The sequence below is a fragment of the Paenibacillus sp. O199 genome, assembly GCF_001636635.1.
In the GTDB taxonomy this organism is placed as follows: Bacteria; Bacillota; Bacilli; order Paenibacillales; family Paenibacillaceae; genus Paenibacillus; species Paenibacillus marchantiae.
This window is the reverse complement of record NZ_LGRP01000004.1, coordinates 1-57,671: the sequence shown is the minus strand read 5'-3', so window position 1 is coordinate 57,671 and position 57,671 is coordinate 1. Positions and strand designations below refer to the sequence as shown.

The window sequence follows — 57,671 nt, the reverse complement described above, 5'->3', positions numbered from 1 at the left end:
ATAAGGTCAGGTATCCCTTCCCAGTAATTCATTGCAGCTTGCCCGCCCGCAGGCATGTACCACCACTGCCTAAAGGATGGCCATAAATGAACCAATACCTCCCTTAATTCATGTTGTTCAACTAACTCAAAGTCGGGCAGTCCTAGCACAAATGATACATGATTATTATTTTTATGCGCCTTTTGGTTAATGCTGCGATCCCAGAACCATTTCCATTGTATTTCAAGTTTTTGATGAAGTTCATCTGATTCTACCATTTGCCGGGATGGCCATAGAATATTCTCATTGATGTCCTCTTTAAGAAGGCCATACGTACTCGCTACATAGATCAAAAAGTTCAATTCAAAATCACTGGATATACAAACAGACCATGAGTTATGGTTTTGAATCATTGACATTTCTCCTTTCACCCAAAATGCATAAATTTAACGTTGATCATGCGATTTGAGAGATATTTCTTTTCCTATCTTACTGCACTCGTAAAACTCGCTTTAAAAATAAGATCATATACATATGTGTATGAATTATAATATTCAAGTGCCTGTTTTCTTTCTTCGTAAAACGACTTCAACCTCTCTTTGTCTCCAGTATCGACATAAGCGATTAACTCACGGCTTGCTTTTTTGTATGCTTCTACACTTTCTCTCGCAGGTGCAAAATCAAACGAATTAAAGTCTAGCACGGGAGTAAAGTCCTCCGGTCGGATTCCCGCATTTGATTCAGCTTCCGCTATGAACTCGTGTAATTTCGAGAAATCTACCGGCTCTTCCAGCAGCACATTGCCCAAAATGTGAACCACTTCCTGATCTATCTTGTTGAATCGAGTTGTAAAGACATGATTAAATACATGCATCTCCATCAAATTTCTGGTGTACAGAAAATAGCTATTGACCAGATGAAGCGTTGAGTTTTTATACTCTACTGAGAATCTCGCACCTTGAAGGATATTAGCCGGGATATATACTCGGCCGTCTATCATTTTCGCTTCGGCACCTGCCTGTGTTTTGAGTTCCTTTTCATTAAAAATCACGCTGATTTTCTTAGGTGCACTTGAAACGGTATGAGCCATGGAGCAGCTTAATAACGCTACAGCAAGTGTAAACATCATCATCTTTTTCACTATGTACAACTCCTCATTATGAATAGTCAGGATATACTTGCATTTTATTTTTTCATCGTACCATTTTATTCAAATAAAGGTAATGCACTACATATCCGCCACGTCTTTTTCCATACACAAAAAAGAAGCCACCTCCCTGGCCTTCCCCAGTTCAGTGACTCCTTTTTCACAACCCTATTCTAACCCTTACATTTAACTACTCCTTCACAGCCCCAACCACGATTCCCGTTACAAAATACCTTTGCAAGAAAGGATACACGAGCAGGATCGGCAGCGCACTGATAAAGATCTGTGAGGCCCGAATGGTCCGTTGGGACAGGTTCGCTACAGCTTCCGGATCGAGCTTCGACATGTCGGCTTGCACGATAATAGTCTGCATGAATGTCGCCAGTGGCAGCTTTTCTGCATCACGGATGTAGATGATCCCGTCAAAGTACGAGTTCCAATGTCCAACCATCATGAAGAGGGAAACCGTTGCAATGACAGGTACAGAGACGGGCAGATAGATTTTGATAAATGTCTGCAAGTGCCCTGCCCCATCAATAAATGCAGCTTCCTCCAGATCCTTCGGTACAGTTCGGAAGAAATTCAGCAGCAGAATAATGTTGAACACCGCAACCAATCCCGGCAGGATCAAGGCCAGCAATGTATTCATCAGTCCCAGCTTCAGAATCAGGATGTACCCCGGAATGAGACCACCGCTAAACAGCATCGTGATGACAAAATACCACAGATAGATGTTGCGTGCACGGAACACCCGCGTCTCTTTGGAGAGCGCGTAGGCTGCAATCGTATTGACGATTAACGCGAGCCCTGTTCCCAGTACCGTCCGCTCCACAGACACCCACAGGGAGGAGAGGAAATTGCTATTGGCAAACGTCTTAGCATACGCCTCCAGTGTAAAACCAATCGGCCAGAACGTCACCAGTCCAGCATTGGCAGGAGCAGATGCGCTCAGTGATACCATGAGTAAGTGATACAAAGGCAGCAAGCAGAGCAGCGAAAGGATGGTCAGTAACACATTGTTGATTATGCTGAATATGCGGTAAGGCATCGTTTTATGATACATGAGTTCGTCATCCTTTCTAGAAAATTCGGTATCCGGCGAATCGGTAAGCCAGTCGGTAGGAGATCACAATCAGGATCAAACTAATGACCGATTTGAATAGATTCACGGCGGTAGCGAAACTTAACTGCCCACTTCGCAGACCTTCTCTATACACAAACGTATCGATAATATCTCCTTGCTGGTAAATCAACGGACTATATAAGTTAAAGATCTGGTCAAAGTTGGCGTTAAGCACATTACCCAGTGCCAGGGTTGCGATTACGATCCCAATCGGAATAAGTGCCGGGATGGTAATATACATCGTTTGCTTCCAGCGTCCTGCCCCATCCACTTCAGCTGCTTCATACAGTGCAGGGTTAATGCCAGACAGTGCCGCGAGGAAGATGATCGTGTTGAAGCCAAACTCTTTCCAGACATCACTCGCAATAATCGTGAATCGGAACCAGCTGCCATCCCCCAGGAAGAAGATTGGCTTAATGCCGAATACGGAGACCAGGAACTGATTGACAATACCCGTCTGCGCCAGAATATCGATCAGAATGCCTGACAGCGTAACCCAAGACAAAAAGTGCGGCAAATATACGAGCGTTTGAATTGTTCTTTTCAGCGCCATCTTCCGTACCTCGTTGAGCAATAAGGCGAAGACAAACGGAATAATTAGGTTCATAATGATCTTGGAACAGGCAAAAAACAGCGTATTCCACGTAATTTGCAGGAAATAATCATTTTCCCACATGTATCTGAAGTGCTTCAGTCCGACCCATTCGGAATCGAAAAAACCCAGTGCAGGTTTATAGTCTTGAAATGCCATCAAAATCCCGGACATCGGAATGTATGAAAATATAAAGACCATAATGGCCGCCGGCAACACCATCAAGTGCAGAATCCATGGTTGTTTGTAGCGTTTTTTTGTTTTTCTGTTCGGCTTGCTCCCAATGTCCGCCTGAGGTACCCGGTTAGCTTCCATATTAGCCTCCATAGCGCGCTCCTGTTCCCAAAAAAAGTTTTTGTGTGTAATGGGGATCTCTGCTATAAATAGTATCAGGCATTTCTCAGGTCTGACTATATAACATTGTTAGGCTTGATAGTGTTTTGTTAGGAACATCATCTGAAGAGGTTGTTTACACAGAATTTGAAGGAGACTTTTTATGAATACATGGAAGCGCTTTATAACTCTGGGAAGAACGTCCAGATCCCGGTTTAGTCTGTTTGCCAAAATAAACTGTTTAATTGTGGTCCTGTTCATCCCCATTATTATCATGTATACCTACTCGAACAACGTCACTTATGATGTTGTAAGCAAAGAGCTACAGGTCTCCAATACGAAGCAGCTCACGTTTTTATCCAGTCAGATCGATTCACGAATCAATCAGATGATGGATTTTAGTCTTATTCTCTCTAGAGATCCCAATGTCAGAGCATTTAATGGCTTGAACATATGGAATGATCGATATGACAAGATGCAGACCCGATATGTTATTCAGGAAAAACTGATGCTTCAATCCGGTGTTACCGATATATGGCCTACCCGATACGCTGTGCATTCACAGCAGAATCAAGATGTCATTGCCAACTATAATAGAACAACCGGTTATGATGAGGATTATTTGAAAAGAAATATGAGCGGACAATGGACTTACGGTGATGGTGCCGAGTCCAAAGAGGATATGAAATCCTTTTACTGGTTCTTTACAGATTCCTTGGCCCAGCCGGGTATGTTGACGGGAAGCAATCTGGTGATTGAAGCCAGCTTCAGTTATGAGAACATTCAGAACATGCTGGATACGTACAAGGAAGGTGGACAAGGTGATCCTTTCTTTTATCACAAAGGAAATTCGCCCATTCTGAACCGTAGTGCAGACAAGCAGCTATCTGAGGAACTCATTCGTTATCTGGATGAACACTCGACCGAGGATACCACACAGGATGTCGTCAAGCTGAACGGGAAAAAGTATCTGGTTAGCTCGGTGAAATCCTCCTATCTGGATTGGCATTTGGTCGACGTCGTACCACTTTATCAGATTCTACAGCCGATCTCGCTCAGTCGGAACTTGTTCTATCTGTTTATGATTCTGCTGTTTGTGGTGGGCATTTCCGCTTCGATCCTGTTATATCGAAACATTCAATATCCGATCAAAAAGCTGATCCAGGGCTTACGCCGTGTGCAGCGCGGAGACTATTCCGTACGTCTGCATAGCAAGGATCAGAATGAATTCTCGTTTTTGTTCCATCGATTCAATGATATGTCCCATCAGATTCAAGACCTGATCGAGAACGTGTTCCAGGAAAAGATCAGGGCCAAAGAAGCTACACTGAAACAGTTACAGGCGCAGATCAATCCTCATTTTCTGTATAATTGTCTTGGCTATATCATCAACATGGCCCAGATGAAGGACGAGCAAGCCGTCGTCTCCATGGCGCATAACCTAAGTGCCTACTACCGTTATACGACACGTGTGGAGCGGGAGACATCTTCTCTGAAGGAAGAGATCAATCTGCTCGTCAACTATTTGGATATCCAGAAGCTGCGCAATGGCAGAATTGAATACCACATCGACATCCCTGAGGATATGCTTGCACAGTCCGTACCACGATTAATGCTGCAACCGATTGTGGAGAATTCCGTCATTCACGGTGTAGCGAAGTCGTATTCATCAGGTGAAATTCGAATTACTGGCGAGAGCTCGAACGGGTTCTGCAAAATTTACATCGATGACGATGGACCCGGCTTAAGCCCGGATCAGTTGGAGGCGTTGAATCTGAAAATGCAGCAGCCGCTGCAGGAGGAAATGGGCTGTGGCCTATGGAACACGAATCAGCGAATCATGCATCTATTCGGCAATCAATCCTACCTTCTATTCGGCCCATCCCCTCTCGGCGGATTCCGAACCGAGATGATCTGGGAGATCCCCAAAGAGGATACTGATTCCGATAAAGGAAATATCGATAATAAATGATATCGATACTAACGATAATTTGAATATTTAATTTTGAACGAACCATTTACACGTGAACGCAGAGGACAGAAAAAACCTGAAGAAGCAAAGCATTCGGAAGTGCCCGCATGAAAGCCTTTCTTGAAAGAAGGCTGAATAGGGGCATAGGCTCCGCCATTATTACAATTCCACCTTTATATAAGGCCTTGTTTAAAATAAATGGTTAGAGTACATGTGAACCAAGCGAAGGATTGAAGGGATTCTGTAGAAACGAAGTGTTCGCCTTTCAAGCATCATTTTAACCTTATAATCATCTAATTCAGAAAATGGGGCTTGAACAGCGATCGAAAGAACCCTTCAAATCCGTAGCGACTTTGTTCAATTCACGTATCCTTTGATTTTAATTATTGGCCTTATATACCAACCACCAAGGGAGACAAACATCATGCAAATGATCATCGTAGACGATGAAGCACACTGGGTAGATAACCTGTCCATGACCAAACCGTGGCATACGCTGGGGATCGAACAGGTGCACAAAGCATACTCGGCGCACGAAGCACTTCAGCTGATTGATACGCACCCTATAGATATTGTAATCTCGGATATTCAAATGCCCGAAATGACAGGTATTGAACTGATCGAACGGATCAGAGTCCGTGACAAAAAAATAAAGTGTATTCTTTTATCCGGACATTCCGAATTCGATTACGCCAAAAAAGCCATCCAGTTCGAGGCCGTCGATTACTTGCTGAAGCCGCCAACAGACGATGAATTAATGGGGGCAGTTCAGAAAGCCATCGATCAATTAAATACCGAATGGGAACTCGTCAGTTCACTGAAGCGAACCCAGTTTACCCTTCGAGAGAATCTGCCGCATTTGCGGGGGCGATTGCTCCTTGAGGCTTTACAGGGACATCGAATTGCCTCCAGCGAATGGGCACGGAAACTTGCGAATTACGATCTGCCCTTCCACGCCGGGAATTGCGCGTTAATGCTTGTACGTATGGAAGAAGAATTCGGGCAATATGACAACAACGATCAAACTTTGCTTGAATATGCGGTTATCAATATGGCGGAAGAGATTATGGGAGAGTTTATGGAAGTGTGGGGCGTGAAGGAGGAGCATGGATATCTGGTGTTTCTGCTTCAACTGAAAGATAACGGTACCGACATTGGCAAAGAAACCATACTGGAAAAGCTGTCCGTACAGCTTCAGTCCAAGGTGAAGCAATTTCTGAAGGGGTCCCTCTCCATCGTCATCACCGAGTGGTTCGCGTTTCCCGATCAGCTATATGATCGTTTTCGGCAGGCCTCTGCTTATTTTCGGCAAATTGTCGGAGACGAGCGTGAATTCGTCATGCGGGTCAGCGACGTGGAGACTCCGTCGGCACAAGGTCCGCTGGATGTCCTGTATACCCCACCCACTTTCATTCATCTGTTAGAGAGTGGTCAATGGGATGCGGCAGAAGAAAAAATACTAGCCGTCTGTGCGGAGCTGGATGAGAAATGGTCAGAATCGTGGGAGCATTGCATGGAGGCTGGTTTTTTAATTACGGCTTCGTTCACCAATCTCGCACACCGAAACAGGCTGACTTTAGCTAATTTAATGGGTGACGATGTCGGGTTGTTACAGAGTGGAGAAGCTTTTACCACCATCAGTAAGCTGCGCAAATGGTCACTCAGTGTACTTGGCAAACTCAAGGAAGGTACATCCAATGAGATCAAGGACATCCGTTCCGAGTATGTGAAGAAGATTCAGGATTTTACAGATAAAAACCTGCATCTGGATGTCTCCTTGCGTGTACTGGCCGATCATGTTAATCTGCATCCGACCCATTTGTCCAAGATCTATAAGATCGAAACGGGTGAAGGCATCAGTGATTATATCTCGCGCCTGCGCATGGATCGGGCCTGTCACAAGCTGGTTACGACCACCAAAAAAGTATATGAAATCAGCATGGAGATTGGCTATATGGACCCGGCTTATTTTATCAAAGTGTTCAAGCGTCAATTCGGCGTTACGCCGCAGGAGTACCGAGACCAGAATAAATAACATAATAGAGTCCTATCGAAACTAACAAACTCATATAGATGCCCTCCCACCCAAATTGGTACAGTTACACTTGTAAAGATCATACATCGTAGGGGGATTGAACAATGATCAAATTCAAAACATGGTGGTCACTGCTCATGGTTATCGCGCTCATCACGATCACTGCGTGCGGCAGTGGCGATACAGCCAGTGACAATGGTACCAAAGATGATACACCGGCGACCGTCGGTTCAGCTGAAGCAGAAGCTGCTTTTGCCAAAGGAAAATACGACCCACCCATCGAATTCAGTTCGGTATTGATGCCGAAAAAATACGTGCAAGGGGACACCAAAGAAAATAACGTACACGATCGCTGGATGCTGGAAACGCTGGGTATGAAGCATAAAGATACCTGGTATCCGGCCAATGACGATCAATACAGACAAAAGCTGCAACTGGCTATCGCCTCTGGCGAGAAGCTGCCTGATTTCGTATCCGTACCGACCAATGCGGTATTGACCAATCAGTTGATCGACTCCGGTCAATTCATCGCCATCGATGAATTGTTCGACAAGTACGCGAGTCAGACCCTGAAAGATCACGCAGCAGCACATCCTGAACTTTGGTATCCGTTCACCAAGGATGGCAAGAAATACAACATGCCGATCATGGAGTACACCGATAATGACGATACGCTGCTCTGGCTTAGAGAAGACTGGATGGAGAAGCTGAACCTGGAAGCTCCGAAAACCATCGCAGATCTTGAGAATATCATGGACAAATTCAAGAACGAGAACCCGGACGGTCTGTCTCCAGACAAAGTATTCCCGCTGGCGATCTCGCTGAAAAATAACACCAACACCTGGATGGGGCAGCTCGACTGGTTGTTCGGTGCATATGGCACAATCGAGGAGCAATGGAACAAAGACGCAAACGGCAATCTGGAGTACGGCTCCGTTAACCCGGGTGCGAAACAAGCCCTTGCCAAGCTAGCTGAATGGATGAACAAAGGTTATATCCATACCGACTCCGCCCTGTGGGACGAAGGTAAATCCGCTGAGAGCTGGACCGCTGGCAAAGCGGGCATTCTGCCTGGCGCAAACTGGGTACCCGACTGGCCGGCACCTGACCTGCTGAAGAACGTACCTGGCTCAAAATATAAAGCTTACCCTGTTCCGGCTGGCCCAGACGGCAAGATCGGTACGAAGTGGCAGAACTCTGGTGTCAACGCAAGTATCATGATTAACAAGGATGCGAAGCATCCAGAAGCCATCTTCCTGTACTACAACTACTTGCTCGATAACCTGGCTAACCCGGCTGCGGGCAGTGAGTATGAATACGGCTTCGCCAAAGGTTACGACTGGGATATCATTGACGGACAACCGACCAGTGACAAAGAGAAGATCAAAGACTTCTCCAACGAGTTCCCGTTCCTGACTGGCCCGGCTCGTATTCCGGATCTGTACATGAAAACACTCGTGAAGCTGGCCAACGGCGAGAAGCCTGAAACACCTTACGAGAAACAAATGGCCGAATTCCGTAAACCGGAAAACTGGTATGCAGGTAAAGTCGTTATGTCCCAGATCGACATTCGTAAACAAAACTACTTTACCGGTGCTGCAACACCAACCATGGTATCCAAATGGAACCTGCTCCGCCAGTCCGAGATGGAAACCTTCAACAAAATCATCTACGGCCAACTACCGATCGATGCCTTTGACCAATTCGTCGCCAACTGGAAATCCAACGGCGGAGATCAGATCACGCAAGAAGTGAATGACTGGTTTAAGTCGGTGAGTGGGAAGTAAGATTTGGATTTTAGAAAAGTAGAGATTATAAAAACAGCCGATAAAAACAGCCGAAGCGATAGTTACACGCTTCGGCTGTTTTTATTTAGGTAGAGATTAGGCCGCTCCTCCTGGCTTATGCGTTCGCGTTAGTGGATCAAGCCTTCGTATCAATCTCCTCTGACATCGACACACCTAGCAAGGATACTGTGAGTTGAATGCCATCCCTCAGCCCTTGCATGTACAACTGCTCATTCTCTACTCCTCTGCTGACAATATAACGATTCTCCCACTCGGCATATTCAGGTGTCTGTTCAACATCCTTACCTGCAAACAAAGTTGCAAATGCTTCGTCTGTTTCCCCACGCACACGACTCAATTCAGGATCTTGCTCAATCTGGGCAGATACCTCTTCCATCCTTGCCTGAATCGCTCGTTGCATCCACGGTGGAAAATCCATAGCTTCTCCTCCCCTACGCATTATGTAATCTCACTCATCATCGCACAACTCGATTATGTCTCGCCTTCATTTCACTCACTCGGGTCACCAGTTCATCCACCCTTCGGCTCTGTTCTTGCACTTCGGGGTTGTCCCACAACGGAATCGCTTGCTTCAAGGATGCCTCTCCAAGCTGATTAAGCTTGCGCCGTTCCTCTTCCAATAAGTCAAGCAACCGGCTCATACATGCACCTCTCTGATGGGTCTAAACTGCCCCATGTTTTGTTAAGACTAGACATGAGCAATCATTTTAATGCGATTATCGGTTTATTTTATTTTAATTCGATATCCGCATTAAAACAACCATTATTTCTCATACAATTTGGTTGAAATGAGGGGTGTACATAATGAAGCATAGACAAGAACAACCTGGCGATAAAAACATAATCGGCTCCCGAGTCGTAGCTATTCGTAAAAGGAAAGGAGTCAAACAAAGAGAATTCCTAGCCAGATTGCAAACATTGGGCTTGGATATCAGTCAGACCAGTCTTTCTCGTTTGGAGGGTCAATATCGTCTCGTTCAAGATTATGAAGTGGTGATGATTGCGAGGGCTTTGGAGGTTTCAGTGGGGTATTTGCTTGGGGAAGAACAATGAATCTCACAAACTATTCCATAACATCTATGTAATTAACTATAAACAGGTAGATATCACTTCTTTTACTATCTTGATAGTTGATAAATATAATAGGAAAAGCCTGCCTAGCACTAGACAAGCTATCTTAATACTGATTGTTTTAGTCCAAAGCAATCTTTTAGTAAGAATATATACGAAAACCTCAACCCTATGAATAGAATTTATATTTTTCCACAAATTTTATTCACGAAATGCCCTGCCTTTTATAGCTCTTATCTTTGATTGGGGCATTTGTCGTCTGAGTTTCTTCCATTATTATACAACTGATAACCAAGGAGCAGAAGCCCCAAATCGTGAATTCGCTGTTGGGCAAAGAACAACATTACTTCTTGCGTCTACCCTTATATATATTACCTGTTATTTCCATGTTTTCGGTTTTAAACACCCTACTAGGGAAATCGTTTTTAGTGTCTACGACCCACGGCCATAAAGGATTAGTATGCTTCTTTACTGTCCTTTCCTCAAAGAAAAATTTGATTATATCCTCCGGTACAGAACAAAGATCTATTATATTCTTAGAGAAATACTTCTTATAATAATCTGTATGATTTATTGATTTTTGATGTATAATATCATTTCTTAATTCCTCAAATGTGGTAAATCTATTCCATAATTGAGTTCCTCTTAATGGTTTTGTTTCATAAATTGAAACGAGAATGTCGTGTAGTTTTGTCCTTAATTGTTGCCACCTTTCGATGGCTTCCTTGTCGTATATTTCAATTATTCCTTTAGTATTCTTACTTGAATATTGATAATCATCAGGAATGCTCAGGTTAACAAATGTCTCTAATGCAGTGTATCCAAATACAATACCTGTCTGAATAAACTCAATGTAATCATATAGACAACGGGAATTGACCTGAATAGCTTTCAGTTTGTCGTGACTAGTATACCTAGCTTCTAACTTTGTAACTGAAATTTCCTCATTTAGAAGTCTTTTAGCTTTAAAAAGGGCCTTCTGTGCTGTAGACAATAAAATACCTACACTATTTGGTGCAAAGTATTGAATTGTACCTTTTTTGTTGTCCTTTCCTTGTATATTCACCTCATCAACCTCTTGAAACACCCCTGATCCTGTGTGGTCAAAATCATCTTCGTTGACTTCAAGGGGGTCATTATAGAAAAATATGGGCTTATTTGACCTTATATCAAACAAATCATAGTTCTCACGGTCAATACATACTATTACATAATCTTTGGAACTTTTCTTTGATTGTTCCTTTTGCGTTTGCTTCTTCATTGAACTTACCTCACTAGTTTCATTGATATTATATTTCGCATAACGTTCCCATATTTACGACGGCCAGTGAATGCTGGGTGTGTCCGGATGCTCATGCTTCCCCGGAATTCCTCTGACGAACCAAGGGTTGGTTTAGCCAACCCGTAGCATGAATATAATGTTATCTGATGCACTGACGTCTTCGAAATTCCAGACTATCTTTAAACAGAAATTAAGCTTTCAATTCCCATGGTTGCATAAGTGAATAACTTAGATTCTTCTATTCTAAAATCAATATAGTTTGAATTAAGCAAATTTATATCGACATACTCTCTCAAACTTCCAACCAGAACTCCATCTCCATATACACCATTTATTAATACGTACACTCCACCTACAGACAAAAGTGCATTCTCTAATGTTGCATTATCAATTCCATCATTACTATGTTTGATTTTGTTATATACACTCCACCACTTTGGAAGAAATTTCGAATTTACAGGAGAAGATTTATCCCATTTAATCAATTCTTTAAAAGGTAGAAATTTATGTTTATCATCAATCATTGATGGTATGTATGGAGAGGATAAACATACGTTACTAAAATTCATTATTCCATCCAATGATAAGTAGTTAAAAATATTTATTCGTTTCTCATCGGGTACCTCGAATAAATTAATATACACTTCTCTAGATACCAACTCGAATAAATTACATGATTCTCTAATTATTGAAGCAAATCTAATTGAGTTAGTTTTTAGATTATTATTGTTAGGTTCAACATAATCAAAAGTTTTGATCATTTCTTTCTCTATCTGTAAAAATTGACTTCGAATCCTCATTACATTCTGGCTTGTTTTTTTCTGAAAAATTTTCTTCTCTTCCTCCAATGATTTACCACTATACTTTGTTAAGATAACATCATATATATTTATTCCCTCTTTTATCTCCGGAAATGGTTGATTTTCTCTGACCATATTCTCACCTCTTTTATCGTGTTAGTTTATAATTTTCAATAGTTTCGTTCTAGTGTTCCTGACGTCGATTCCCCTTAAATAGCTCTTATCTTAAGGGAATCGATGTGTCTGCCTGCTTCCGCTTCATTGAAATCCCCGGGCAGATCCATCGGCATCAGCCGCGGAGGTGGAACACGTTGTTAACTGATGTTTCTGCCTTCTTGAATATTCTTACGAATACTATGGTATTTATAATTTTTGAACATTTATCGATCATTTTTTTTGTATTGATGTAATGAAAGTATAAATTATAACAGATTGTTAAAAGCAAGAATAACAGAATGGTTTTAATAATTAATATGATTGATAGTGCTTTTATTCTATTGAACTTAAAAATCTTCATGACTCACCTCCAAACTGCCGCAATTTCAGTTAACGTTTTTGTATTCACGATATCTTTCCCCTTAGATAGCTCTTATCTTAGGGAAAAGATGTGTCCGGCCGAAATCACTCATGTCTTTTCTTCTTCAGGCCGGACCGAGGACCGAATGGACCAAAGCGTAAAAATGTTGTTGGACGAAGTTTATTGGATCCTCATCGAGTTCACCTAATATTATTTACTCTTTCATAAATTGATTTTTCAAGAATATACTTCTCATCTTCTTCTGTAACAAAATCACTAAATACTTCTGTAATAATATTTTTCATTTTTAGTAGACGGTGTCTTATATCTTGTTGCATTTGTTCGTCTGTGTTGATAGCCAACAGTTGCTCTAACAGAAGTATGCTAGTAAATATAGAAATTATAATTGCATCGTCAGATTTGCCCCGATGGTGAGGATTAAATTTTTCGTTACTTATATAGTGCTTAAAAACTAATATGTTTGGATGAGTGAATCTCGAGAGTTTTTCATACAATTTATCAAAGATAAAAATATCCTCTTTATAGGGACTGGCAGTGGCCATTGAATAATTAGAGATATGACCTATATATTGTTGCCCAGTTACTTTATCAACGATAGTCCTCTTATCAAACTTACCATTACTATGAATTAAATACTCGTGGGTTCCTTCTTCCATACCGATTCTTGCTGCCACTAAATCATCTAATCTTTCGGGATATCTTAAAACATATATTATGTTAAGATAGTTTTCATAAACCGATCTTAATAGATTGAGCGAATCTTCAATCAGTCCGGCTTTTAATTGAACTTGAATAGATTTAAAGGTCTTAAACGATTTCGTGACACAAAACATAATAAAATCATTATGAGTGAGCTCTATACCCTTAACATGGTCATACTTTGCAATGATCATTCCAAACAAGTAGAGTGCAGATTCAAATTCTACCAGTAAACTATTTTGCTCACTTTCTGATACAGCTTCTTCAAATTGAAGTTCCTCATTCAAATCATAGTACTCTGCCAAGGCACTACGCCATTCACTTAACTCTACATCAGTTAAATTTCCTTCATATTCTTTTACTACTAATCTACCAGTCTTCTTATAGGCATGGATAAATGCTGGGTCTGCGTTTATTTCTTCTAATAATTTCACCGTCATGTTTTCAACTTCATATTCATCCATTGGTGATACATATTGATCATAGAAGAAAAGGTCGTCGTCCTTTGGTTCTCTACCATATATCTCAATGAATCTTTTTTCATGTTCCTCCATAGCTGCAATCATATCTGGATCTTTGATAGGTAATGAACGTTTATAAATGCCGTCATCATCTAAAATCCAACTGAAATTTTTATTAATACAACATTTTTTAAATTTCTTTTCACTTCCACATGGACATTCAGAATTTCGTGGGGGTCTTCTTTTCATATTTTCTCTCCTCAACAAATTTCGTCTAACGTTACTGTATCCTTGCGGACCGAGGAGCCGTCAGGCTCCGATGCGCGGATATGATGTTAGCTGATGTTGCTATCTTCTTGGATTTGCTTCCGTTCATTAAAAGATCGATAATTAGCAAATATACGCTTTAATTCTGATGGATTTCTAATATAGCTATTCATAATTAGGCTTCTTTGAATGAAATGTGTGACCCTATAAAGACTTAAATTACAATAGACCAATATTCTAATTTTGAGTTTCAATCTATATCTGTCTTCTATCGTTTGTTTAAAACCAATTCTAATAAACAAAATCTCATAAGCAGCATAAAGCACAAATAAATAGACATATATAATAAAAGATACTGATAAAGATAAAGGTAAAAATAAATCAAGTAATAAATTCTTTACTATTAGTTCATCCCAGTTATTTATAAATGATATTATTGAGTGTATTAAGATCATGAACCCCAGAATCGATAGAATAGTATTTATAAAATTCTTTAATGGTTTACTGTCTTTCGCTTTAGAATATGATGGGTGATCGATTAGAACTGATAAAGCTGCAAGGATTGTTATTATAAAAACTTGAATTAACTCCCACCAAAGTTTGAAACTATAGAGGTTGGTAATAAACTCAATAAGTGCGATTATTTTAATATTATCTACTACTACAGTAGAGAAAAAAAGAATATCTTTCGCCTTTCCAACTGCTCTTGAAGAAAAAACAATCCCAACAAATAGAAACCAAATAATAGTATCTTTAACTTGTCTCGTTTCCCACAACTCAAAATGTTTTAACACTAATATAATTACAATAAAATAAAGTGTCATACTTATTAACCAAATCAATATCTTCTTATTAAATATCGTTGATAATAAATTTGGCAGCTGTTTTCGCACATTTTTGATTGAAAGAGCGTATAGGATAAATAGGACTAACCAAATGCCCAAGGCCAATTCTCTATTACTAAATATGGATTCAAGATTATGGATTATATTTCTTCCTCCTAATAAAAATAAATTATAGCAATTTCAGCTAATGTTCCCGTATTCACGACTCAGCGCATGCTGAGTGTCCGACGACTGTCGGACCCAGGGCCGCCTGGCCCGCCGCGTGAATATTATGTTTTATGTTGCCTGTCGTTTTCCAATTTCTCTTAATCTTATTTCATCATTTCCTTCTTCAATTTTATGCTTTCTTTCTATCTTTCCACAATGGTTTTTTAGCTCTTATTCCAATTTTCAAATCTATTTTTTATTAAAATTCTCTTTCCAATCTCCTTTTTTATTCATCTGATCTGAAGCGACTTCGTGCTTCCTGTTTCGACTCTTAATTTCCTCATTTAATCGTCTTCTATCTTTGAATTCTCTTTGATTTTTGAACTCTAAACAAAAAACGCCGATAAGCAATTCGGCGCTTCTTCATTTCAATCTTCCTTATGCTTTCCCAGTCTTTCAGATTGCATATAACGTTCCTGTATTCACGACCCAACGAATGTTGGGTGTCCTGCTAATGCCGGACCCAGGGCGTATGCCCGCAGCGTGAATATTATGTTATGCGAATTGGCTTGAGTTGCTTTCACAATATTAATCTCTATTTAACATTCTCTTTAAAATAGCTCTATTGTCACCATCATCAGGTTCTGATTTATCCCAACCAGTACCAGAATATGATCTTGATTTAATTAAGAAATCTAATTCCAACCATCTATCCTGAACAATAAGTTGAAAAACATAAGCCAACCTATTATGTACAAACTTGTTTAATTTCTTCATATCACTTTCAGATAATTGTCCATCCGCATGCATATCCTCAATAGGGCCATTTCTAAAAGCAAAATGTGCAACTGCTTTGGATATCATGTCAATATTCTCATCTACCAAAAGTCGGTTCTTTATATTCAAATTTATATTTAAGCTTTCTTCATTTTTTCCCATCAACATTTCATCAAACACCATATTCTTGATGGTAATTCCATGTTTCCTTCTGATCCTCCCTACCTTTGAAGGGGACACATTAAAAAGTTCTGCTATTTGCGAATCAGTTCTTTCCTCATCACAATAGATAATTCTTAATTCACCTACTGAAAGGTTGTCGAAATTAACTGGTTTCCCACTGTCTTTCATTTCTTTATATAGTTCATTTAATCCCATATATGATCCTCCTTCTATTCATTCACATCGCCTTTCGCATAACGTTCCTGTATTCACGACCCTAGCGAATGCTAGGGTGTCCGGCAACTGTCGGATCAAGGACGAATGTCCGCAGCGTGAATATTTTGTTAAGTGAAGTTGTCATAATCCTTAAAATGTTAAAAAAAAGCTCACTATTTCAATTTATACCTCCTTGTCATCACTAATAATGCCTTCTTTATCTGTTTTTAATGTATTCTTGGATTTTCTTCTCAAGTTAGTTCTAAAAACTATTATTTGTGCTTGAAGGCTAGACCAATCAATACTTTCAAAAAAAGATTTTTGACTCATTTTATCTTCTATATAATCTAAAAATGAGTCTACCCATTCAAAATATTTCCATCCCTTTAGAGAGAAAAATCCCTTGTAATTAATTTTCACATTTATATTGACATCAACCTTGTATGCCTTTACATCATTTCTTTTCTGTTTTAGATATTGCGATACAAATAAAGGTGGGATGTAAGTATTCATGCCTGAAAATTCTACTTTTATGACCATAGATAACTTAGCTGTTTTTATCATTATCGTATTTGAGTCTATTGCTTGTATTGAACTTTTTACAGGTAAAATCAAATCGAATTTAACAAACTGTTCTCCTGAAGGTAAAGTTCTCCTTACTAATTCTTTAGAACCATCATCAGAAACTTTTATTATATCAATGTAATTCCCCTTATTATATTCATTATTTACAAATGATTCTCTATTCTCGATTGGTGTTGTAAATAGCTCCATAATGCGATTTTTTGAGAGTACTTGTAAAATATCATTTCGGCCATATTCTTTTATAAATTTATCTTTGTCATATTCGTTAAAATATTTTGATAAATGGGTTGATAATTCATCAATCAAAAAAAATTGAGTACTTTCAATAATAAGCTTCTGCGCAGCATTAGAAGTATCAGTCGTTTTTTCGTCCATAATTACTGCACTAGAATCTGATAATTTACTAGTATTCCAAGCATGATAATATGCTGGCTTTTCAGTTATAGTTGATTTGATTATTCTTGCTATATCTTCTCCATAATCATAATCATAAACTGGTATTAGTTCATTTTCATCTTTGTTGTATATAAAAAATCCGCTTATTTTCTTTTTGAATCTCATTGTTTTAAATTTAATAAATATCAAATAAATCATAGATGAGAAAAACAATATTAATCCTAAAACTAATAAAAATATCTTATTAAGTCCTTCAATCAAAAATAGGTAATTAGCTGTTAAACTCACACTCAAAGCGATAGCAAATGCAATAATAAAAATTTCTACTATTCCCGCTCTATTTGTTAAAAAATTTGTGACAACTTTATTTTTTGTTTTCATCGTATCGTTCTCCTTATGAAAAAACTAAACTTAGCATTAAAAATCTTTCAATAAAGCTTTTGTGATAATTTCACTTAACGTTCCTGTATTCACGACCCGACGTATGTCGGGTGTCCGGCGAATGCCGAACCAAGGACGAATGTCCGCAGCGTGAATATTATGTTATAAGATGTAAGCAGCTTCTTTGAATTGCTTATCCCTCTTGTAACATTCCCTTTATATCAACTATATTTTTCTTTTAATATTTCTATATATTTGAGTGGAATTTCTGTGATTTTCGAAATATCTGATACTTCAATTCCTAGTTTTATAGCGCTTCTTGCAGTCTTCAAATTATGCTTTACTTTAATGATCCGATCTTTAAGTAATGCGTCTCCAAAATCCAGATAATCATCAGCAATCTCACCATTCAAAAAGAACTCTATATCATAAGTTCCTATGTGCTCTTCTATGTAAAAAATATTAATCGAGCAAAATACTACGGCTTCTGTTGTATTAAAACTATATTTTAGGTATATGGCTCGCTCTTCAACGCTTATAAATTCATCATATAATTTGCCCAGGAAAGTATCATGATAATCGCTTTTGTTCTCGTCACGCCACTTCCTATAGGTTTTCCAATAGTTTTCTTTCGTGTTCTTCATCGCACTATGCTTACTGTCCCACTCAAGTAGAATGTCTTTATTCACTCAATCACTTCCCTTAAAAAATCTTGAATAAAATAAGTTTTCTTTATGTGTTTGCTGATTTCCTATAACGTTACTGTATTCATGAACCCCCAAGGGGTTGTCTGCTGAAATTCCTCTTCGAAATCCACCCCGCAGACCAAGGCTCCACAGGAGCCGATGCTTGAATATTATGTTAGACGCAGTTGCATTGCCTTCTTCGTGTCATAAATAAAAGCCATAGAATTCATTTTCCAATTCCTTACTTACAACTTCTATTATTTCCTCTGTAAACTCAGTTTTCATCCTAGACAGCAATATTTTATTTATCTTTTTAGAAAAATTACTTCTGATCTTTATTAAGTCCCTTTCGTCTTTCGAAAGCATATGATCTGAAATTTTATTCATGTCAAGAATTAGATTTTGGTACTCCAATATTTGCTTTGCAAAAAGGTATTCCAATTCAAATCTATTATATTTTTTTAGTTTATCCAAAAGAATAGAATTACCGTTATCTAGAAAAAAGCTACTACCCAATGTTCTATCCTGAAAGTATATTTTCCCCTTTCCACTATTTATATCGAGAGTGTTATCACTAACGTAACGAGTCATAAACTCAGTGTTAAGCATAGATTTATCTATTATCGGCTGATACAACTCGATAGGGGAGCCAAAAACACGCTTCCTTAACAAAGGAAACATAATTCTTTCAATACCTTTTTGTAACTCTCCAATAACCATACCCGCATAAATTTCTTCATTTGAATAACTATGATTCGTTATGTAGGGAAATCCTATCCTTCTTGAGAATAATGAGTGAGTTGAGATATTGAGAAAATAATAATTGTTAATAATTAATCCAAAACACGAAGGTTGATAATGAAATGCAGGAAGATTTACTCCTCTAAAACCTATCCCTTTCTGCGAATCATTAACTTTATATATGGCGACCATTCTATCAGCGTTTGAAACCCTTGTTGAAATAAAATGATGGGGTTGTACCTCAAAAAAATCTGAAGTTAATGTTATATATCCAAGCCATAAACCAACTCTGACTTTATCTAACCAATCAAGTAAAATATCAATATCCATCTGATTCAAACTCTCATCATTATCAATTTTAAGATATATTTGTTTTACTTTCCCTTCGAGCAAACTAAATTTAGAATTGCAATCATAACATGCAGGGAATACAAATGAGTCAAATGAGTAAGATAGTGTCTTTTTAGTTCTCCAGTTCACTCCTACATTAATATTTCTTTTTAAGTCCCCTGTCTCTGATATTAACCATTTGGGTATTATATGCTCTTTATTTTTATCTACTGGCTTCTCCCCACAGAATACACAGAATTTATACATAAAGATCTTCCTTTCGTGTGTTTATTCTTTCAATGTAATTGCGTCTAACATCTAATTTATGTACTTCGTAAATACAACACATTTCATCCATTATCCGAACTACGTCTATGATAACCCATATTGTGACATTTGCGAAGAAAAGGTTGGAGAAAAAGGGAGAATTAGAGTAGCTCTCAATCTCCCAAAACCATCCGATCCAGTGGGCTTTGAATACACTGGATATTTTCGCACTAATATGCGTATATCGCTGAGTTGTTCGCGCAATCTTATGACCAAGTAGCTCCTGAATGTAGCGGAGGTCTGTCCCGTTTTCTTGCAAATGAGTGGCAAAGGAATGCCTTAACACATGAATACTAACCTTCTTCACAATTTCTGCGCGTTGTCTAGCTTTCTTCAAATACCTTCTGCACGCTCCGCACGGTAAGATGTCGTTTAGAAGATTGCCCCGGAAACAGCCAACGATTGTGTCTATATTCAGCTATGTATTTCTGCACCATATCCCAGGCGAGAGTTGAAAGAAGCGTCCTCCGATCCTTTTGGCCCTTACCCTGTCTCACAATAAGTGTCTGCCTTTCAATATCGAGATCGCTGCAACGCAGACGCACAACTTCACCTAAACAAAGCCCGGAAGAATAGGTCAGGAACATAATTGCCTTATGTTTAGGGTTGGTCACGGATTTGAGCAATTGAGCAACTACTTTTTCAGACAACACTTGTGGAAGCTTAGTCTGCTTTTTGGGACGAATATACTGGATTTCAGTGGGGTGATGGAGCACATGTTTGCAATAGAAACGTATAACCCTAATGGTCTGATTCACGCTTGATGGGAGATCCCTCGCTCAAGCAAACCCAAGCAATCTCTGAACATTGGATGTAGTGACATCCGTATTTTTAAGGCGAAGGCTGCTCAGAAATCGTTCAACCTGATTACAATAGGCATAGGCTTTAATCGTTTTTCGGCTGTATCCTCGTAACTTTAGCGCCTTTTGCAACGGTTCTTTGCTCCACTGATTGTTTCCCCTACTAGCTTTCCATTGCTGCAGTTCTTCATTCTCAACCCACAACTCCAGGGTAATCTGAACTTCATCTAGCTCAAACTGGCTCTTAAACTCCTGGATGGCCACTATAGTGTAGGGTACGATCCACATTTTCTATTTGAGTTCCCACTTTCTGCCCGTAATCTGACGAATGCGCTGAATATATGCAGGGTTATAGGGACAACGAATATGCAGTGAATTCGTGGAGCCTTAAGTTATGGTGATCGTCTCTTCGGTTGTAGTATCATCGTTCATAGGAAACTCTCCTTTGTTTGAGTCTATGTCTTTCTCCGCAATTTCGAGAAATAAAAAGGAAGGCTCTCCTCACCCCAAATATGGGAACCAGATGACCTTCCGATGTTTTCGGAACATATATGATCTTTAAAAGTAAAGTTGGGCACAGCCAGTGCAATAAAAAATTGCTACTCCATGTAGCTTCAACAAAGCATACCTACTGATCAATTAGTCCAGATGAATAACAATAGACGATTGAACCCGCAGGTATTTCGTCTGGGGATATCTCTTTTCCCAAACATATACCGATATTCTTCTTGCCGGCTATAGAATGATTAATTTGAGAAGAAACAATTTTATATATTTGCTCTTCCCCGTCCGTTTTTTTAATGATAATCTGGTCACCGATCATCTCTTTGATTGTTGAAGGGAGTAGTTCATCCAACTCTTCATTGACCCCCATAACGATGGTTCCGAATTCCGAAGTATCGAAGACTAAGCCAACGCCAAACAGCATTTTAGCTTCCATTCTGTGACCACCTTATCTCTGATCTATGAATAGCTTGCCTTTGACATCTCTTACCCTGAGATCGGCATTACGAAGTCTAACCATGGCATTTATCAATAATGCTTAAGTTACCCATTTAGCTTCTGTCCTTCTAAACATACAAATTCCATCCCACAACAAAAGCAGCCAAGATGAACGCCGAGATCTAACTTCTTTTAATACAATTGCACATAACGTTTCTGTATTCACGAAACCTCTACTTCGAAAGTACTCCTCTAAAATTTCCTTAAATATTTTATCCTCTTAATCTATAATAATTTTCTGCCGTATATATTGACCATTCCCAAAACTTATCTCCCTGACTGATAATAAATCGTTCGAACCACAACTCGAAGTTCATATTCAAGGGCCTCGACTCATGAAAATGATCTATGTGCCCCTTAACCATTAAGTAATTATTTGAGCCTTGGCTATATGCTTTCAGATCAATTATTATATTATCTTGGTAAATATAGGCTATCTTTAAGTACCCATCATTTGGTTCCTCATACGTTGATTCTTCAATATCCTGCCACTTATATAAATATGCTTCTCCACCGTATTGCGGATGGTCAAATAATGATGAGCCATTGGTTATCTTCAAAAAGTTAATATAATCATTCGGAAGTTTATATCCTAACTTCCTTTGGAATTCCAATAAATCACTTTCATCTGCTGCTTCATTAAACTGACAGGTAGCTTGAGTTAAATATCCTTCTTGAAGTTGTAGTTCTAGTAATTTATTATTTTCTAATCTTTTCTTCAGAGAGTCTATTGTTTTATAAATTAATTCTCCTTGAATCAACTTCCATCAATCCTTTCGGCAATTTCGTATAATGTTTGGCATTTCTGACGCTCAAGCAGCTTAAGTGAACGTAGGGAGCGGGTCGTTAGACTTAGCTGGTTGAATGTATCGCCTGAAAAACCCGCTTGAAAATCTTTCTTAGCGATCAAGGGCGTATGCCCACAGTAGGAATGCTGTGTTATCAGATGTCATCGTCTTCTTTGTTATACCCTCATCTGTAGTTATCATTAATATCGTATCACGGTAGCTGAATACTGGTTGTTGCGATGCTTCGTTCGTTGTTCGAAAGAATAAGCTATACGAAATAAAGTTGGTTCACTGAATGCTTTCCCAGCAAAAGTTATCCCAAATGGTCGACCGTTTTCTCTATACCCCGCTGGAATGGCAATAGACGGATAACCTGCTCTCGCGCATATATCCGCCCAAATATAACCAGGAAATTTTATCGCATCTAATTGATTACAGTCTAAAGTGTAATCAATCCCTTGATTCTATATAGTCCTAATACCATCTTTATTTCCTCCCCATCTTGTCGGTTTCAGATAACTAATCTGTATTCACGAATCCTTAATCACGACAACAACCCACTATGGTGGTCAACGTTGAGGTAGGGTGCTATATTGAAATATTTTTTTAATTCTGTTAATCTTCTATCTTGAATAATTCACTATAGATTTTATGCAGCTCAGTGGAGTTATCATGCCACTGAATGGGTTTACCATGGATAATTTGGACCAAAACATCCAGACACCTATGCCATCCTGCGGCGATATTCACTACCCATGTATCATCGTTAAACGTATGGGTAAAGACCATTCGACACCCTTTATCTTCTGCCCTACAATGAAATGTTAACCAGGTCATCAACTTCACAGAAACCAAATACATAGGGCTTTTCTAACTCTCTAATGGTCTCTCATATGTCGTCCCTTCACCATCATCAAAGGCAATCCTGCCACCAAGTCTGAGATCCATCTCTTCTGTTGCGAAAGGGGACCATTGGGCGAAGGAACTAGGATTAGTAATAACAAGGAAAACATCTTCTGGATTATGATGAAAAGATCGTACAAACCTCAAAGCATACCGACCGTTTGACTCATGTAATGTACCATATTCATTCATCATTACATCTTTCTTCATTCATCACATTTATCCATCTTCAGGTTCACCAATTTCAAAGCCCAACACTTTTGACGCTTCTGACTTAAATCTATCTATCCAAGACGTCCAATCATCGTTATTCATCTGTGCATAAAATGATAATCCACTAGGCTCTACGGATGCCTCAATAAAAACATCATCCTCTTCAGACCCAAACCAATATGGAACTCCACTTTTATAACCAATCCACCCTGGCATACGCTCATACACTTTAGAAACTTTATCCCATACCTCATCAGCCAGATCATACCTTATATTTAGGTTGCAATTATGAGAATTTATGTTGTTCATTTACATTCACTCCCTCTACCTCAGACGGACATCAAGATATATACTCTATTTTTATTTATAAGTACCACACTCTTCAATGACTTGATCAAGGATCTATCTCTTGGTCTTTATATACTATTTTCGTTATCATTTTTGAATATTTTAATCTCGTTATTTCAATAAGTTCATTTGGCTGCATCAAATTCACGGCATGACTATCATTTATTTTAATTTTGGTGTTACCTCTTCCCAGTCCTTTGACTATAACGATGTTATTATTCACCTCTACTATTTGTCCAATTGTGTTGAACTGCTCTAGTTTCTTGAGATCAAGGTATGTGATAAGGCCAAGTATACAAAATATAATAAAGCAAAAAATTGATAATGCAGTTGTCCATGCAGGAGGGTGATATGCTAAGTTATTGGCAGTTACTTGAATTACGATTATAAAAATAAATAGAACGATGAATAGAAATTGCTTTTTTAATTTGCCTTTAGCTTTTTCGTTCATAGCTTCTCCTTATTAGGTTTTCTGGTATTTCACATAACGTTCGTGTATCTACAAACCCTCACTACCTCAAAGAGTGCAACGACTTGTCGCGACACGATTAATAGTGCAGGGTTACCTGCTGACTCCACTTCTTCGAATACCCTCGACAGACCAAGAAGCGAAAGCAACGGCGTAGATATGTTGTTATCTAGATGTCAATTAACTTCCAAAAACTACTTATAAGTTGTACTTCATTTTCATTCTTTCATATAACTTATAATCCGTATTTCTATTTACAATCTCTCCAATTAACTCTTTCCATTTATTTTCAATCCACTGAGGATTTTGTTCTTTCAGAATATCCTCGTTAAATTGACTATCAATATACTCCAAATCTTGTTTGAGCAGTCCTATATCCTGAATAAGTTGATTTCTCGATTCTTTTTCTAGCGAAACCTTATTCGATAATATTTCGCCTATGATTTCTACTCTTATATGCGTATACATATCTCTAAACACATTATAGATTAAATAGGTTGAAGATAATTGATCTTCCCGGAAGTCGGATTTCAGAAAGACGAATGATTCTTCACCCACTTTCAAAGATACTGCCACATTTCCTAATGCGTGTATGACTGTTTCCTTCGAAGAATTGTCCTCTAAGCTTTTTATCACATTATCTAAATTGTAGATGGATTCTTTTATACCAATTTGAGTTCCATGATTCAGTTTAACCGTGTAATCAACCTTTTGATTGTCTTTGTACGCTTTGAATTGATAGTTGAAGTACATGCTTATTATCAATCCAACCATTAGTATGATTATTGCAATATTTTTTCTCATTGAATCACCTCCTACTAGTGCCTGAACTACGTATATATTAACCCATATTGTTACATTTAAGAAGGTGAATTGGCGAATAAGGGATAATCATTAGTTTTCTCAAACCCTTATCCATACGGATCAAAAGAAGAAAACGATAATTGTTCAAAATTAGTAAAGGCACGGGTTTTACTCGCAAATATCCAGTTAATACACTGTATTTTACTCGTTTACGACATAAACAAGAAAAGGTCAGCCTAAAGAGGTTGACCTTTCTTGTTTATAAATTAGCACAGAACTTATTACATAACCTTAATTCATTTAATCAGTTAATCAATAATTTTTTTAAGCTCAAAAATAGTTGCCTCTGATAACAAGATAAGCCTATCGTTATTAACAGCTAAAAAGCTTAAACTTACAGGTATGCTCATTTTTGTTGAAGAGTCACTTATATCTATTGCCTTTATTTCATCATTTATATGTATGTCTGGGATATCTATTTTATAATATCTATAAAAAGAGTCAGAGTTATAGCATGTCGCCGTAATCTGATATAATGGATTTTTTAGTTCATATTGATATTTCTTATACTTTTTAAGTCCTTTTGATGAAAAAAAGTCTTTTTCGATTATAACTTTATCTCCAATAAATTTTTGCCCTGTTGGATATTCAGAAGCATCATTATATGAATTTGCAAATCCTAAAAGCTTCTCAACTTTCCAAGTTCCATAGAAATATTTATCAGTTTCACTATCCAAGCTTATACGGTCTACCGTACAATAATCGGATGTGTTTTTTTGAATAATAGCCTCCTGAGTTTCAGGTTTAAGCTCACTAGAAGTACTGGGATTGGATGTCTTTTCAACATTTTCACAAGCCGATGCTAGCATCAACATTATCATCATACAAGCCAATATTGTTTTTTTCATATCTCACACTCCTACTATGAAGTTATGATTTCGCATGTTTACTCGATTGCTAACTGAATTAATCCCCGTATGGATTGAAATCTTCTGTTCCTTCTTTTTATATCACCATGTGCTATTAGCTACTTCCATACAGCGAATAATTCTTCATTGCTATATAACAAATGGGGCGATACTTTTTCTTTACTTTCCGATGACTTTATCAGTTTTCCCTCAGTGTTTTGTTCTGGTTGAGTTGTTACTTGTTTACTGGGAGGTTCGCTCTAGCAGAAATTATATCAGAGCAATTGAAGCAAGGAATGACATAAAATTTACATTATTTATTAACAAAGTTAACTTTATGTTATCTAAATCACAAACAACAATTTCCAATCTAACCCATACGCTTGCACTTGGTGACAGTGACGCTGGTATTACCCCAACTTAAAAGATTATGAATATCTAACTTGCTTTAAGCTTGGGAGGTCTGACTTTGTGGAGCCATAAACAAAATCCCACTCCATGGCCGAGTGGAATTTTGAATAGAACTTCTCTTTTGTGGAACTATCGTTTCGCTAAATCAAGGGAGAGTAGTATTGCTAACATATTTCATTCCAACTCTGAAACTGATTCGCCACTAATTATCGTACCGTTATTCTTACCTTCACAAATTTCTTTCATCGAGCCTGGTTTATCGAAGTTAAACACATGCATTGGCAGATTGTAGTCTCTTGCTAAAATGAAAGCTGATTGGTCCATTACCTTTAAGTTGTGTTTTAAAACGTCGTTGTAATGAAGCGAACGAAATTTCCTTGCATCTTTATCAAATTTAGGGTCTGCATTAAGAACACCATCAACACCTTGCTTTGCAACTAATATAGCGTCACAATTAACCTCGATGGCTCTTTGTACTGAAGGATAGTCTGTTGTAACGTAAGGTTGACCGTTCCCCCCTGCAAAAATTACAATATAGCCTTTTTCTAGATGGTGGATTGCTCTTAGACGGATGTATGGTTCTGCAACTGAAGTAATAGGTATTGCGGTCATTACTCGTACTTCTTTTTTGGTCTTGGCTTTAAGAACTCCACGAAGCATTAAACTATTTACTACAGTCGCAAGCGTCCCAATGTTATCAGCTTCTGCCCTTTCAATCCCCCAGCTTTCCGCCATATTGCCTCTGAAAATGTTACCCCCACCTATAACTAACGATACTTCAACGCCTAAATTTACTACTGACATAATTTCATCCGCAATATGGTCTAACCTTTCTGGCTCAAAACCAAATTCAGAGTTTCCTGCTACTGCTCCACCACTTAGCTTAACGAGAACCCTTTTGTACCTTGACAATTATTACACCCCCATAAAATAAAAACACTAAAGCAATAAATGCTTTAGTGTCCTAATGGAATGAAAATATGAAATTACGCAAGTCGACTGAATGTAAGTCTTCCGTTTCCACCTCATACTCCCACTCCTTCATGTTTTTTCCATCAAGTAATTTTACATTACGTGAGGCTAAATTGCAATTACCGTCAATATTAAATCTGCAAGCAATTTCAATAAGTTATAATATGATTTACGATGAGCCGTATCAAAGAGCTACCTTGCCGTTTTACAAACAACAAAAAAATCATAACCCCTCAAGCCAACAACGCCTGTTCAATCTGATCCACAATGCCATTAATGCCTGTCGGTCCATAACAGCCGATCCATGTCGCAGCATCTACGGAATGTATTTGCTGTCGCTCACCCGTATCCAGCATCCCCCAAACACGCTGTTCTGTCGCGGATATCCCATCCTGCATAAGCTCATTACTGAGCAAAAAGTAGTGACTGGCTTGTACAGCCGTTAATCTATCAACCGAGATATGATAGGCTGTGTCAGCGGTATCGGATACAAATAACGGAACAGGCAGACCCAGATCACGGTACAACACAGCACCTGTACGATGAGCGGCAGAGTGAACCCGAACGAGAGAGTCCAGCGGACGAATCAATGCCACACTTTTACCTGCCAGTACTGGAGCCAGTTCTTCGGACAGCAAAGCAGTACGTCGATGATAATCCGCAAGTATACGCTTGGCCTCTGCCCGCTTGCCTGTCAGTTCACCGAACAGACTCAGGATGTTCTGCCAGCTCTCATTACGCTTGAACATAATCACTGGAGCGATCCGGCTTAACCGTTCAACGTGCTGATCATGCACCTCGGTGCAAATAATCAGATCTGGAGACAGTCGTTCCACAGCAAGCAGATCAGGGTACTCATACGTTCCGAGCAATTCGGTAGTTTGAAGTCCTGCCCTGATATATTGCGGAAAATGGAACGTTGCACTTCCTACTCCTACACTTCCCGCTGGAGACAACCCAAGCGCAATCAAATGATCGGCATACTGGACATCAAGTACAGCGATACGTTGCGGTAACTCGGTGACAGTATACTCTCCTCGCATATGGCAGATCACCGGGCCTTGGGCTGACTCATACGAAGAAGCCAATCGATTCCGCAGCAAGGAATGAGCATAGTTTGCATCTGTTTCCGAAGCGGCAGCAAGCCGATAACGCAGCGGAGGAACGCCATAATATTTCTTAAACGCCCTACTGAAATAATACATGTCACGGTAGCCCATTTTGTCAGCAATTTCCCCAATGGGAGCATCCGTATGATGCAGCATCCGCGATGCATTCTCCATGCGTAGCTGGATGACGTACTCCATCGGTCCGAGCTGCTTCTCTTGTTTGAATCGTCGCTGCAACTGTCTTACACTGCACCCAGCGAGGGCTGCCAGCTCTTTAAGCTCCAGATTCTGACGATAATGCGATGATATATATGACACGACAACATCCACCATGTCGGACTCTGCTCCGCCTTGACCACATTCATACTCCATGATCAGTTCGTAGATCATCATCTGGAGCAACGCATTGGCATGAAAACGTTCCACCCCTTCGCCACGACGCCATTTGGCAACGATTTTTTCCGCATTCTCGATCCATTCCGCTTGGGTCACCGGATTCTGAATAAACGAAGTTTGCAGTGGGTGTTTGCGATATGAGGGTATAACATGAGAGGCTCCTTCCATGGAAGAAGCCTTATAATTGATCACTATATAATAAAGTTCGTCTGATCTGGCGGTCAGCGTGAAGGATGTGCCCTCCACCACATGACAGGCAAAAGAAGCTCCAATGTGGCAAACCTCACCATTCATTGCAAGCTCCCCTTCCCCTCCGCATGCCAGCAGCAACACATTTGAAGTTAATTCTGTTTCGCTAAGAACACTGCCTGTCTGCAAAGTACCGCTATACCCATCAAGCATCTTGATCGTCGTATCACTCCATAGACTTGTCTGTTCTTGCAGCGGCATTTCTCTCATCTCCTGACAATAGCAAAGGTAAAATGGTTGCTGTTGTCATTTTAATTGAGATTTATTCTCATTGTCAATTTTCGGACATTTTCTGCAATATTCCCCTGACATCTGATAATAAAAACAACAGGTGATCCGCTCGCTTTTGGCAACGTAGCCATTGTCTCTGCATTCGGTGAAGCGAGTTAACGGATTCTTTCTCACGCCGAAAATCTGCCCGGATGCCACCTGCGTCAGATAGGCAAAGTCTGCCTGAATTTGCTCTCTTTCCTGCTCCGTCTCGTTTTCATCCGTTGTGTATAGGCGGCCAATGCGTACCATGATGTTCTCCCAAAGGATACTCATGGAAAGAGGCGCAATCACAGCAAGCGTCTTTAACAGCGGTGTAAGCTGTACCGCAAACATCTCCTCGACCACCTTTTCCCGCGAGGATTCCCTGTCTTCCGATAGTGGTTCTGCCCGAAGTCCATTCACCGCTAGAAAAGGAAATCGTGTGCCGCCTTCATGATCTGAGAGCGCCGGATGATAGAGAAAGCTGTTCTCCAGCAGAAACGAAACATGCTGATGATGAAAAGTCATCGCGGTCACCAGCGGAGCCGTCCACAGATAGCCAATTCGCTTGGCTAACATGGAAGCGGCAACCTTCATATCAGGCGCATCGATATACTCCTGAAACCAGCTGATATACTCTCGGCATGCCGCTTCGTCGTGCAGTTCACTTAGAGCAATGGTACGGACACTATGTTCAGGCGGCTCACCAAGCAAAATCGAATGATCCTTCACTGTCTCTTTCCATAAGTCTGTCGAGAGATAATGGGTCATATTAATTCGATCCGAGCAGAGCTTCCGATGCCTGATCTACAATTAGATTAATCGCAAGAGGTCCGTAGTATGCAATCCACAGTGTTGAGTTTACGTCATACGTGCGGTTATTTTTCACAGCATCAAGGGACTTCCACACCGGATTACTCACCATCGCCTCTGCCTCTGCCGCAAACAGCTCATCCGACAGAACAAAATAACGATCTGCCCCAATGTCAGGAACCTTCTCCATTGAGATTTCAACGGAGGTATCATCCTTGATTCCCTCAACGAGTGCAGGCATTTTTAAACCCAAATCCTGATAAAGAATGCCGCCTGTGCGATGCTCGATACCATGAACACGAATGCCTTCTTTTCTCGGACGAATAAGGGCGACCGTTTCATCCCCCATCTTCTCCGACAGTTTCGCCTTCAGTCCGGCGACTTTGTCCTCATACGCTTTACGCACCTTCTCTGCTTCGTCCTGCTTGTCTGTAATCTTAGCGACCGTGGCTAATGTATCATGCCAATCTTCGTAGAAGTCGAGTACAAGGGTAGGTGCAATTTTGCTTACATTCTCATACTGCTTCTCCTGGAAGTCCGTCATGATAATCAGGTCCGGGTCCAACGCTACAATCGCTTCCAGATTAGGCTCGTCCCGTGTACCCAGAACCTGTACATCACTCGGCTGATCGCCTAAGTATTCAGGAAAATCGGTGTTGCCTCCAGCGATAACACTGCCAGCCGGTTTCTCGCCAACAGCTAACATTTGATCGAGAAACTTAACATCAAGCACAGCAATAGTCTTTGGTTTTTCGTTTAGCGTGAGCTCACCCTTCATATGCGTGATCGTTACGGGAAAAGCTCCAGTAGTCTGAGTTTCTTCATTCGCAGGTGTCTCCGCTGGCGTTTCCGCAGACTGCTTGCCGCTATCTGTACCTGTTCCGGCACCGCAAGCCGTCAGGACAAGAATTAGGGCTAACATCAAGCCCATGAATAATCGTGATTTGTGAGCAGCATAGGCCTTGCTTCCGGCAGCCTGCCCCTTTGTTCCTTGATTCATGATGAATCCCCCTTATGTATAAAAATGATAATGATTTTCATTATCGAAACATAAAGAGAGTATAAACGATCTCCGCATCGCGTTACCATGTACTTTTGCGACATTTAGGCCGGACTAATGCGACATCACCAGCCGCTTATCCGTCCTTTAATTTCTCAGCGATATACGCTTGCAGTCGGTAAATGTCTGAAAGAAGCTCTTCTTCCTCCGGCGTATTTCCATACTCCCCTAGCCAGCGCGGTGTGCGGATATGCCACTCGTTAGACATGTATTGCTGTTTATCTCGATACACTAGAACATGTTTCAAGAAATACTCCAAAGAGCCGAAAGATCGCTTACGACTGTCGTTGATGATGGATTGTGTTTTCTCAATGATTGCCTGTAACATGTGTTGGATATCATCTTCTGGATTCATAGAGTTGCCCTCCTTATCATCATTTCAAGATGTATAGCTTCATCCAAGCAAACTAGCAATCAATTTCTTGGATGCAAAACAGTAGACGATTGAACCGACGGGTATTTCATTCGGGAAAATCTCTCTCCGCAAACAAATACCAATATTCTTTTTACCGACTAATGAATATAATTCACTTTCACTCATTTAAAATCCATTATATGGATTAATCATGATTATCATCAAAATACAAAACGGAAAGGTCTAACAATTAAAGATGGTAGGGATGTTATGTGAAAAGGAATGTTATCATTTTACTTCTATCAGTCATCATTATTCTAGTAGGGATTTATTGGTATGCAGACAGAGAACTCATCTCTCTTAAAACAGGATCTACATTACCATTACAATGGGAAGATCCATATAATAACCATGAAGAGCCAATTCAACTTACAGATCAAAATCAGACTTTGTCTGATTCGAAAGTGCATCTTACTAAGCTCTACTACCTGCCTAATTCAAAAAAACTGCAATTTGGCTTATGGTACAGTAAAAGAGAGTATCAACCGAATCCATCTGAAAAGATTCCAGATCGAATTTTTCAAGTTACGATCCGCGATAAAAACGGACAATTGTATGATCAAGATACTATTGTTAAAGCTGAAGGCTTGTTTGATGAGTTTCAACGTAGGTCGATTTCTACTGATTTAGACAATCAAGAATCTATAGAATTAACGATTTCCTTGATTGAGCAAATGGAACAACCGTAACCCCGATGGAGTCAACAACTATTAACGTACCTTTAGACAAAATAAAAAAGTAAAAAACTTAACTTAGCAGTTTACTCAACGCTTTGTGTAGGGAGAATCTTTTCTTTATTGTGAGAGTTCGAAAAAAAGAAGCCGGATATTTAATTCACCGGCTTCTTTTTTCTCAAGTAAAACGAAGTGCAGTATCGCCTAAAGCATGAATATGATGTTATCCAGGCATCCATGTTCTATGAAACACTAACCTCTCTTCTACTTAATTTCTTAAATGCCGAGTATCCCTGACTAGAATTTATATAACTTAATATCTTTTCCGCACATGCAGCTGAGCTAAGCTCTTCCGTGTTCACTTCCAGATCATATTCATCATAGGCGTATATGTAGTCGAACTGGGAATGGGCGAGTCCAATCGCGCGATCTCCTCTGCTCTGCTCTCTTCTGGTGAGTTCTTCTTTAGAGCAGTGCACGCCTACAAACAATATCGGATAATCCGATAGTAAATCATAAAAACCGTTAAACCACTTGTCATTGCTGATGACCGTATCCACGATGACATTCAAACCCATTTCCGAAAACAGTTTAATGGTTGCAAAGTACAACGAGGCGATCGGGTCAAAAAGGATATCGGTCATCACATGGTGTTCCACTTCTCTTGTTGGTTTCATATCTGGATATGTATTGTCGATAAACTGATCATAATTATGGAGAAATTGATCTACAGATAGATGATGAAATGGAACCTCTCCCTGATTTTTCAATTCCATCGCGATGCTCGTCTTTCCCGCACTTGACGTTCCGTTCAAAAATATAATGAGTCCTCGTTCCATATTCATCCACCCTTATCATTAGAATTGGTGCTGCCATTGAGGTTACATCCCAAACAAGGTTTCAATTCATTTGATCCAATGTTTACAAGTTCCTTCATTCATTTTCTGTTCTTTTAAGAACGTTATCAAAATCCTTTCTAATTCCCCTCCACTTTAATCCATTTCTCTTAATAAGGCTGCTTCTCTTTCCTTCATAATATATTGTTCAAAATACTCCCTAAACACATCATTAATCTCCTGCATTTCAATAATTTCGTTTCGAAACTTATCTTTTATCTCTTCTCTTTGTTTATGTTCAAGCTCCATGTTGAATTCTTCAGCTTCATATTGACTTAACAGATCAAAAAAGTATTCACAAGGCTCTTTCAAAGCTTCACAACTGTCAGCATACTGACCAGATTCAAGCAGAAAGCTGGCCCAGGATATTTCTCTTCTGTCGTACTTTATGTACAAACAAGCAATGTATTGATCGAAATGTTTACTATTGTAATAAGTGATACAAGGTTCGGAGTGAATGTATTTGTTAACGATTTCAATAGCACTGCCTTGATAACGTACCGTAGCTAATTCGATGATCCAGTACGGCGGCTTCGTGTATTCAAGGATAATGTCATCACAAAAAGGCTGAAAATGCTTGTACCAGATTAATTTACTCCCCAGCATAATGCCTAGCTTACAAGCAAACTCTTTATTAGGTTCTATTTTCATCGTGATAACTCCTTCTTTGCAGGCCTTCTCCTGGCCTCCCAGGAAATTACGCCAACAAAATGGGACGAATAGGCGACCCTGATCCATTTTTAATACAACATGACCTGGGGCGCTTAGAATCTCTCCGTTCACCATACAAATATCTACTCCCGGTGTATATTAATTTATATGTCCCATTCAGTATTATCTTCAAAATCTATTTCTTTAAAAATTGCGGCTATGATCTCGCGCTTACTTTTCAAACTTTCTTTAATCCATGCATTACCTTGTTTAGATGTGTAATAATAATTGGTGTTTATGTCACTTACATAAAATTGAACCCATTCGATAACAAAATCTGGATCTTCCATACCAAGATAATACAAAGGTCTCAATGCAACCTTCATTAATGGAAATTCAAGATCAGGCCTATAATAACAAAGATGCGAAATAATAGAGAAATATCCTTTTGCAGCTCCATCACCATTATAGCTTGGTAGGAATTTAGCTACACATTGTACGATTTCTACATCAGAATAATTTTCAGGCTCTATTTCTATTATTTTTAATATGTCTTGAAGTTTTTGGCTTCCTGAGAATTGGACAATCATACTCAAGCTCCTTTCTAAATAATTCTCGGATATTTCCTATACGTTCCTATATTCACGACCCAACGAATGCTGGGATGTCCGACTGCATCAACTTCTCCTGAATTTATTCTACCTATTCTAGTTTCTAGGTTTTAATATGTATTTTTTGTCTCTTGCCCGCTCATTTATTTCTTTAAGCAAGTTCTCTTTATAAATTGAAGTACTATATGGAATTTCTCTATGATTTTCATCTGGATGGATATTCTCTACATAGATAATAAAGTTGATTAAATCCATCTTCTTGATGATGAAATAATTCCCCTCGAACTCACCGTTACGAATGTGAACGGAATCAATGAAATCAGATATAGCCTCATAAAGTTCTTGTGATGAAATCTCATCTTCTAAAAAACGTTTGATGACTTCCCAGCTATTAATCAATCTTTCTCACTTCCTTTATTGTTTTTTCAGGATTTCAAGAGTTTCTGATAACGTCTTTTCTACGAATTCGCTTAATGTTCCATATATATTATTAGACGAAGAGAGGACTAATCCTCCATCTCCGACAGGTTGTCTTCAGGCTTGAGTGGCCGAGGAGCTCCTGAATCTCCTTATTTTGGTACGCAAAAAGGCAGCTTCTAATTTACACATCGCTGCCTTTTTACTTATTAACTTTTTTCAAACAAACCTATCCAACGTTATGATTGTTCAACCTTTTATACCGCTAAATGTAATACCGCTAATAAACGTCTTTTGAAGAAAAAAGAACAAAACAATAATAGGTAATGTCATCAAGGTGGATACCGCCATTAATAGACCCCATTCGGATCCCTTTTGACTCTGAAATTGCTGCAATCCGAGCGAAACCGTGTAAGATGGTTCATTGGTTAAATAGAGCAAGGGGCCCATGAAATCAGTCCAGCTCCCCATAAATTGAAACAATGCCACGGCTAAAACGGCGGATTTGGCTAGTGGAAACATGATCTGTAAATATATGCGGAATTCACTAGCGCCGTCTAAGCGGGCCGCTTCGCGCAGGGCATCAGGCAGTCCCATGAAAAACTGTCGCAATAGAAAAATGTAAATGGGCACTCCAAAAAATTGGGGTACAATCAGTGGAAGAGATGTTCCTACCCAACCTAATTTAGTAAACAACAGGAATAGAGGAATCATCGTCACCTGTCCGGGAATCATCATCACAGCAAGGGTCACAAAAAAAAGTATACCTCTCCCACGGTACTCTAACTTGGCAAAACTATAGGCAACCAAGGGACAGGATATGATCACACCCAGCGTACTAACGATTGTTATAATCGCCGTGTTTTTCAGATATGTCCAGAAAGGGATATACTCAACGGCACGGGAATAATTACTCCACAGAATTGGATGCGGAATCCACTCTGGTGGGAATGTAAAGATTTGTGTGAGTGGTTTAAGAGATGTGGAAAGCAGCCAAATGAACGGAATAATGAAAAATGCAGAAGCAACAATTAGACATAAATAGGCTAAAGCACGATTGATTCTTTTGATAGCGGTAGGATTCATCCCTTACTTCCTCCTCCTTATTTCCCTTGATAATGAACCCAGCGTTTAGATGTAATAAAAATAATTCCGGTTAATGCCATAACGATAATAAATAAGATCCAGGCCATTGCGGAGGCATAACCCATTTTGAAATACCTGAATCCGTTCTCATATAAATACATGACGTAAAAAGTCATGGAATTTGCAGGAGTTCCTTGCCCTTTGGTCAACGTATAGGGAAGAGTAAACTGTTGGAATGCACCGATCATTCCCATGACAAGGTTGTAGAAAATAACGGGAGTGAGCAAAGGCAAGGTTACCTTTCTCGTTTTCTGAAACCAGTTAGCTCCATCGATCTGCGCTGCTTCATAGTACTCATCAGGGATATCTCCTAATCCAGCAAGGTAGATGACGACGGCTTGCCCAATACCCCAAAGCGACATCAAGATGAGCGAAGGCTTGGACCACGACTCACCACCAAGCCAAGAAGGCCCATCGATACCGATATTCGCTAACATCCCGTTCACCAATCCGAAGTTTGGATGTAACAACCACATCCACAGAACAGCCAAAGCCACTTGTGGAACAAGTGTAGGCAAGAAAAAGATCGTTCTGAATATAGCCATCCCCTTGACCTTCATATTCAACATCATAGCGAGTGCCACACCGAAAAATATACTTAATGGAACAAAAAATACGGTGAAATAAAGCGTGTTGTATATGGATTTCCAAAACAGAGGATCATGAAATAGATCTATATAATTACTCATTCCGACAAATTCACCAGGCTGCAGAATGCTGTACGTAGTGAAGCTGAAGTAGATGGACATTAGCATCGGAATTGCATAAAAGCATAGCAGCCCTATAGCCCAAGGTGAAGCAAACAGCCACCCAATCACGTTAGTTCTGTGGAGTGCTCGTTTCCTTGCCGATGGAATTGCGTTTACTTGAACTGAATCGGCCAGTTTCGCCATTTGCATTCTCCTTCCAATTGTCATTCATTAATAGGCAAGGAGAGAGATTTCTCTCCCTGCCTACCAAGCACCCTATTTGTCGTATTTTTCTAAAGCCTTATTAATAGTCTCTGTTACTCTATCCAGGTTCTCTTTTGGAGTACCGTTACCGCGGGTAGCCTTTTCCGTAGCGGAAGCTAACTCATTCCACAACAGCTGTCCTTCAGGAATAACCGGGCGGTTGTGTGAATTGGGCAAAATATTAATAAATTCCTTCATAATCGGATCGTCCTTGTAACCGTATTTGTCGTTAACCGAATCGATAACGGAAATTTGAGAGTCAGCGTTTAATAACGTTTGCCCCTCTTCTTTCCCTAAGAATTCGAGGAATTTCCAAGCAGCAGCGACGTTCTTAGCGCCTTTAGGGATAATAGCGGACCCGCCTCCCGACCATGTCGTAAAATTAGTACCTGTTGGGGTCGGTATTGGTGCAACACCGTAATTTAAATCCGGCTTAAATTTTTCGATACCCTTCACCGTAAAGTTTCCACTTATCTTCATGCTGACTTGACCGGAAATGAACGGATCCATTTCCTCCGTGCCAGCTGCGCTTGTGAATCCGGCAATATCCTCGACATTGTATTTTTTGCCGAAGTCGGTCATCCATTGTAGCGCTTCAACGACTTTAGGATCATTTGCGGTAATTTTGCCGGTGGCAGCGTCCTGGAATTCTCCTCCAAATGCCCATCCCCAAGTATACAACCAGCCTTGCGAATACCATGGGATGAACCCGATCCGTTTGAAACGTTTACCTTCCTTGATGGTTAACTTTTCGGAAGCCGCTTCAAGCTCGGCGATTGTTTGTGGTGGTTTGTTGGGATCCAGCCCTACTTCTTTGAAATGATCCTTATTGTAAAATAGCAGGCGAGAGTCCGTATCCATCGGCATTGCATAAAGCTTTCCTTGATAACTGGACTCCTCCCAAGCAAATGGATAATACATTTCCTTAAGAATCCCGGATTCTGCTGCCATCGAGGATAAGTCAGTCAGAGAATCTTGCGCAGCCCAAGTACCGACCTTAAACCGGTCGAAAAGTGCAACGTCAGGAGGATTGCCGCCTGCGACTGCAGTCAGCAGCTTCTGATCGGATCCCTCGCTGGATTCTGTATAAACCAATTTCATTTTGATGGTAGGATTCTTCTCTTCAAATGCCTTCACGACTTTATTCAAATTATCTAAATCAATGGAGGTAAGACCATGCCACATCGTAACCGTTGTTTCCCCCTCTCCGGCCTGATCGCTTGAGTCTCCCTTCGTTGAGCAAGCGGTTACAAGTAGTGACATAGCCAGAAAGTAAACAAGAATTGGAAATGCGAATTTTTTGGATCTCCTCATTCAAAGTCCCCCTTAAGTTAAATTAATTAGTTTAACTTGAATTCCTATAGAATCCACTCCATTTCTGATCAATCCACATTTTATGTAAGCGCTAACAAGACTGGTGATATGAACTATTAAAATCAGAAAATGATGAACAAAGTGAATTTGTTATAAGAATCCTACTGGCTATACTAATTATACTCAGTATATTAATATGACATCACGAAGCATGTCAATTGCAATATTACGACATAAATATTCATGACGTAAGGTTGTAATTAGATATATAAATCGACGTTTCAAGGTTCGTTAATCTCCCAGGTAAGGAAGGTCCATGCTTCGAAGTTTATTTCTGATATCAAAAAAATCAAAAAAAGTGCCGATAAGCCCCCGGGGACTTCTCGACACCTTGAACAATATGCTTGCTTTTGTTGAGCTGAGCTTGTATTAACCCTACCTGTTATTTTTCACGACCATACGATGTTCAATGATGTTCAGCTCGGGAACTGCTGTTCCATGCAACTGAGAGATTAGCATATCCACTGCCAATTCACCCATCTGATTCTCATCCTGCTTAATATGTGTGAAGATGGGTTGACCCAAGTGATCGTTCAGGGAGTCGAAACAAACAATCTCGAATTCCTCCAAAGATTTCCCCATGGAGTGGATGACTTGAGCCAGCATGGTAGCTATTAGAAATTCCGACGCGACAAACGCCTTTACATCAGGGTGTTGTTTTAAAAAATGCTTTACTGTTTCTTTATCACTATCAATCGCTGTCCCGTTTATGTTCATGGGAAGGGTGCCCTTCAAGTTCGTCAATACATAATCTTTGTTCAAGTCCATTCCTTCTTGGGTGAAGGCAAACGTATATCCGAGCAGCCTTCCCTCCAATGTTGACGTGTTCTCTTCCGGCGGAGATAAAAAGGCAATTTTTTTATGACCTTTGCTAATCAGATGACGCGTAAGATCCATGGCTGCTTTCTTATTGTCTGTGTATACCGAACAAACCGGAATTCCTTTTAGATATCTATCGACCAAAACAATTGGAAACCGATCTAATACAAGTCGAAGCAGCTCCGAATTATAGTGTTGACCATGAATGGGTGTCACGATTAATCCTTTGATGCCCAAACCAATAAATAAGTCGATCGCGCGTTTTTCCTCATCCCGATCCCCGCAAGTTCGCTTGATAATGAGTTGATAATTATGCTCAGCACTCCGCTTTTCCATCGATCTAAGAAGTTGTAGGCCAAACTCGTCAGAAAAATTCGGTATAATAAAACCGATCAACCGCTTATCATCCTCAGGCACCAAGTTCGTTATTACCTCTGAATAGTGCTTCGGTTCTTGTCCTCCAATTATACCATCGGCCACATATGAACCTTTTCCTTGTATTCGTTTAATAACCCCAGAATCTGCCAATTTCTCCAGAGCCTTTTTAGATGTAATACGACTGACGCCAAATTTTTCAGCCAACTCTTTTTCAGAAGAGACTCGGTCTCCTTCTTTTAATCGACCTTCTTTAATCTCTTGTACAATAGAGACATATATCTGCTCGTATAAATGCAATTCCACAAAACCACCCTGACATCATAATATTAGTATACTAAGTATATTACACAAGAAGTAATTCGCAAAGTCACTCAGCTTACCGGCGAACTTCTGTGGCATGGCGTTTTCCAAGTCTATTGTGTCAGACCTCTCCTTACAGTTAGCCCCCCCCTGGTAGGGTCATGGAATAACTGGCCCTAAGTCGACAGCCGATTCCCGTTTATCTTAGTGGATGTGATGGTATTGAAGGTCCGTGAAGAAAACTCTCGAATTCCAAACGAACAAAAAAAGCCGTCCCTCAAAATATATTCATACCTTGAGGGGCAGCTTATCGATACACTGCTGATTATTTAGATAGCTCTTCCTTCACCATAAGCTGACGGGCATATTCATTCAGATCGATAGACTCGCCCCCGTTCAGCCGCGACTTTTCAGCTGCGAATGCAATCAGATGGCTCCGGACGGAAGCTGCAGCCGATGTCAGGCTTTCCTGACCGTTATAGTGACGCACCTCATTCAGAAAATTCCTCACAATGCCGCTATCTCCCCCACCATGGCCACTGGTTTGAGAAGGGATTGTGATTTCTGTTTTTTGATGTGTCAAAAAGTCGTACACCGTAATTTGATCTTCCTCACCACGAAGTTCTCCTTTCGTCCCCATGATCTGGATTCTACGTTCCTGCTCAAATGTAAAGCCGCACATACTGAACATGGCCGTAGCTCCTCCTTCAAATTCCATATTCACAACCTGATGATCTACCACATTATTGTCACTCCGGTATACACACCGGCCGTAATCGGTATCACGCAAGCCCTGTATGATATTCGGCTTTGTCAGCTCCTGTGTAAAATGTCCTGTCCAACCCCTGAATTGGTCACTCAAATAAAATCTTGGTGCAGAATACGCACAGGTTGGTTCTACAGCACAATCCAAGCATCGGTCAGCGGAACCTTCCGGTGCATTGCCTTCATGAAAATGTTTAAGAGATCCGAACGAACTGACCTTAAGGCAAGGCTGATCCACAAGCCAGGATAATACGTCCATATCATGGCATGACTTGGACAGGATCATCGGGCTGGATGTGTTGGAATTGTTCCAATTTCCCCGCACGAAGCTGTGGGCAATATGCCAGTAACCTACATTCTCATTCAACTGAATGGAGACAATTTCTCCGATACGTCCTTCCTGTATCACCTTCTTGATTGTATTCCAGAACGGTGTGTACCGCAGCACATGGCAGATCGTCAGCAGCCGGTCATTATCTCTGGCCGCTTGTTCCATCTCAAGACATTCCTTCGGATCAGGAGACATCGGCTTCTCCAGCATAACATGATACTTCTTATCTAAAGCCTGCATCGTTGGGCCATAATGCATTCTGTCCTGTGTACAAATAACCGCAATATCAGCCAGCTTAGGTTCAGCCAACAGGGGCTCCCAAGTCTCATAACAGTGTTCCGGCGGAATCCCGTGCTTCTCAGCAAATCTTGCTCTTCTCACTGGATCGGCTTCGGCAACCGCAATGAAGGTAAGCTCATGCGGATAATCAAGTGCATAGGGTGCATAGCCACCCGCTCCCCTCGCACCTGCTCCAATCAGGACTGCTTTCAGTTGACTCATATTTGTTCACTCCTTTATGATCTGAAATCTACGGATGAACCTTCTAATCCGCTTGGGTATAACGGTCTGCTGCTGATTGATAGATGGCTACATATCGTTCTACGCCCATCTTTTGGAGAGCTGCCACATACTGATCCCAATTGTCAAAGGATTCATTTCCAGTAATGAATTTGTCACGCATTTCATCTACATACGTTTCAATATCCGTCTGGAAAGTGGTCAGATCCCGCTGCTCTTCCTGCGTGAAATTAAATGGAGGCCAAATTTGATCTTGTGGTAAGATGTGAGACTCTGCTTTTTTCGCATTATCAACCGAAGTTGGCAGACCTTCAGCACCCTTGAAGTATTTCTGCTTCACAAAACCAGGGTAGTATCCACCCGGCCAGATCAGGTATTGACCTACCGCCTGGTCTAGATTAAGGCCAGCCGGGTTGTTTTTGATATTATCGACATAGTCTACGTTCCCGTCTGCGTCTTCTTTATACGTCTCATCTTTCCAGCCCATGAAGAACGTCTTGATGCCCTCATCACTGTAGAAATAATCCATCCAGCGGATCATGGCCTCTGGATTTTGGGCTTTATCTGTCAATACGAACATCCCGATATTACCGAGTGGAGAACCATAGGCATTGTATGTCTGATCGCCATGAGGACCCTTCAGTACTGGCATGCCAACATAACCTTGCTGATTGTATATCGCAACCGGATCGACATTATCCACAACTCCGATAAGGCCTTCCATACCTTTAGCATCCACTTCCGTACTCTTAACTGATACAATATCCTGCTCGAGCAATCCGTCCTTGTAGAGCTTATTCACGAATTGTAACAGCTCCTTGTATTGGGGATCCGTTGGAATAAAGCGTACTTTATCCGTCTGAGGATCTGTATCAATGTTAATGTTGGAGGTTCCATGATTATTCAACCCAAATGAACCTCTCAGGTAGTTCACCACACCAGTCGTTCCCACACCGCCCCAGGCAATCTCGTCCTTTTGCCCGTTGCCGTTCGGGTCCTTTTCTTTAAAAGCTTTCAACATAGTATAGAAGTCATCTAACGTCTGCGGTTCCTGCATACCTAATTTATCAAGCCACTCTTGCTTCACCCAAGGTGTTCCGTACAGAACCGACTTGAATTCCGGATCATACAAGGTTGGCAGCCCATATATGTTACCATCCGGCATCGTAATCCCTTTGCCAATAACCGGATACTTCTTCATTAGAGCCTTAAAGTTAGGCGCGTATTGGTCGATCAGATCATTTAAAGGAATGAATGCGCCTTGCTTGCCGTATTTCAGCAGATCTGATCTGGAAAACGCCGAGGCGTAGAACAGCTCCGGGTAAGCGCCACCTGCCAGCAGGAGATTACGTTTTTCCTTCAAATTATCCTTCTGCACCGTATCCCACTGGATATGAACATTGGACATCTTCTCATACTCTTTCCAGAGTCTAAGATCGTTCCAGTCCGCATTGGCAAAAAACTTTCCGGCAAATCCGCTCACTTTAATGGTGTCATTTACGATCGGAAATCCACTCGCATTGACTTTGCCATTGGCACCTCCTTTATCCTTGGTACTTCCCGGATCAGCATCCTTAGAATTGCACCCGGCCAGCATCGAAACGGACATCATACAAACTAGAGCGATACTCCCCCACTTTTTGAGCCTCATTCTTATTCCTCCCTTTGTCCCATCGTTAGCCATACAAGGAATCATCCCTTAATGGCACCAATCATTACGCCTTTAACAAAATATCTTTGCAGGAAAGGATAAAGCAGGAGCACCGGTATATTGGCAACGACGAGTACAGCATATTTGATGCCTTCCACTTCCCTTTGCTGCTTAATCGCAGACTCGGTTGACATTTTGACCATATCGTTCGTCTGCCCTTGAATCAGAATTTCCCGCAAAATGAGTTGAAGTGGAAACTTGTCCTTGTCTGACAGATACAACATTGCGTTAAAGAAGGCGTTCCAGTGCCCAACAGCATAGAACAGAATCGTCACCGCTATAATGGGCATGGATAATGGCAGGATAATCCGGGTTAACGTTTGAATATTGGAGCAGCCATCAATCGTCGCCGCCTCATGCAACTCATTTGGAATCGATTGCTGGAAGAATGTCCGCATAATGATGATGTTCCAGATCGAAACGGCATTTGGAATGATCATGACCCACAATGTGTTTAACATGCCAAGGTTTTTGATTAACATATAGGTTGGAATTAATCCGCCACTGAAGAACATCGTGAAAACAAACAGGGCCATGATGGCATTGCGGCCAATAAAATCCTTTCGAGATAGCGGGTATGCCGCCAGAATCGTCATGACAAGATTAATCAGCGTCCCCACTGACGTATAAATCAGTGTATTGGTATAACCTCTGAGGATATCTTTGTTCTGAAAAATCTTCTCGTAAGAATGGAAATTGATCCCCTTAGGCCATAGGAACATTTCACCACGCAGGACGGCCTGCGGATCGCTGAACGAAGCACTTAACACAAAAACAAGCGGGTAGATAACAATGAGCGTAATTATAATTAACAAAAAATGGTTAATTACATTAAAAATACGATCTCCTCTAGATTCAACAAGCATGCATCAGCAACTCCCTTACCATAGGCTCGTTTCACTCATTCGTTTTGAGATCTGGTTAACAGTAACTAATAAGATGAAATTGATTATGGAGTTAAACAGACCAATCGCCGCCGAGAAGCTGTATTCAGCATCTTGTATCCCACTCCGGTAAACGTAGGTAGAGATAATGTCCGAGGTTTCTAAATTCAGTGTGTTCTGCATCAGCAGGACTTTCTCGAAACCAATACCCATGATGCTTCCGATGTTTAAAATGAACAAAATGATAATTGTCGGCATAATACTCGGTATATTAATATGCCATATACGCTGCAACCGGGTTGCCCCATCCACACGCGCTGCTTCATGAAGCTGAGAGTCCACGCCGGCTAATGCCGCCAAATAAATAATCGAGCTCCAGCCCATGGTCTGCCATACATCCGACATCACAAATAAGGTCTTGAACCAGGAAGGCTCAGACAAGAAATTAATGGGATTACCGCCAAACATACCAATGAAGTGATTAATGATTCCGTATCGAGGCGATAAAAACATCATCATCATGCCTACGACCACGACAGTTGATAGGAAGTGCGGCGCATAGGTAATGGTCTGAACAAATTTTTTAAACTTTTCCGCCCTTACCTCATTCATCAGAAGCGCCAAAATGATAGGGACTGGAAAACCTACTGCCAAGCTGTACAACCCAAGTCCAAGCGTATTTTTAATTAATCTCCAGAAGAAATAACTGTGAAAAAAACGTTCAAAATGTTCAAAACCGACCCAGGGGCTTCCCCAGATTCCCTTCGTTGCAATGAAATCCTTAAACGCGATTTGAATGCCATACATCGGCAAGTACTGAAAGACAAGGTAATAAGCAACAACTGGTGAGATTAACAAATAAAGCTGCCAATTTCGTAAAATGGGGTTCCACTTTTGACGTCTTCTTCTCTTCTTTTCATGTACTGCATTCATTGCAGGTTGTACAGTTGTATTGGCCATGAACATCCCCCCCTGGAATTGTCACTACAATTCTGCCTGGCAAAATGTCTTTGTGTTACCACCAGCGCTTACGCTGCTCGAAGCAGTTCCCACCTTTCTTTTTTTGATTTCTGATCTTCTTTGATTTCTGAGATTTGATTGAAGTACTTATATGTTAGAAGTTATTACACAAAGTGAGTGGATAACGTTAATAAATGAGTTCATCATCTAACGCAAGGGGATTTGTTTTTTTGGATATATATTTGGATATATATTTGATGCTAGTTTGGAATATATTATATGTAAATGGGTAGGTATCAGTTTGGATAATAGGTTATAAGAGTTTTAGAGGTTTCTTGTAAATTTTATATAAACATTGATTTTAAGGGGATGAAAGCGCAATCAATAATTTGGTTTAACATATAATCTTAGTTTCTGGCTAAATCCAAAAACATAAAAAATAACGCCAAACGCTTAATTTCATACATCATAATATAGCCCATGGACGATTGTCAAACATTTTTTTGGTTTTATTTGGATTACTTTTGGCTAAAAAAACAAGAAAAAACCCACGCGGATGCATTCCTCGTAGGTTTTATATGACAATTATCTGAATTTATATGTAATATAATATCACACAACCAACTAGTCATTTGTACGATCATAAACAGATGATTCCCTCACAATAAGGGTGCTGGGCAACAAAACTTTATGGAGAGATGAATAACGCCCTTCCAGATAATCGTTAATTAATTGTGCTGCCACTTTGCCGATTTCATATTTTGGAACTTGCACGGACGTCAGAGGTGGTGTCGTATACTGCGCCATAGAGATATTATCCATGCCCACGAATGCTATATCTTGAGGGATACGGCCATTTTGTTCAACCACTGCCCGCATCGCAGGAATAGCGAGCATATCACTTGCACAAAAAATGGCCGTCGGCCAATCAGACTTGGGCGTCTCGGTCAGGAGATCCGTCAGTTTGCTGTAGCTGAGATTCACATTCCAGTTGGTGTTGATAATCCAATGTTCATTCAGATTCAGGTTTGCTTCCAGCATGGAAAATTTATAACCGACATACCTTTCTTCGCTCTCTATTTGTTCCGAATATGCGGGGCCACCAATAAACCCAATCCGGGTATGGCCTTGCTCGATCAAATGACGGACTGCTGTGCGAGCAGAAAATATTCGGTCACAGTCAACGACCGGTACAGTAAGCCTTTCATCATTGAGACTCACACCCAGTACAGTGATATTCTCTTGCTCAAGCAGCTCAAACAATTTTTCATCGTACCAGCTGATTGCGACTATACCTTGAGTACCCGTTTCCTGAAGCATCATTTTTATCCGTTCGGTGTCACTAAGTTCTTCGCAAGTGCGGACAATGGCTGGAGGCAGCCCCAGTTCCGTCATTTTAACGTGAAAACCTGTCAGTACCTGTGAAAAGTACGGATGGTCATCCATCAAAATCTGTGGCACGATACAGGCTATCCGTTTGGCTGAGGTAATCTCTTTGCCAATGGATTTGGAGGATTCATCCAAAATGTATCCCAACTCATGAGCAGCTTCCCTAATTTTTCGTTTTGTCCCTTCATTGACCGGTCGATTGGTATCATTGCTGATCGCACGCGAAACCGTTGATATGGATACGCCTACACGTTCTGCGATATCTTTTAATTTTGGCATTACAGCACCTCCCCTTGCTCTCTTTATTTGGAGCCAAAATTCATGTTTAGCAATGATCATATCATAATATTGTAATATTTTGGCGTCAATTAAACAAGCTGCGATACGAGTTCTGTTATACTATCAACACTTCCCCCGAGACTGCCCTTTTTCCCTTAATTCCTAGATGGCCGAGCGATTTGATGAATTCCTCGCCGTCCACTCAATGCCAATCGGACAGCAGAGATGGTTTAGGGGATGATCCATACATTCAATTTAGGTTCCCACTGTCTGACTGTAATCTGGTGAATACGCTGAATATATATAAGGTTGAATGGGATGCGAATGATTGTAGAAGCCTTCTTTCATGCTGCCATCCCTGTTTGCTTTAACATCAGCCATATCTCCAAAAGAGCTTAATTCAACTGTTGAAAAGCGGACAGGCTCTAGAACAAAAAACCTAACAAAAATTGTTAGGTGAACTTCACTTGTATATGTATCTTTTTATCTGATGCTCATTATAAATAGGACTCGTTCATTGATAAAATTTTATTTTCAATTATGTAATTCTAATGTTTTCAGATCAATAATAAAATTTTGTTGTTTCAGAATATCCAATCCGAGAAGCCCTTTATGTTCTTTAGGCAATATGCCTACATCTATTTCTATATTCTGAATGCTGTTTGTTCCTATTTCAATCCTGTCCATGACTTTGGTGTAGAAAGGAATACTTCCTCCAATCCCGTATGCTTCATATATTGAATCTCCGGTTTCATAGGTCACACCGATTTCCTCTAGTACATCAGGACTAATGATCGTATGTGAAGAGCCTGTATCTATAATTACATTAATGGATCTCTGCGGAGGTTGATCACAAAGTCTTGATTCGAAGTATGATACACGATGTTACCAGGCTCTACTTGAAAAAACTCTTTATTCGCATCTTGTTCGGATACGGTACGAATTGGTGCAACTTCATCTACTATTTTTTTGTTGTCTTCCTCATGATAATGAATGATAGAAACCAAAACAAACTGGTCAGGGAACAGTTCTCTAACTTCTTGCCACTTCATGTGTTCTACCTCCTGTTATTGAGTTAGTTCTACTTTCTGTAATTTTAACATATATCGCGATTGCATATAACTTTCTTGGATTTCATGACAACTGACTTAGACTGATTTGTTTACTGAAATGACTTACCACAATCACCCACGTAGACTAATACTTCGCACTATCCCAGAAATACGTTGTTAATACGTTCTCGATCATAATCTAGAATCCAATCGTTATATTCTTTATAGATATCCGTTAGCGCTTCTCTTGATGGTGAAATAACATCGCAACCTCTATCATCATAGATATGAAATATCGTTTTCTTACTTATATTAATGAAATACACCCTATGATAGATCGTTGGCTTAATGCCAACATCATGATTACATATAGCTTTGATTAACTGACGATATTTCAAGTCTTCAATTCTACATTTAGTCCAGTACCTATACATGTTGTTCCTTGGATCTGGGGTTTCATCCGGTTCACAATCCAAATCTGGAAGTATCTCAAGTCTCAAGGCTCTAATCGGCTCTTTCTTCTTGATATATTTCCTGTATAGGTTCAACTTCTTCACTTTGTGTTTAGGCTTATCTGCAAAATAAACTTGAGTTATTAATAGGACTTCATCTTCTTGATCATGAAGAGCCTTAAATAATTCAAGCGATCGATGATAAACTCGTTCCAAGTAATGCTCCTTATTTATTCCAAACATCAGAGGATTGCCAAGTTCGAATCGTATTGCAACATCCCAATTATAGAAAAGAGGCGGTTCTAAGGTCAGGTTTGGGAAATGCTCTGCCAGGTACGTCTTTAGGTCCATTCTGTGGCCTCCATTTCAAACCTTGTTTGAATCATTTCATTGCACTCTACAAACTGTTATTTTTCTTTATAGTCATTTGCTGCCTCTTTAATTTCTTCATTTTTAGAATTAATTCCCAATTCAATTCCCCAATCTAGTAATTTTGGAATTGCCTCTGAAAGTAGCTCTAACAACCTACGATACTCCCATTCATCGTCAAGACAAATTGCTGTTTTAGCTACATTAGGAAGATGTTCTATTAGCCAATCAGAAGGAATTGTTTTAATCTTTTTCCTCGCTATTTCAATTGGGTGGGTATTTTGTGGCTGGCAAGCCCATTCAATAAGGATAGTGAGTATTTTTATTCCAAGCCGCGTAGGGATACGTTCAATATCTTCTAGTCTAGTTGATATATTGGGAGATATTTGATTAATTTCATAATCTATTTTCAGTTCTTGCCATGATGCCATACCATTATTCATCATCCTTCCCTCCTAATACATTAATACTCAATTGGAACTAGATCTCCGGAATTTCACTTAACGTTTTGTATTGACGACGTCCTGGCCCCTTAGAGTCGCTGCTTATAGTTGTGAGGCTTGCCGAACACCTAGTGCAGTGACGTCTCGACGGGCTTAGGGGGCTAAATGTGGTCATTCGCTTCTCAGAGTGATCCGGATCGTCAATATTTTGTTATTCGAAGGAAGCTCTGGAAGCAGCCATTGCATTTAAAGCGTTCTCAAAATAGCTATATACTTCATCTGCAATTCCCAAAAACTCTTCAACAAGTACATTACTATCCAAGTAACAAGCATACAGATAATCAACTAAAGCGGAGTCAATATCACAATAGTCTAATATGGCATTCTTCATCTTAATAAAGTCATCTTGCCATACGCCTGTTTCTTCTAAAACCAAAGAGTATAATGCACGAATTAATCTCTTAGAGTAACCTTTAATATATCTAGTTTTCATTGTGTTATCACTAGCACTAGAAAGTAAACGATGTATACGATCTACTTCCTCCTTGGTCTCTGTATTTAAGTCTAATATGAACTCAGGAGAAATAACTATCGGGGGTACTTTTTCACCAACGTCATCACCATATATACAAACACAAATGATCTTAACCCAAAAACCCCACTCATTTGGTTTACTTAATACATCGTCAATCGAACAAATGGTCGTATCAATCTTAGTTAACACTGGATATTTTTCCAAAAGCCTGTCTTTAATATTTGACAATCTTTCGTAATCAACATCTTTGGGATTTACACATACAATAGTAAAGTCTGCATCTGACTTAAAAGGTTTAGCAGTTCCTTTGGGAATCGAGCCACACATATAAATGCTATGAATCTTACCTTTAAATTCGCTAAGTATAAGATCTACATACTTATCAACAAAATCCTTATATTCATTTTGTATTACAATTCTATTTATAACTTTTTCTAATATCATATAGACTCCTCCTAAAATAAGAACTTCTTTCGACTAACGTTGTGTATTCATGACGCTTGGCGAATGCCAAGTGTGTCCGGCAACCTCTGCTTCCCTGAAATACTTCTGCAGGACCGAGGGCGTATGCCCGATGCGGTGAATATATTGTAATCTGATTTAGGGTAATCTATAAATAACTTTCAATACTGTTTCAACTATGATCTTCAATCAGTATTATCTTCTTATCTTTCATTTGAAATATTGATTTCCCTTGAAGTTTTAATGTTTCTCCTGCTTTCATTCCATTAGGGAGATCACGGGACAATATTCCCTCATAATCAATGTCAACCTCTGCTTTATCTCCTGCGAAAGTAATGTTCTTTATTACTTGACGCCTTTGAGAAAATACCTGAATTGACTGCTCTGCTAATGTGCGAAATTCCTGAATCCCCTTTGTTTCCGAATTCACTTCACCTTTAGAAATGTTTCGAAAATGAATATTTTCATTCAAAACTCCTATCATTCCATCAATGTTAAACGTGTTATATGCGCTCAAGTATTTTTCAATAAGATTATTTAAATTTGAGTTCTCCAAGTCGAATCACACTCCTAGATTTTGATATTACATATTTGTCCTGATTTTAGATAACGTTGCTGTATTCACGAATCCGAGAGGCTCAAAGGAACGTAGCGACTGGGTCCGTCAGGACCTAGCCTCTCAGTGGTTGTCGCCTGAGTCCGCTTCCGTTCTACTGAATTTCGCTAAAACCTCATCAATGTTATCCCATTCATAAATTAATTCATTTAAAACTTTTCCTCCGATTATTATTTGAATTGATTTACATAATTTAGCTCCATAATGTTCATAGAAATATCGTGTCTTATTATCTTCTAGAACTTCAACAAATATCTTTTGATAGCCTAAGAATTTAAATTGTAGAAATAGTTGTTTAAGTAATTCTTTCCCTAAACCTCTTCCGTGATATTCCTTAAGTATGTATATAGATGTTAAATCACTAGAATTGGCTACTATATTTGTTTCTCTCTTCCAAGAATCTGCAAATCCAATAATTTCTCCTTCTGGGTTTTCTGCTATAACTACAAAATTATCTTCTCTTTCAATATTTTCGATCCATAATTCAGTTCTTTTTTTATATGATAGATTATATAAGAATTCATCTGAAATAATACCTTTGTAAGTTGTTCTCCAACTATCCACATGAACTTTTGCAATGCCTTCTGCATCATTAATCGTTGCTTTTCTTATTTGCATAATAACCACCTCATAAGATTAGTTAAAACGAATATTTCAAGCACTTAGCCATAACTGTATATAATGAGTAGCATTATACAGTTCCTATCTTGTAATTTATTTACGGTGATTTCTCATAACTTTCTTGTATTCACGAAACGCCCCGGCCTTAGATAGCTCTTATCTTAGGCTGGGGCGTTTGTTGACTGAGATTTCTTCCATCATTATACATCTGTCAATCAAGGGACGATAGACCTACATCTTTAACACTGTGTTAAACGCAGTTTCTGAATTCATCGAATTATCAAATACTAGCTTTCAGTTTGTTTTATATGATGCAGCATATGGTTTATATTCTATAAAATTGTCTATTAGTTTGAAATAGATTCTCCCAATTATCCATCGAAATACTCCAATCATCAGGAATCCCATTGAAATAGATAACATTCATCCCGTGATGCATTTATAACCCGCTATGGCCTTCTTTATCCAAAAAGTACTGGATAAGGAGAGAACCATATTAGGAATAAGTAAATGGCATACAGGAAAACATAAATCCGGGAACTTCATTAACTAACGGATCTAGGAGGTCGGCAAATGGGAAAGTTTTTCGTTTTGATAATATTATTATTGGTGGCAGGCTGTTCGTCCCATAACAATATGATGCAAAAACAAGTGACTCCTGAGCAAAAACAAATTTCAATTCATGATCATGCTGCTGCACCAAACTCTGTCCTCACACAGGCATCATCAACAGCTACATCTTGGCAAGAGAGATCTATTACAACAAAAGAAGCCCAAAATGGAATTCCATTGGATTTGTTGGATCTGGTTCGAACACCGGATGGAAATCCAGTAAACCAGGCACCTGCAGGAAATCCTGAAAATAAGGAGCCAACAGGACAAGTACAGGAAGGTAAAAAAAATACTACGGATAAAACCGATTTTGAGCAGCAGGTTCTGGATCTAGTCAATCAAGAAAGGGCCAAAACAGGATTAAGTTCCTTGAGTAGGAATGAAGAATTGTCAAATGTGGCTATGGTCAAGGCACAGGACATGTACAACAACAGTTACTTTGATCATAATTCGCCAACACATGGATCCCCCTTCGATATGATGAAGGAATTCGGGATCACATATAATACCGCTGGAGAAAACATCGCAAAAGGGCAAACCACCCCTACTCAGGTTATGAAGGAGTGGATGAATAGCCCTGGCCACAAAGCAAATATACTGAATAATAGTTATACTCATATCGGTATTGCTTATTATAACAACACATGGGTTCAGGAATTTACTGGGTAGCGCCTTTCATCTCCCAACAATAAAGTATCAAAAACCCGCAATTTATGTCGGGTTTTTGATACTTACAGATCCTGCATACGCCGCCAGTTGTTTTGTTTCCTCGAACCGGATTAAATTGTAAATCTTATCCATCTTCATCTTATTTGCATTAATTTCACCTACCCTTTTTATGTGATAGATTGTCAAACCGAGTGCGACAGTTCCTCTGTGAAAGATTCGTGAGCGGTTTTCCAACCCAGACATTTCCGAGGGCGACGTAGATACTGTGTTATCCAATGGACTTGCCTTCTTGATTCTGCTTTCATCGTCTTTACTTTTGTTTTCATTCGTTTATGTATTCTAGGACTTTTGACAAGTATTCTGCGATTGGTTTCGATGAATCTACCACTATATAATTCTCTTCTTCTGGTTTTTTACTGTTTTTTAAAGCTCTATAAAAACCTTCTTCTGATGATGGTGCTTCGATTTGACTCAAAAGTCTTTCTCGATTTTTTAATCGATTTCGAATTAATTCAATGTCTTCGACATAACATTCCACATACTTATATTTCTTTTTGTGTTTTCTCGCTAATTCAAGCCCAGTTTCTAACAAATTGCTGTACAAACAAGGACTATCCATGATCACGCTATGTCCATTAGATAAATAATAATCCACCAACGACCAATCTACATCATAGGACAGTTGTCCTATTACTTTACCTTCCATCGTGTATCCTTGTGATGATAGCGATCTTAAGATTGCTGTTTTGGAAATGTCATGATCGACAATAACAGCTCCAGTTGTTTGGCTAATCTGTCTTGCTAATGTCGACTTTCCTGATCCTGGGAATCCTGACATCTGTAAAAAAACATACATACACCTCTATCTTAATTAATAGTATTTGCGAGTCTTTCGGATAACGTTCTTGTATTCACGAACCCCAAAGGGGTTGTCTGCTGAAATTCCTCTTCGAAATCCATCCAGCAGACCAAGGCTGCGTGAGGAGCCGCTGTTTGAATATTATGTTAGACGAAGTACTTGACTTCTTCGATTTGCTTTCAAATTTTCATTTTGTTTACTTGTACTTCCATTAAAATAGATTTACTTCTTTCTTTTGTTACCCTCTTAAAACCACACCGTTTGTAATATCTTGATAGTCTACTTGAACTGTTAAAGTCTAACTGAGATTCTGAAAGCTTTGACTGCATTGGCTTAGCAATTAAGAAAACAATACCTTGAGCATTTCTTAACAAATACTTGAATGTATGGTTAATCAACTTTATTCCAATCTCTTCCCCTCTAAAATTAGGGTGAACATCTAACCGTTGTATATAGTATAAACTTCCAAAATGAAAATGTTCATTGTAAACATCTTCATCAACTATTTGATCTGCCCTTGCACCAATTATAGCGTGATCCCCATCTAGAACATCTAACCAATTAAACCATGATGTTTCCATCTCCTCTTTCCAATCATCTGGAAATTCAGTAATGTTTAAACTTGCAATTATTATTTGATTATCTTCTACATAGTATTTAGCTTTAATTTGATTCTCAATCTCCTCGGTTAAAGAGTATTCCAATTCAATAAGATCAAGTGGATATACAAGTTTTATAGAGTGATATATTGGAGTATATTCATCAAGCTTTATCTCTGGGAATTCGAACAGCCTACCATATGTCACCAATTTAACTTGAGGTGAAATTTCAATTTTCATTAATCCGTTTTCAAATGTTTCAAATTCAATATACATATCGTATTAATCTCCTTATTTTTCAAGTATTTCGGATAACGTTTGGGTATTCACGAACCGAGAGCCTTAAGTGACTGGAGGGAACGGGTCGTCAGACTTAGGCTCGCAGGACTTGTCCGCTGAAACTACTCCCCTGCCAAAATCTCCTGCGGACCGATGGAGTTAGAACGACGCGTGAATACTTTGTTAGACGATGTTATTTTCTTCTTTGCACCACTTACAACTTATCTCCTTTGTACCAATTAAACTTATTAATGATCTCTTTTGCTGCTTCATGGATTTCATTACCTCTTGAAAATCGTTCAGTATGATAATAAGGCTTACCGGTTGGAGTACCATTTTCCGAATTAAAGTCATCTATAAATCTCCATACGTACTCATCACATGCGTCAACCGAGTTGCCAATGTATGTATCGAAATGACTTACTTTAATGTTATTAGGATTTGATTCATTCTTAAAACTTACCATATAAGCATTACTTTCTCCAACTAACTTAATTGAGATAGATTTGCTTAAATACGCATTCTCCTGTTTAATAGAGCAATAAAAAGTTATGGAGTATTCATTGGCAGTACCACCAACCCACGCAGACCACTTGTAGTCATACGCTCTATCAACTAATGTTGTTACTAATTGTTCAAATTCTTTAATTTTATATTTTTTCCAATTAACTTTCTTGTTTTTTACAAACTTTCTCCAGTTATCTTGTGTTATTGCTTCTGTTTCTTCAATGCCAAATATAGTAGCTAATTCACTAAAACCACTTTCATAATCACTTCTGAAATCTGCAAATCTGCGATCTGATAAAAAATATGGTATCTGACATTCTCTATAAAAAATCGGCAAGACAAAAACTTTTTTTGTTTGCATTTGCTTTACCCATGCAGCCCCTAGCTCACTCTTAACCCACTCTGAATTTAGCGCTTCTGGTGATAATACTATCCCTAGAAATTCGTTCTCTCTAATTCCCTCTTCAATTTTCCATGTAATAGAATCACCGATTTTTATTTCCCACTTATCAAACCAAACATTAACACCTATTCTTTTTAAATCTCTTGCAAGTTTTTCTACAAATGGCTTGTCAATACTTGTATGACTAAGAAATATACTAGGCATTTTTATTTCTCCTTTTATTTGCAAGAATTTCGGCTAACGTTCTTGTATCTACGAACCCGAGAGGCTTAAGGGAACAACACGACCGGGTCCGACGGACTTAACCTCGCAGGGTTGTGAGCTGATTCCGCTTCTCTGATTACTTCATCTGGCGAACCAAGGGCCTAACGGCCCGCAGCGTAGATACTATGTTATAAGATGTTGTGCCTTCCTTGAATTACTTGTCACACTTGTTTAAAATTATCTTCTTCACTTATATAATGCTTATCGATATTTTCAATAAGTTTAAAGTACAATTTCATTAGTTTTTCATTATGTTCTTTTTGAACCTCTTCATGAAAGTTACAAAGAGCAATAATGCCATCAATTTCTCTAACTATTTCTTTGATATCTTGGTCTAATAAATGATATTCTTCAAATAATAGTGGCCTTACTTTCTCATGATAATTATTAAAATCAAATTCCTCTGGATATGAAGTAACAATCATAACTTCTCCATCCACTTTAAGAACTTTATTATATATTTTCAGCTTATCTATATACTCTTTTCTGTTAACTTCCTTTTCAAGCTTTTCCCTTTCCCATTCAATTTGTTTTTGAAATTTTCTATTATCATTTTTTAGGTTGTTTTTGCTAATCATATACGCACCATAAAAAGTCAGTGCCGAAGCAGAGATTGTTGCTAAAGCCGTAATTGCATTTCCTATCCACTGTGGATCTGACATGGGTATCTCCTTTAAATCGATATATCTTTTGCGCAATTTCTTATAACATCTAATCTATGTACTTCGTAGATACCACACATCCTGCATGATTTCTGAACTACGTATATGATAACCTAAGCAGTGGTATTTGCGAAGAAGAATTTGGTGAAAAAGGGAGATTTAACGATCAATCTCCAAGATCCAAACGATCCAATGGGCTTTGAATACGCTGAATATTTTTCGTACTCACATGCGTATATCTCTGGGTTGTGCGTGCGCTCGTATGACCAAGTAGCTCCTGAATGTAGCGCAGGTCTGTCCCGTTTTCCAGAAGATGCGTGGCGAAGGAATGCCTCAGAGCGTGAATGCTTACCTTTTTCACGATACCTGCACGTTGTCTTGCTTCTTCAAACACCTTCTGCACACTCCACTCCGTAAGATGCCGATCAGAAGATTGCCCTGGAAAGAGCCAACGAGTTGGTCTATATTCAGTGACGTATTTCTGCACCATATCCCAAGCTAGACTCGATAGGATCGTTCTCCGATCCTTTTGCCCCTTCCCCTGTCTCACGATAAGTGTTTTTCTTTCAAGATCCAGATCGCTGCAACGCAGACGAACAACTTCGCCTACACGAAGCCCAGAAGAATAGGTCAAAAACAATATGGCTTTATGTTTAGGGTTGGTTACAGATTTAAGTACTTGAGCAACTTCCTTTTCAGACAATACTTGTGGAAGCTTGGTCTGCTTCTTGGGACGAATAAACTGGATTTCCGTAGGGTGATGGAGTACATGTTTGCAATAAGAAGCGGAGCGCGCTAATCGTCTGATTTACGCTTGAATGGGAGATCCCTCGCTCAAGCAAACCTAAACAATACGTCTGAATTTTGGAAGTAGTCACATCGGTATCTTTGAGGGGAAAGCTACTCAGAAAACGTTCGACCTGATTACAAAATGCTTTAATCGTTTTGCGGCTGTATCCTCGTAACTTTAATGCCTTCTGTAACGGCTCTTTGCTCCATGGATGGTTTGCCTTACTAGCTTTCCATTGCTGTAAATTCTCATTTTCAACCCACAACTCTGGGGTAATCAGAACGTCATCAGGATCAAATTGATTCATGAATTCCTGAAGAGCAGCTATGGTGTATGGGATGATCCACACTATTTGTTTGGCTTCCCACGTTCTGCCCTTAATCCGACGAATCCGCTCAATAGATGCAGGGTTATATGGGATATGAATGCGCAGTAACTCAGCGGAACCTTTAGTTATGGTAATCGTCTTTTCAGTAGTAGCATATTTATTCATAGGAAACTCCCCTTTGTTTGGATAGGTTATGTTGTCGACCCAAATTCTTCAAAACAAAAAGGAAGGCCCTTCTTCATCCACTAGGGAATCAGAAGACCTTCCGATGCTTTCGGAACATATATGTTTTGAAAAAAGGTTAACCGCGGTGCTCACCCTTGTAGCACCAGAACGGCAAAGCCATGGTGCTTCCCCCACTGCATGCAACCATCGGCCATGCAGCTCCCCAATGCCGCTGCACCTACATAGCAGCGGCTTCTTCTCCCAGCGGCAGCGTGTAATACTGCGCCTGCTGCCCTTCATGCTGCTGGTATACTA

General features: G+C 39.6%; 62 protein-coding genes and 1 pseudogene (1 of these 63 running past the window's edge). 7 read left to right on the top strand and 56 right to left on the bottom strand.

Annotated elements, in window-relative coordinates:
- The 4 genes from A6049_RS07415 to A6049_RS07400 form a co-directional block, all read right to left on the bottom strand.
- Nucleotides 1-392: the 5' portion of a hypothetical protein gene (locus A6049_RS07415; RefSeq protein WP_063564042.1), read on the bottom strand. Its footprint begins 190 nt before the window's first position; the window shows 392 of its 582 coding nt (coding positions 1-392); it begins with the start codon at nt 390-392; its stop codon lies off the left edge, out of view.
- 71 nt (nt 393-463) lie between these two features.
- Nucleotides 464-1,120, bottom strand: a complete 657-nt coding sequence (locus A6049_RS07410; protein ID WP_063564041.1) for a hypothetical protein — start codon at nt 1,118-1,120, stop codon at nt 464-466.
- A 196-nt stretch (nt 1,121-1,316) separates the two neighbouring features.
- The gene (locus A6049_RS07405) at nt 1,317-2,189 is read right to left on the bottom strand and encodes a carbohydrate ABC transporter permease (protein WP_063564040.1); all 873 of its coding nucleotides are present in this window, start codon (nt 2,187-2,189) and stop codon (nt 1,317-1,319) included.
- A gap of 16 nt (nt 2,190-2,205) precedes the next feature.
- Complete coding sequence (locus A6049_RS07400) at nt 2,206-3,156, bottom strand: ABC transporter permease (protein WP_063564039.1); 951 nt, start codon at nt 3,154-3,156, stop codon at nt 2,206-2,208.
- Nucleotides 3,157-3,337: 181 nt separating this feature from the next.
- Here A6049_RS07400 and A6049_RS07395 point away from each other — a divergent pair, with 181 nt between their 5' ends.
- The 3 genes from A6049_RS07395 to A6049_RS07385 all read left to right on the top strand — a co-directional run bounded on the left by A6049_RS07395 (nt 3,338) and on the right by A6049_RS07385 (nt 8,968).
- Nucleotides 3,338-5,146 carry a sensor histidine kinase gene (locus A6049_RS07395; protein ID WP_063564038.1) on the top strand — a complete coding sequence of 603 codons (1,809 nt, stop codon included), beginning with the start codon at nt 3,338-3,340 and terminating at the stop codon, nt 5,144-5,146.
- A gap of 424 nt (nt 5,147-5,570) precedes the next feature.
- Nucleotides 5,571-7,181, top strand: coding sequence for a response regulator transcription factor (locus A6049_RS07390; RefSeq protein WP_063564037.1), 1,611 nt, complete (start codon nt 5,571-5,573; stop codon nt 7,179-7,181).
- A gap of 104 nt (nt 7,182-7,285) precedes the next feature.
- The gene (locus tag A6049_RS07385; RefSeq protein WP_063564036.1) at nt 7,286-8,968 is read left to right on the top strand and encodes a type 2 periplasmic-binding domain-containing protein; all 1,683 of its coding nucleotides are present in this window, start codon (nt 7,286-7,288) and stop codon (nt 8,966-8,968) included.
- 136 nt (nt 8,969-9,104) lie between these two features.
- Here the strand turns inward: A6049_RS07385 and A6049_RS07380 are convergent, their stop codons facing one another.
- Both A6049_RS07380 and A6049_RS07375 read right to left on the bottom strand, forming a co-directional pair.
- The gene (locus A6049_RS07380; RefSeq protein ID WP_063564035.1) at nt 9,105-9,407 is read right to left on the bottom strand and encodes a hypothetical protein; all 303 of its coding nucleotides are present in this window, start codon (nt 9,405-9,407) and stop codon (nt 9,105-9,107) included.
- Nucleotides 9,408-9,444: 37 nt separating this feature from the next.
- On the bottom strand, nt 9,445-9,630 hold the full coding sequence (locus A6049_RS07375; protein ID WP_063564034.1) for a hypothetical protein: 186 nt from the start codon (nt 9,628-9,630) through the stop codon (nt 9,445-9,447).
- 163 nt (nt 9,631-9,793) lie between these two features.
- Between A6049_RS07375 and A6049_RS07370 the strand changes: the two genes are divergently transcribed.
- Nucleotides 9,794-10,042, top strand: a complete 249-nt coding sequence (locus A6049_RS07370) for a helix-turn-helix domain-containing protein (protein WP_063564033.1) — start codon at nt 9,794-9,796, stop codon at nt 10,040-10,042.
- A gap of 361 nt (nt 10,043-10,403) precedes the next feature.
- Here the strand turns inward: A6049_RS07370 and A6049_RS07365 are convergent, their stop codons facing one another.
- The 24 genes and pseudogenes from A6049_RS07365 to A6049_RS07250 all read right to left on the bottom strand — a co-directional run bounded on the left by A6049_RS07365 (nt 10,404) and on the right by A6049_RS07250 (nt 31,552).
- Complete coding sequence (locus A6049_RS07365) at nt 10,404-11,321, bottom strand: hypothetical protein (RefSeq protein ID WP_063564032.1); 918 nt, start codon at nt 11,319-11,321, stop codon at nt 10,404-10,406.
- A gap of 200 nt (nt 11,322-11,521) precedes the next feature.
- Nucleotides 11,522-12,277: a hypothetical protein gene (locus A6049_RS07360; RefSeq protein WP_063564031.1), complete on the bottom strand. Its 756-nt coding sequence runs from the start codon at nt 12,275-12,277 to the stop codon at nt 11,522-11,524.
- 582 nt (nt 12,278-12,859) lie between these two features.
- On the bottom strand, nt 12,860-14,089 hold the full coding sequence (locus tag A6049_RS07350; RefSeq protein ID WP_063564029.1) for an SEC-C domain-containing protein: 1,230 nt from the start codon (nt 14,087-14,089) through the stop codon (nt 12,860-12,862).
- Nucleotides 14,090-14,175: 86 nt separating this feature from the next.
- Nucleotides 14,176-15,051 (bottom strand): hypothetical protein, encoded by an 876-nt coding sequence (locus tag A6049_RS07345; protein WP_063564028.1) that lies wholly within the window; start codon nt 15,049-15,051, stop codon nt 14,176-14,178.
- 636 nt (nt 15,052-15,687) lie between these two features.
- Complete coding sequence (locus A6049_RS07340; protein ID WP_063564027.1) at nt 15,688-16,254, bottom strand: hypothetical protein; 567 nt, start codon at nt 16,252-16,254, stop codon at nt 15,688-15,690.
- A gap of 183 nt (nt 16,255-16,437) precedes the next feature.
- Complete coding sequence (locus A6049_RS07335; RefSeq protein ID WP_063564026.1) at nt 16,438-17,616, bottom strand: hypothetical protein; 1,179 nt, start codon at nt 17,614-17,616, stop codon at nt 16,438-16,440.
- 221 nt (nt 17,617-17,837) lie between these two features.
- Nucleotides 17,838-18,305, bottom strand: coding sequence for a hypothetical protein (locus A6049_RS07330; protein ID WP_063564025.1), 468 nt, complete (start codon nt 18,303-18,305; stop codon nt 17,838-17,840).
- A 201-nt stretch (nt 18,306-18,506) separates the two neighbouring features.
- On the bottom strand, nt 18,507-19,640 hold the full coding sequence (locus A6049_RS07325) for a hypothetical protein (protein ID WP_063564024.1): 1,134 nt from the start codon (nt 19,638-19,640) through the stop codon (nt 18,507-18,509).
- Nucleotides 19,633-20,007 carry a tyrosine-type recombinase/integrase gene (locus tag A6049_RS34365; protein WP_275078619.1) on the bottom strand — a complete coding sequence of 125 codons (375 nt, stop codon included), beginning with the start codon at nt 20,005-20,007 and terminating at the stop codon, nt 19,633-19,635. The genes A6049_RS07325 and A6049_RS34365 overlap by 8 nt, the downstream gene beginning before the upstream one ends.
- 16 nt (nt 20,008-20,023) lie before the next feature.
- Nucleotides 20,024-20,458 carry a tyrosine-type recombinase/integrase gene (locus A6049_RS34360; protein ID WP_063564023.1) on the bottom strand — a complete coding sequence of 145 codons (435 nt, stop codon included), beginning with the start codon at nt 20,456-20,458 and terminating at the stop codon, nt 20,024-20,026.
- A gap of 21 nt (nt 20,459-20,479) precedes the next feature.
- On the bottom strand, nt 20,480-20,788 hold the full coding sequence (locus A6049_RS33715) for a hypothetical protein (RefSeq protein WP_063564022.1): 309 nt from the start codon (nt 20,786-20,788) through the stop codon (nt 20,480-20,482).
- A 340-nt stretch (nt 20,789-21,128) separates the two neighbouring features.
- A complete protein-coding gene (locus A6049_RS07305; RefSeq protein WP_240321339.1) occupies nt 21,129-21,440 on the bottom strand; it encodes a hypothetical protein in 312 nt (103 codons plus the stop codon).
- 274 nt (nt 21,441-21,714) lie between these two features.
- A complete protein-coding gene (locus A6049_RS07300) occupies nt 21,715-22,263 on the bottom strand; it encodes an SMI1/KNR4 family protein (protein WP_063564021.1) in 549 nt (182 codons plus the stop codon).
- A 227-nt stretch (nt 22,264-22,490) separates the two neighbouring features.
- A pseudogene (locus A6049_RS32530) lies at nt 22,491-22,751 on the bottom strand (hypothetical protein); the annotation flags it as partial.
- 409 nt (nt 22,752-23,160) lie between these two features.
- Nucleotides 23,161-23,385, bottom strand: coding sequence for an SRPBCC domain-containing protein (locus A6049_RS33950; RefSeq protein WP_240321353.1), 225 nt, complete (start codon nt 23,383-23,385; stop codon nt 23,161-23,163).
- A gap of 27 nt (nt 23,386-23,412) precedes the next feature.
- Complete coding sequence (locus tag A6049_RS07290) at nt 23,413-23,715, bottom strand: hypothetical protein (protein ID WP_063564020.1); 303 nt, start codon at nt 23,713-23,715, stop codon at nt 23,413-23,415.
- Between the two features lie 85 nt (nt 23,716-23,800).
- Nucleotides 23,801-24,205 carry a hypothetical protein gene (locus A6049_RS07285; protein ID WP_063564019.1) on the bottom strand — a complete coding sequence of 135 codons (405 nt, stop codon included), beginning with the start codon at nt 24,203-24,205 and terminating at the stop codon, nt 23,801-23,803.
- A gap of 216 nt (nt 24,206-24,421) precedes the next feature.
- The gene (locus A6049_RS07280) at nt 24,422-25,027 is read right to left on the bottom strand and encodes a hypothetical protein (protein WP_063564018.1); all 606 of its coding nucleotides are present in this window, start codon (nt 25,025-25,027) and stop codon (nt 24,422-24,424) included.
- Nucleotides 25,028-25,335: 308 nt separating this feature from the next.
- Nucleotides 25,336-25,935, bottom strand: a complete 600-nt coding sequence (locus A6049_RS07275; protein ID WP_063564017.1) for a hypothetical protein — start codon at nt 25,933-25,935, stop codon at nt 25,336-25,338.
- A 585-nt stretch (nt 25,936-26,520) separates the two neighbouring features.
- Nucleotides 26,521-27,258 (bottom strand): UMP kinase, encoded by a 738-nt coding sequence (pyrH, locus tag A6049_RS07270; protein ID WP_063564016.1) that lies wholly within the window; start codon nt 27,256-27,258, stop codon nt 26,521-26,523.
- Between the two features lie 293 nt (nt 27,259-27,551).
- Entirely contained in the window at nt 27,552-29,273 is a 1,722-nt protein-coding gene (locus A6049_RS07265) for a helix-turn-helix domain-containing protein (RefSeq protein ID WP_063564015.1), read from the bottom strand.
- 45 nt (nt 29,274-29,318) lie between these two features.
- A complete protein-coding gene (locus A6049_RS07260; protein WP_063564014.1) occupies nt 29,319-30,095 on the bottom strand; it encodes a (2Fe-2S)-binding protein in 777 nt (258 codons plus the stop codon).
- A 1-nt stretch (nt 30,096) separates the two neighbouring features.
- Entirely contained in the window at nt 30,097-31,137 is a 1,041-nt protein-coding gene (locus A6049_RS07255) for an ABC transporter substrate-binding protein (protein WP_063564013.1), read from the bottom strand.
- Nucleotides 31,138-31,273: 136 nt separating this feature from the next.
- Nucleotides 31,274-31,552 (bottom strand): hypothetical protein, encoded by a 279-nt coding sequence (locus tag A6049_RS07250; protein WP_063564012.1) that lies wholly within the window; start codon nt 31,550-31,552, stop codon nt 31,274-31,276.
- 272 nt (nt 31,553-31,824) lie between these two features.
- Between A6049_RS07250 and A6049_RS07245 the strand changes: the two genes are divergently transcribed.
- Nucleotides 31,825-32,301, top strand: a complete 477-nt coding sequence (locus A6049_RS07245) for a hypothetical protein (RefSeq protein ID WP_063564011.1) — start codon at nt 31,825-31,827, stop codon at nt 32,299-32,301.
- A 227-nt stretch (nt 32,302-32,528) separates the two neighbouring features.
- Here A6049_RS07245 and A6049_RS07240 read toward each other — a convergent pair whose 3' ends face one another.
- From A6049_RS07240 to A6049_RS07145, 20 genes are all read right to left on the bottom strand, one after another.
- Nucleotides 32,529-33,125, bottom strand: coding sequence for a chloramphenicol phosphotransferase CPT family protein (locus A6049_RS07240; RefSeq protein WP_063564010.1), 597 nt, complete (start codon nt 33,123-33,125; stop codon nt 32,529-32,531).
- Between the two features lie 153 nt (nt 33,126-33,278).
- Entirely contained in the window at nt 33,279-33,968 is a 690-nt protein-coding gene (locus A6049_RS07235; RefSeq protein WP_240321338.1) for a hypothetical protein, read from the bottom strand.
- 29 nt (nt 33,969-33,997) lie between these two features.
- Nucleotides 33,998-34,423 carry a hypothetical protein gene (locus A6049_RS07230; RefSeq protein WP_063564009.1) on the bottom strand — a complete coding sequence of 142 codons (426 nt, stop codon included), beginning with the start codon at nt 34,421-34,423 and terminating at the stop codon, nt 33,998-34,000.
- 117 nt (nt 34,424-34,540) lie between these two features.
- On the bottom strand, nt 34,541-34,843 hold the full coding sequence (locus A6049_RS07225; RefSeq protein ID WP_240321337.1) for a hypothetical protein: 303 nt from the start codon (nt 34,841-34,843) through the stop codon (nt 34,541-34,543).
- A gap of 267 nt (nt 34,844-35,110) precedes the next feature.
- Nucleotides 35,111-35,947 (bottom strand): carbohydrate ABC transporter permease, encoded by an 837-nt coding sequence (locus tag A6049_RS07220; protein WP_063564008.1) that lies wholly within the window; start codon nt 35,945-35,947, stop codon nt 35,111-35,113.
- A 17-nt stretch (nt 35,948-35,964) separates the two neighbouring features.
- Nucleotides 35,965-36,900, bottom strand: a complete 936-nt coding sequence (locus A6049_RS07215) for a carbohydrate ABC transporter permease (RefSeq protein WP_063564007.1) — start codon at nt 36,898-36,900, stop codon at nt 35,965-35,967.
- 72 nt (nt 36,901-36,972) lie between these two features.
- Nucleotides 36,973-38,274, bottom strand: coding sequence for an ABC transporter substrate-binding protein (locus A6049_RS07210; protein WP_063564006.1), 1,302 nt, complete (start codon nt 38,272-38,274; stop codon nt 36,973-36,975).
- Nucleotides 38,275-38,709: 435 nt separating this feature from the next.
- Complete coding sequence (locus tag A6049_RS07205; protein WP_063564005.1) at nt 38,710-39,834, bottom strand: GntR family transcriptional regulator; 1,125 nt, start codon at nt 39,832-39,834, stop codon at nt 38,710-38,712.
- A 322-nt stretch (nt 39,835-40,156) separates the two neighbouring features.
- Nucleotides 40,157-41,428 (bottom strand): Gfo/Idh/MocA family protein, encoded by a 1,272-nt coding sequence (locus A6049_RS07200; protein ID WP_063564004.1) that lies wholly within the window; start codon nt 41,426-41,428, stop codon nt 40,157-40,159.
- A gap of 43 nt (nt 41,429-41,471) precedes the next feature.
- A complete protein-coding gene (locus A6049_RS07195) occupies nt 41,472-43,097 on the bottom strand; it encodes a type 2 periplasmic-binding domain-containing protein (protein WP_063564003.1) in 1,626 nt (541 codons plus the stop codon).
- A gap of 41 nt (nt 43,098-43,138) precedes the next feature.
- Nucleotides 43,139-44,023 carry a carbohydrate ABC transporter permease gene (locus tag A6049_RS07190; protein WP_063564002.1) on the bottom strand — a complete coding sequence of 295 codons (885 nt, stop codon included), beginning with the start codon at nt 44,021-44,023 and terminating at the stop codon, nt 43,139-43,141.
- A gap of 15 nt (nt 44,024-44,038) precedes the next feature.
- Nucleotides 44,039-45,001: an ABC transporter permease gene (locus A6049_RS07185; RefSeq protein ID WP_079695359.1), complete on the bottom strand. Its 963-nt coding sequence runs from the start codon at nt 44,999-45,001 to the stop codon at nt 44,039-44,041.
- A 624-nt stretch (nt 45,002-45,625) separates the two neighbouring features.
- On the bottom strand, nt 45,626-46,669 hold the full coding sequence (locus tag A6049_RS07180; protein WP_063564001.1) for a LacI family DNA-binding transcriptional regulator: 1,044 nt from the start codon (nt 46,667-46,669) through the stop codon (nt 45,626-45,628).
- A gap of 534 nt (nt 46,670-47,203) precedes the next feature.
- The gene (locus A6049_RS07175; protein WP_240321352.1) at nt 47,204-47,461 is read right to left on the bottom strand and encodes a retropepsin-like aspartic protease; all 258 of its coding nucleotides are present in this window, start codon (nt 47,459-47,461) and stop codon (nt 47,204-47,206) included.
- A gap of 29 nt (nt 47,462-47,490) precedes the next feature.
- Nucleotides 47,491-47,721, bottom strand: a complete 231-nt coding sequence (locus A6049_RS07170; RefSeq protein ID WP_063563999.1) for a hypothetical protein — start codon at nt 47,719-47,721, stop codon at nt 47,491-47,493.
- Nucleotides 47,722-47,879: 158 nt separating this feature from the next.
- Complete coding sequence (locus A6049_RS07165; protein WP_063563998.1) at nt 47,880-48,524, bottom strand: DUF3885 domain-containing protein; 645 nt, start codon at nt 48,522-48,524, stop codon at nt 47,880-47,882.
- Nucleotides 48,525-48,580: 56 nt separating this feature from the next.
- Entirely contained in the window at nt 48,581-48,988 is a 408-nt protein-coding gene (locus tag A6049_RS07160) for a hypothetical protein (RefSeq protein ID WP_139295670.1), read from the bottom strand.
- 208 nt (nt 48,989-49,196) lie between these two features.
- Entirely contained in the window at nt 49,197-49,964 is a 768-nt protein-coding gene (locus A6049_RS07155) for a nucleotidyltransferase domain-containing protein (protein WP_063563996.1), read from the bottom strand.
- Nucleotides 49,965-50,154: 190 nt separating this feature from the next.
- The gene (locus A6049_RS07150; protein WP_063563995.1) at nt 50,155-50,538 is read right to left on the bottom strand and encodes a nuclear transport factor 2 family protein; all 384 of its coding nucleotides are present in this window, start codon (nt 50,536-50,538) and stop codon (nt 50,155-50,157) included.
- Nucleotides 50,539-50,661: 123 nt separating this feature from the next.
- Nucleotides 50,662-51,216 (bottom strand): GNAT family N-acetyltransferase, encoded by a 555-nt coding sequence (locus tag A6049_RS07145; RefSeq protein WP_063563994.1) that lies wholly within the window; start codon nt 51,214-51,216, stop codon nt 50,662-50,664.
- Between the two features lie 576 nt (nt 51,217-51,792).
- On the opposite strand from A6049_RS07145, the gene A6049_RS07140 reads away from it, so the two are divergent.
- Nucleotides 51,793-52,500 carry a CAP domain-containing protein gene (locus A6049_RS07140; RefSeq protein ID WP_063563993.1) on the top strand — a complete coding sequence of 236 codons (708 nt, stop codon included), beginning with the start codon at nt 51,793-51,795 and terminating at the stop codon, nt 52,498-52,500.
- Between the two features lie 322 nt (nt 52,501-52,822).
- Here A6049_RS07140 and A6049_RS07130 read toward each other — a convergent pair whose 3' ends face one another.
- The 6 genes from A6049_RS07130 to A6049_RS33940 form a co-directional block, all read right to left on the bottom strand.
- A complete protein-coding gene (locus tag A6049_RS07130; RefSeq protein WP_063563991.1) occupies nt 52,823-53,356 on the bottom strand; it encodes a P-loop nucleotide/nucleoside kinase family protein in 534 nt (177 codons plus the stop codon).
- Nucleotides 53,357-53,538: 182 nt separating this feature from the next.
- Entirely contained in the window at nt 53,539-54,234 is a 696-nt protein-coding gene (locus A6049_RS07125) for a GNAT family N-acetyltransferase (RefSeq protein WP_063563990.1), read from the bottom strand.
- A 217-nt stretch (nt 54,235-54,451) separates the two neighbouring features.
- Nucleotides 54,452-55,351: a toll/interleukin-1 receptor domain-containing protein gene (locus A6049_RS07120; RefSeq protein ID WP_063563989.1), complete on the bottom strand. Its 900-nt coding sequence runs from the start codon at nt 55,349-55,351 to the stop codon at nt 54,452-54,454.
- Nucleotides 55,352-55,572: 221 nt separating this feature from the next.
- A complete protein-coding gene (locus A6049_RS07115) occupies nt 55,573-56,073 on the bottom strand; it encodes a hypothetical protein (RefSeq protein ID WP_063563988.1) in 501 nt (166 codons plus the stop codon).
- Between the two features lie 166 nt (nt 56,074-56,239).
- Nucleotides 56,240-56,776, bottom strand: a complete 537-nt coding sequence (locus A6049_RS33945; RefSeq protein ID WP_240321336.1) for a tyrosine-type recombinase/integrase — start codon at nt 56,774-56,776, stop codon at nt 56,240-56,242.
- Nucleotides 56,769-57,356 (bottom strand): phage integrase N-terminal SAM-like domain-containing protein, encoded by a 588-nt coding sequence (locus tag A6049_RS33940; protein ID WP_240321335.1) that lies wholly within the window; start codon nt 57,354-57,356, stop codon nt 56,769-56,771. The genes A6049_RS33945 and A6049_RS33940 overlap by 8 nt, the downstream gene beginning before the upstream one ends.
- Before the next feature lie 28 nt (nt 57,357-57,384).
- Here A6049_RS33940 and A6049_RS33710 point away from each other — a divergent pair.
- A partial coding sequence (locus A6049_RS33710; RefSeq protein ID WP_205411995.1) for a hypothetical protein occupies nt 57,385-57,671 on the top strand: 287 nt, incomplete at its 3' end.

Bases quoted from the DNA above. Each gene is read 5' to 3' on its own strand.
- A6049_RS33940 (WP_240321335.1), bottom strand. From the start codon at position 57,356: ATGAATAAATATGCTACTACTGAAAAGACGATTACCATAACTAAAGGT.
- A6049_RS07305 (WP_240321339.1), bottom strand. From the start codon at position 21,440: ATGGAAGCTAAAATGCTGTTTGGCGTTGGCTTAGTCTTCGATACTTCG.
- A6049_RS07190 (WP_063564002.1), bottom strand. From the start codon at position 44,023: ATGCTTGTTGAATCTAGAGGAGATCGTATTTTTAATGTAATTAACCAT.
- A6049_RS07260 (WP_063564014.1), bottom strand. From the start codon at position 30,095: ATGACCCATTATCTCTCGACAGACTTATGGAAAGAGACAGTGAAGGAT.
- A6049_RS07280 (WP_063564018.1), bottom strand. From the start codon at position 25,027: ATGAGAAAAAATATTGCAATAATCATACTAATGGTTGGATTGATAATA.
- A6049_RS07185 (WP_079695359.1), bottom strand. From the start codon at position 45,001: ATGGCCAATACAACTGTACAACCTGCAATGAATGCAGTACATGAAAAG.
- A6049_RS07155 (WP_063563996.1), bottom strand. From the start codon at position 49,964: ATGATATTAGAAAAAGTTATAAATAGAATTGTAATACAAAATGAATAT.
- A6049_RS33715 (WP_063564022.1), bottom strand. From the start codon at position 20,788: ATGTGGATCGTACCCTACACTATAGTGGCCATCCAGGAGTTTAAGAGC.
- A6049_RS07350 (WP_063564029.1), bottom strand. From the start codon at position 14,089: ATGAAAAGAAGACCCCCACGAAATTCTGAATGTCCATGTGGAAGTGAA.
- A6049_RS07230 (WP_063564009.1), bottom strand. From the start codon at position 34,423: ATGATTGTCCAATTCTCAGGAAGCCAAAAACTTCAAGACATATTAAAA.
- A6049_RS07125 (WP_063563990.1), bottom strand. From the start codon at position 54,234: ATGTATATTGAATTTGAAACATTTGAAAACGGATTAATGAAAATTGAA.
- A6049_RS07340 (WP_063564027.1), bottom strand. From the start codon at position 16,254: ATGGGATTAAATGAACTATATAAAGAAATGAAAGACAGTGGGAAACCA.
- A6049_RS07210 (WP_063564006.1), bottom strand. From the start codon at position 38,274: ATGAGGAGATCCAAAAAATTCGCATTTCCAATTCTTGTTTACTTTCTG.
- A6049_RS07200 (WP_063564004.1), bottom strand. From the start codon at position 41,428: ATGAGTCAACTGAAAGCAGTCCTGATTGGAGCAGGTGCGAGGGGAGCG.
- A6049_RS07170 (WP_063563999.1), bottom strand. From the start codon at position 47,721: ATGAAGTGGCAAGAAGTTAGAGAACTGTTCCCTGACCAGTTTGTTTTG.
- A6049_RS07115 (WP_063563988.1), bottom strand. From the start codon at position 56,073: ATGTCAGATCCACAGTGGATAGGAAATGCAATTACGGCTTTAGCAACA.
- A6049_RS07360 (WP_063564031.1), bottom strand. From the start codon at position 12,277: ATGGTCAGAGAAAATCAACCATTTCCGGAGATAAAAGAGGGAATAAAT.
- A6049_RS07325 (WP_063564024.1), bottom strand. From the start codon at position 19,640: ATGTATAAATTCTGTGTATTCTGTGGGGAGAAGCCAGTAGATAAAAAT.
- A6049_RS07235 (WP_240321338.1), bottom strand. From the start codon at position 33,968: ATGGTGAACGGAGAGATTCTAAGCGCCCCAGGTCATGTTGTATTAAAA.
- A6049_RS07390 (WP_063564037.1), top strand. From the start codon at position 5,571: ATGCAAATGATCATCGTAGACGATGAAGCACACTGGGTAGATAACCTG.
- A6049_RS07165 (WP_063563998.1), bottom strand. From the start codon at position 48,524: ATGGACCTAAAGACGTACCTGGCAGAGCATTTCCCAAACCTGACCTTA.
- A6049_RS07405 (WP_063564040.1), bottom strand. From the start codon at position 2,189: ATGTATCATAAAACGATGCCTTACCGCATATTCAGCATAATCAACAAT.
- A6049_RS07290 (WP_063564020.1), bottom strand. From the start codon at position 23,715: ATGAACAACATAAATTCTCATAATTGCAACCTAAATATAAGGTATGAT.
- A6049_RS07180 (WP_063564001.1), bottom strand. From the start codon at position 46,669: ATGCCAAAATTAAAAGATATCGCAGAACGTGTAGGCGTATCCATATCA.
- A6049_RS07195 (WP_063564003.1), bottom strand. From the start codon at position 43,097: ATGAGGCTCAAAAAGTGGGGGAGTATCGCTCTAGTTTGTATGATGTCC.
- A6049_RS07370 (WP_063564033.1), top strand. From the start codon at position 9,794: ATGAAGCATAGACAAGAACAACCTGGCGATAAAAACATAATCGGCTCC.
- A6049_RS07120 (WP_063563989.1), bottom strand. From the start codon at position 55,351: ATGCCTAGTATATTTCTTAGTCATACAAGTATTGACAAGCCATTTGTA.
- A6049_RS07380 (WP_063564035.1), bottom strand. From the start codon at position 9,407: ATGGATTTTCCACCGTGGATGCAACGAGCGATTCAGGCAAGGATGGAA.
- A6049_RS07275 (WP_063564017.1), bottom strand. From the start codon at position 25,935: ATGAAAAAAACAATATTGGCTTGTATGATGATAATGTTGATGCTAGCA.
- A6049_RS07385 (WP_063564036.1), top strand. From the start codon at position 7,286: ATGATCAAATTCAAAACATGGTGGTCACTGCTCATGGTTATCGCGCTC.
- A6049_RS07240 (WP_063564010.1), bottom strand. From the start codon at position 33,125: ATGGAACGAGGACTCATTATATTTTTGAACGGAACGTCAAGTGCGGGA.
- A6049_RS07215 (WP_063564007.1), bottom strand. From the start codon at position 36,900: ATGGCGAAACTGGCCGATTCAGTTCAAGTAAACGCAATTCCATCGGCA.
- A6049_RS07335 (WP_063564026.1), bottom strand. From the start codon at position 17,616: ATGAAAACAAAAAATAAAGTTGTCACAAATTTTTTAACAAATAGAGCG.
- A6049_RS33950 (WP_240321353.1), bottom strand. From the start codon at position 23,385: ATGAATGAATATGGTACATTACATGAGTCAAACGGTCGGTATGCTTTG.
- A6049_RS07140 (WP_063563993.1), top strand. From the start codon at position 51,793: ATGGGAAAGTTTTTCGTTTTGATAATATTATTATTGGTGGCAGGCTGT.
- A6049_RS07285 (WP_063564019.1), bottom strand. From the start codon at position 24,205: ATGAACGAAAAAGCTAAAGGCAAATTAAAAAAGCAATTTCTATTCATC.
- A6049_RS07400 (WP_063564039.1), bottom strand. From the start codon at position 3,156: ATGGAAGCTAACCGGGTACCTCAGGCGGACATTGGGAGCAAGCCGAAC.
- A6049_RS07395 (WP_063564038.1), top strand. From the start codon at position 3,338: ATGAATACATGGAAGCGCTTTATAACTCTGGGAAGAACGTCCAGATCC.
- A6049_RS07145 (WP_063563994.1), bottom strand. From the start codon at position 51,216: ATGCAAATAAGAAAAGCAACGATTAATGATGCAGAAGGCATTGCAAAA.
- A6049_RS07255 (WP_063564013.1), bottom strand. From the start codon at position 31,137: ATGAATCAAGGAACAAAGGGGCAGGCTGCCGGAAGCAAGGCCTATGCT.
- A6049_RS07265 (WP_063564015.1), bottom strand. From the start codon at position 29,273: ATGCCGCTGCAAGAACAGACAAGTCTATGGAGTGATACGACGATCAAG.
- A6049_RS07220 (WP_063564008.1), bottom strand. From the start codon at position 35,947: ATGAATCCTACCGCTATCAAAAGAATCAATCGTGCTTTAGCCTATTTA.
- A6049_RS07375 (WP_063564034.1), bottom strand. From the start codon at position 9,630: ATGAGCCGGTTGCTTGACTTATTGGAAGAGGAACGGCGCAAGCTTAAT.
- A6049_RS07160 (WP_139295670.1), bottom strand. From the start codon at position 48,988: ATGATGAATAATGGTATGGCATCATGGCAAGAACTGAAAATAGATTAT.
- A6049_RS07130 (WP_063563991.1), bottom strand. From the start codon at position 53,356: ATGTATGTTTTTTTACAGATGTCAGGATTCCCAGGATCAGGAAAGTCG.
- A6049_RS07250 (WP_063564012.1), bottom strand. From the start codon at position 31,552: ATGAATCCAGAAGATGATATCCAACACATGTTACAGGCAATCATTGAG.
- A6049_RS07365 (WP_063564032.1), bottom strand. From the start codon at position 11,321: ATGAAGAAGCAAACGCAAAAGGAACAATCAAAGAAAAGTTCCAAAGAT.